Genomic DNA, 55008 nt, shown 5'->3' on the forward strand with positions numbered 1-55008 from the left:
CGCAGGCCAGGCCGCCGGCGCCAGCGGCCGGCGCAGGTGCGGGGGCCGGAGCCGGTGCGGGCGCAGGCGCCGGGGAGGGAGCCGGTGCAGGGGCGGGCGCCGGAGGACGCGGGAAGATCGAGGGCGCCGGGGCCGGCGCGGGCGTCGAGGTCAGGGTCTCGCCGGGGGTTTGTGCCGACGCGGTGCCTCCACCACCGCCGCCGCCACCACAACCCGAGATGGCCGCCATCATGAAAAGCACGGAAAGCCACTTGGCGTCGCGGATGGCGGGGGTCTTGGAAGGGTTCATGGCGATGCCGGTGAGAGGTGTGCTGGCGGGAACGAACGGTCGAAAATGGCGGTGGCTTGTGACCACGTTCACGAAAAAAGCGCGTCAGTTGACTTTACGGGCGGCATTTCAGCGGTTGGAGCGTTGACCGACAGGCTTGCTGTCCAGGACGACATGCGGGAGCATGGACACACCTCGTGAAATGCCGATGGCACAAAAAACCCGACCTGACCGAGCGCCCAAGCGCATGGGAGTCGTGGCCGGGAAACCAGGGAATGGCTGGCACGCCAAATGCCCCTCGGCACTGATTGTCGTAGGACTCGCCCTACAACCCTGTTGCCACGTGTTACGAGTTGCACTTCTTGCCGTCAGATTGACCGTCCAGGTGGCTTGGCGTCAATTCGCGGAGACCGGTGCGGGTTTCCCTGGGAAATCCTGCTCCAGCGCGCCCGGCAGCGTGGCGCCCCGCCTCGCGAGACCCCGGAAATCATTGGTTACAAAGGTCCGCGAAGGTATTGTTTCTGGCGGCTCGAACCATTGAAGAAGTAAGGCATCCGGGTTCACGAAAACCTGCGCCATCGGCGCCTGGGTGTTCCATTCGAGGCCCAAAGCCGCGCCATCCCGCTGCGAAATGTTTCCTTCGAACAGGTTGCTGAGCACGCGGGCCTGTGCCGGGGCCCGCCGGGCGGAGACACCCGCCGTGTTGATCAGGGTGTTGTGGGCCAGCACGATGTCGCTGGCGCGGTTGATGTCGAGCCCGGCATCGTTGCAGTGCGCGACGATGTTGTTGGCGGCCAGCCCGTGGCGGTGCTCGAAGGCCGCGCAGCCGTCCGAGCGGCACACCGCCGCCGGTTGGGTGCCACCCCCGCCGAATGAGATGCCCACCCGCTCGCCCGGGCGCGACACGTCCGTGGGCGAGCAGATCACGAGGTTGCGTTCGATGCGCCCACCTTCGCTGGCGCCCTTCATGAACAGCCCATACGCCACCCGGTTGCCCTGGCCTTTGGCGAAGTTCGTGACCAGGTTGTCCTGCACTTTCCAATGGCTGGCGCCCACGAGGTCGAGCATCACGACCGGCCTGTCGGTTTGCCGGGTGGCGCGGTTGGTCAGGGTGTTGAAGGCCACCAGACCGTGGTCGGGCCACTCGCCGTCCAGGCCATTGACCTTGATGTGCGCATTGAAGTCCTGGACGTGGTTGTTGCGCAGCGTGGCGAAGGCGCCGCGACCCACCACATGGAAGGCGTGCTCGCAGTCGTGTTCGCGCGCGCAGGCGCCGCGGATGTCGAGGTTTTCGAAGGCCCAGTAGGGCCGGTCGATCTGGATGCCCGCCACCTGGGTGAAGTCCAGCTGGACGCTGCCAGGCACCAGGGCGCTCACCAGGATGGGGGCCTGTGCGAGGCCGTCCTGCCCGAGCCGCAGGGTCTTGTTGACGCTGTATCGGCCGGGTGCGATGACGATGTGGGTGCCGGGGCCGGCCTCCCGGAGAGCCTGTGCCAGGCCGGCGGCCGTGTCCACGCGGATCACCGTGCCGCCTTCGGGCATCGGGGGCGCCATGGAAACCATCTGCTGGCCTTTGCCTAGCGTGGGCAAAGGTCCCGGTGGTGGTGTCCTTTCCCAGCGGCGCTGCAAGGCGTGCAGTCCTGGAAGAAGCAAGCCCTCCAGGACGCGGTGGCCTTCCAGCCGGTGCTGTGCATAGCGGATCAGCTCCTGCGGACTCCGGGAGCTGGCCTCGGCATACAGGCGCTGCCCCCGATCGCTCACCAGAAAGGCCGTGGCGGCCATGAGGACAACCAGCAGGCCTGACGCAGCGAACCACAACCATCTGCGCCTCGGTTCCATGGAGTTCCCCGTTTCCGTGTCTGGGTCATGATAGCCGCGAGCGTGTCGAATGCAACGTTATGACTGCATTTCGATGCTGAAAACGACTTGTTCGGTCGCTATGATGAGCGCTTTGTGAATCTATCGGCCTGAGAAAAATCATCATGAAAATCACTGTGGTAGGGACGGGTTATGTGGGTCTGGTCAGCGGGGCCTGCCTGGCGGAGGTGGGCAACGACGTGCTTTGTCTGGATCTCAATCCGGACAAGATCCGCATCCTCGAGGAAGGTGGCATTCCCATCTACGAACCCGGGCTGCAGGAGATGGTCAAACGCAACGTGGCGGCGGGGCGGCTGCACTTCACCACCGACGTCGACCGCGCCGTGCACCACGGCACCATCCAGTTCATCGCGGTGGGCACGCCACCCGATGAGGACGGTTCGGCCGACATGCGCTACGTGCTGGCCGCGGCGCGCAGCATCGGCCAGCGCATGACCGACTACAAGGTGGTGGTGGACAAGAGCACGGTGCCCGTGGGCACGGCCGACCGCGTGAAGGAAGCGATTGCCGAGGAGCTGCAGAAGCGCGGCGTCGACACGCCTTATGCCGTGGTGTCCAACCCCGAGTTCCTCAAGGAGGGCGCGGCGGTCGAGGACTTCATGCGGCCCGATCGCATCATCGTGGGCGCCGACGACGAGCAGGCCGTGCACCTCATGCGCGCGCTGTACGCGCCGTTCCAGCGCAACCGCGAGCGCCTGATCGTCACCGACGTGCGCAGCGCCGAACTCACCAAGTACGCGGCCAACGCCATGCTGGCCACGCGCATCAGCTTCATGAACGAGCTGGCCAACCTCGCGGAGAAGCTGGGCGCCGACATCGAGAGCGTTCGCCAGGGCATCGGCTCCGATCCGCGCATCGGTTACCACTTTCTGTACCCGGGTGCTGGTTACGGCGGTTCCTGCTTCCCGAAAGACGTCAAGGCCCTGATCAAGACGGCGGCGGACGAAGGCGGCCTGGACCTGAAGGTGCTGACCGCGGTGGAGGCGGCCAACGATGCGCAGAAGCACGTGCTGGGTGACAAGATCAAGCGCAAGCTGGGCGCGGACCTGAAAGGTCGCCACTTCGCCGTGTGGGGCTTGGCCTTCAAGCCCAACACCGACGACATGCGCGAAGCGCCCAGCCTGGAGCTGCTGGCCGATCTGCTGGCCGCCGGCGCCACGGCCACGGCCTACGACCCGGTTGCGATGCACGAAGCCCAGCGCGTGCTGGGCGACGAATCCCGCGTGCGCTACGCCCAGAACCCGAACGAGGCCCTGGAAGGGGCGGACGCGCTGATCATCGTGACCGAGTGGAAAGAGTTCCGCAGTCCCGACTTCGACCTGATCAAGGCCAAGCTCAAACAGCCCCTGATCGTGGACGGGCGCAACCTGTACGACCCGGCCTGGGTGCGCAGCCAGGGCTTCGACTACCTGCCCATCGGGCGCTGAGCCATGGCGCGCCCGCGATCAGGCGCGCTGATCCTGGGCGCCCTCGCGGCACTGACCTGCCTGGGTCTGGCCGTTCAACATCCCCTGGCCCCCGCGCTTCTGGTGGGCGCCTTGTGCCTGTGCATGGGCGGGGCCGCCTGGCGGCCCTGGACCATCGGGGGACTGCTGGCCATGCTCTTGCCCGTGGCCAGCCTGGCGCCCTCCACGGGCTGGTGGCTGATCGACGAGTTCGATCTGCTGGTGCTCGCGGTGCTGGCGGGCGCGCATGCGCGGTCCGGGTTCGAGGCCTTTTCTGGCCGTGCGGCGTCCTCTTCATCCGCTGAGACCCAGGTCCAGGACCGGGTGTGGGTCGGGCTGCTCGTCGCGCTGGGTGCATCCGCATTGTTGAGCCTGTTCATCGGGCTGCGGGACGCCGGTGTCAGCGCGCGGTCGGTGGCGGCCGGCTGGGCCTCGGGCGACGGCTGGCTGCGGGCGCTGCACGCGGACTACGCCAGTGCATTCAACCCGCTGCGCGTGTCCAAGAGCCTGCTCTGGGCGCTGCTGCTGTATCCCGTGCTGCGGCGGGTGCCCGTCGAGCGGCAGCGGGAGATGGCGCGCTTCACCCTCGCGGGCCTGCTCTGCGGGCTGGCCTGGGTCTGCGTGCTCGTGCTGTGGGAGCGCGGGCGGTACGTCGGCGTGTTGAACTTCTCCGATTCCTACCGCACGGTGGCGAGCTTCTGGGAAATGCACGTGGGCGGCGGCGCCATCGACGCCTACCTGGCGATGGCCGTGCCCCTGGCGTTCTGGGCGGTCTGGCTGGCGCCGGGCGGCTGGCGCTGGGCGTGCGCGGCGGTCCTGGCGGTCCTGGGCACCTACGCGGTGCTGACCACGTATTCCCGAGGGCTGTACCTCGCGGTCACGGTCTCGCTGATGGTGATGGCCATCGTGGCCAGGCGCTGCCAGATCCAGCCGGCGTCCGGCGGGCGGCGGCGCGGCTGGGCACTGCGCGTGTTGGTGTTCGCGCTGCTGGCGGAGGCGGTGTGGGTGCTCGGTGGGCACTCGTTCATGACGGGGCGGCTTGCGCAATCGGAAACCGATCTGGTGGACCGCGTGGCGCACTGGCAGAGCGGGCTGGGCCTGTTGCGCACGCCCGCGGACTGGGTGCTGGGCCTGGGCGCGGGGCGCCTGCCCGCGCACTACAGCACGCGCGTGCCGGATGGCGAGTTTCCCGGGCAGGCGCATTGGCGGCGCGACGCGGCAGGCGCCGGGCAGGTGGTGCTCTCGGGGCCGCCCACGCGCCAGGAGGCCGCCTACGACTTCGGTCTCACCCAGCGCATCCCGCTGGCCCCACAAGGGCACTACCGCGTGCGGATCCGCTACGAGACCGACGCCCCGGTGGTGCTGCTGCTCAGCGTGTGCGAACGGCACCTGCTGTACGACTTCCGATGCCAGTGGAAGCACGTGAGGCCCGAGGCCGCCGTGACGGACGCGGCCCAGTGGCACGACATCCCGCTGTCTGGCCAGGTCTTTTCGGACGCAAGCCGTGCCGTGTCCTGGCGCGACGGCATGTTCGCGCTGACGGTGCTGAGCACCGGGCACGCGGCCCGCATCCACGCGGCGGAGCTGCTGGACCCGCAAGGCGTGCAGATCCTGAAAAACACGGACTTCTCGGCCGGGTTGCGCCACTGGTTCCCCGCTGCCCAGAGCAGCTTCAAGCCGTGGCACATGGACAACCTGTACCTGGAAATCCTCGTCGAACGTGGCCTGCTGGGCTGGCTGGTGCTGGGACTGCTGGCCGCGTGGGCGTGGCACTGCGTGGCACAAGGCCTCAAGGCGGGGGATCCGCTGGCCCTGGCGCTGGCCGGCTCGCTCTCGGCCATGGGCGTGCTCGGCCTGGTCATCAGCGTCACCGAATTGCCGCGCATCGCTTTTATGCTGCTGCTGATCCTGTTGACAACGTCACACTTCCGCCGGATTCCGCAATATTCACGTGATGTAACAGAACGTCAGAAGGGGGTGTCGGCGGTATTCTCGGACGGGCGCCCGAGCCGTGCACAGCCCCCGGGCCCATTACAGGAAAAAGAAGTTTGATCAAGCTATTCAACCACTACTTCGATCGCCGCACGCTGCTGCAGATGTTCATGGACCTGCTCCTGATCAGCGCGGCGTTCATGGCCACCCTGGTGTTTCTTTCCGACGCGGAAGACCTGACCGCCGTGCAGATCGGGCAGGGCCTGTTCCGTGCGCTGCTCATGAGCGTGGGTTTCCTGGCGGTCAACTCGGCCCTGGGCCTGTACGAACGGGGCAACGTGTTCAACAACACGCAGTTGCGCGCCCGCGTGCTGGTCTCGTTCATGATGATGGGCCTGATCGTGGTGGGCGTGCTGCTGCTGCTGCCCATGAAGGCGTTCTACGGGCACACCTGGGCCGTGGTGATCGTGATGATGGCCACCGGCCTGCTGCTGGTCATCCAGGTGCTCACCGGCGAGTTCCTGCCCAAGTCGCTCACGCGCCGCAAGGTGCTGGTGTACGGCACCGGCGCGAAAGCGCAGGCGGTCGGGCAAAGCCTGCTCAAGGCCTCATCGAGCGCCGAGCTCTGCGGCTATTTCGCCAGCCCCAATGAGCGCGAGCACCTCGTGACGAACTGGGGCACCCTGCAGCCGGGCCAGTCGCTGACCGAGGTGGTGGCCGAGAAGGGCGTCCACGAGATCGTGATCGCGCTCTCCGAGCGCCGCGGCGGCAGCATGCCCATGCGCGAGCTGCTCGATTGCAAGCTCGCGGGCGTGCGCGTGACCGACATCGCCACCTATTTCGAGCAGAACCTGGGCCAGATCCGCCTCGATGCGGTGTCGGCCGGCTGGCTCATCTTTGGCGAGGGGTTCGACCAGGGCTTCCTGCGCACCACCATCAAACGCCTGTTCGACATCGCGGGCGCAGTCGTGCTGATCCTGCTGGCCCTGCCCATCATGCTGGTGGCGGCGCTCGTCATCAAGCTGGAGAGCTCCGGCCCCATCCTGTACAAGCAGGAGCGCGTGGGCCTGAACAACAAGCCCTTCAACGTCGTGAAGTTCCGCAGCATGCGCACCGACGCGGAGAAGGACGGCATCCCCCGCTGGGCGACCGCGGGCGACAGCCGCGTCACGCGCGTGGGCAAGGTGATCCGCAAGCTGCGCATCGACGAACTGCCGCAACTGTTCAGCGTGCTCAACGGCGACATGAGCCTGGTCGGCCCGCGCCCCGAGCGCGCCTTCTTCGTCGAGAAGCTCACACAGGAGATTCCGTTCTACGCGGTGCGCCACAGCGTCAAGCCCGGCGTGACCGGCTGGGCGCAGGTGCGTTACCAGTACGGCTCCACCGTGGAAGACACGGCGGAGAAGCTGCAGTACGACCTTTACTACGTGAAGAACCACTCGCTGTTTCTCGACCTCGTGGTCATCTTCGAAACCGTCGGCGTGGTGCTGACGGGCAAGGGCGCGCAGTAGGCGTCCGGATCTCCGCCCGCTGGCCGGGGTCAGGCCAGCGTGTGCAGCGGAATGTCCTTCTCCACGGCCAGCCGGTCCAGCTGCTTTCGCGTGCGGCCCAGAAGGAAGGCCGCGATCGCGGCGTGCGTCTCGGGCTTGAACAGCGAGCGCATGTCCGACGCCGGCAGGCCCGCAGCGGCGCACAGCGCGGCAGCGAAATGCGGCTCCAGGGCCGCCACGGCCACGCGGCCGTCCTTGCAGGGGTAGACGCGGTAGCCCGCATGGGCGCCGCCCACCGCACCGGCGGGCTGGGTGAGGCCCCAGGTGCGGGGCAGGGCGAGCCACTCGGCCGCGTCGGACAGCGCGACCTCCTGGAAGCTTGATTTGCCCTGGGTCTTCTGGACCAGCGCGGCCTTGAGCACGGCTTCGCTGGCCATGAGCGCGCCTCCCATGTCGGCGAACAGCGTGGCCGGCAGGTCCAGGCCGGTGACCAGGCCCGCGTCCGCGAGGTAGGTGAGGTCGTGGCCGGGCTCTTCCGCCCGGGCACCGGGTGCCCCCACGATCGCCACCACCGAGAGCCCGGGGTGGCGCTTGTGCAGGCCTTTCCAGCCGAGTTGCAGCTTCTCCAGCGCCGAAGGGCGGAAGGAGGTGAGCAGCACGTCGGTGCGCGCCAGTTCCTTGTGCAGCGCCGCCTGGCCCTTCTCGGACTTCAGGTCGATCGAGATCACGCGGATGCCGTCGTGCAGGGTCGCGTAGGCGCGGGCGTTGTACTGCCCCATGGGGTCGCCCGAACTGCCTGCCGGAGTGCCCTTGGGGGCCGGCGGCTCGGCCTTGACGCAGCGCGCACCCATGGCCCTGAGGCGCATGAAGGCGGCCGGGCCGGGCAGGTTCAGCGCGAGGCTGAGCACGCGAACGCCGCGCAGCGGCTGGAGGGCGGGGGCAGGGCGGGGGGAGGAACTCATGGCGGTCGGGCTGTGGAAGGTCGTCGCCGCAATGTACCCGCAAGCCCGGCCGCCGCTGCGCCAACGGGCGACACCGTCGCCCGCCTTCCTGGGACGCGCGGGGTTCAGCGTTCGCCGAAGTTCAGCGGCAGGCCCACGTAGTTCTCGGCCAGCGAGCGCGACATCGAGACCGAGTTCACGACGTAGTCGAGCTCGGCTTCCTGGATCTTCTGGCCGAAACCTGCGGTGTCGGGGAAGCGGTGCATCAGCGAGGTCAGCCACCACGAGAAACGTTCGGCCTTCCAGACGCGGCGCAGGCAGCGCTCGGAGTAGGTGTCGATGCCGGCGGAGGTCTTGTCGCGGTAGTACTCGATGAACGCGGCCGAGAGGTACTTGACGTCGCTGGCCGCCAGGTTCAGGCCCTTGGCGCCGGTGGGCGGCACGATGTGCGCCGCGTCGCCCGCGAGGAACATGCGGCCAAAGCGCATCGGTTCGGCGACGAAGCTGCGCAGCGGCGCGATGCTCTTCTCGATGGTCGGGCCGGTGATCACGCGCGATGCCATCTCGGGGTCGAGCCGCAGGCGCAGCTCGTCCCAGAAGCGCTGGTCGCTCCAGTCCTCGACCTTGTCGTCCAGCGGGCATTGCACGTAGTAGCGGCTGCGCGTGAGGCTGCGCATGGAGCACAGGGCGAAGCCGCGTTCGCTGTTGGCGTAGACGATGGCGTGGGGCGAGACCGGTGGCACATCGGCCAGCACGCCGAGCCAGCCGAAAGGGTAGACCTTCTCGAATTCGGTGATGGCGCCCTTGGGCACGCTGGCGCGGCACACGCCGTGGAAGCCATCGCAGCCGGCGATGAAGTCGCATTCGATCTCGTGCGTCCGGCCATCCTTCTGGTAGCGCACCTTCGGGCTGTTGCTGTCGTAGTCCAGCACCTCCACGTTCGCGGCTTCGTACACGGTGGGCAGCGCGGCGGCGCTGCGCGCTTCCATGAGGTCGCGCGTGAGTTCGGTCTGGCCGTAGGCGGTGACGACCTTGCCGTCGGTCAGGCCGTGCACGTCGATGGCATGGCGGGTGCCGGCAAACACCAGTTCGATGCTGTGGTGGACGGTGCCTTCGGCGTCCAGGCGCTCGCCCACGCCCACCTCGCGCAACAGGTCGGTGGTGATCTGCTCGAGGATGCCGGCGCGGATGCGGCCGAGCACGTATTCACCGCTCTGGCGTTCGACGATGATGTTGTCGATGCCGGCCTTGTGCAGCAACTGTCCGAGCAGCAGGCCGGAGGGGCCGGCGCCGATGATGGCGACCTGGGTACGCATGGGGTGTCTCCTGGAATGGCGTGAGGTGAAACGAACGCAGCTTAAAAACGGGACCCCGCCAGCGCAACGCCGCGCAGGCGCCTTTGCGCGATGATCGAAACTCTTGCGCGATCACCGCGCAAATTCCGGTGCCCCTGGGCATAATCGGCCCATGAGCACAGCCCCCCCTCCCATGGCGAAAGCCGATTTCATCGAAGGCATGGCCAAGGGCATGGCGGTGCTGGAGAGCTTCGACACCGAGCGCCAGCGCCTCAACGCCACCCAGGCCGCCGAGCGCGCGGGTCTCACGCGCGCCGCGGCACGCCGCCACCTGCTGACCCTGGCGCACCTCGGTTACCTGGAGTCCGATGGCAGCCACTACTGGCTCTCGCCCAAGGTGCTGCGCTTCTCGGGCAGCTACCTGGCTTCGGCGCGCCTGCCGCGCCTGCTGCAGCCCACCTTGAACCGGCTCGCGGCGCAGACGCGCGAGTCCTACTCGGCTGCCGTGCTCGACGGCGACCAGGTCGTGATCGTGGCGCGCAATGTCTCGCTGGGTGGTCAGCGGCTCATGGCCTATGGCTTGCACCTCGGGGCGCGCCTGCCCGCGCACGCCACGTCCACCGGCCGCGTGCTGCTCGCGGGCCTGCCGCGCGCCGAATTCGCCGCCTGGCTCAAGGGCCGCGAGCTGCCCCGGCTGACGCCGCACACCACCGTGGAACACAAGGCCTTTCGGGCCGTCATCGCGCAAGTGCGCAGCGATGACATGGCCGTTGCGCGAGAGGAGCATGAGCTGGGCGTGTTCGCGCTGGCAGTGCCCCTGCGCAACATGCAGGGCCGCACGGTCGCGGCGCTCAACGTGGTGGCCGCGCCCGATCGTTTCGAGGGACCGGTGTTCCAGAAAGACGTGCTGCCGTTGCTGCAGGACGCGGCGCGCGAGCTGCGCCCCTTGCTCTGAGCGCGCCCACCATGCCCCTGTCCGGGTGGGACGTCACGCGCGGCTCGATCCGCTGAGGTCCAGGTCCCACAGCATGTCCTCGCCCAGCGGCAGGGTGCGCGTGGGCGGGCGGGGGCAGTCGGCCATCACGTCGTGCGCGGGCGCGCGCAGGCCACGCCGGCCCTGGCCGATCAGCACGGGCGCGATGATGAGGTGCAGGCGGCTGAGCACACCGGCGGTGAAGAAGCGCGACACCGTCATGCCGCCGCCTTCGACGAACAGCACGCGCTGGCCGCGTGCGGCCAGCGCCCGCGCGACGAGCGCGGGGCGGTAACCCTCACCGCTGTCGTCGAGCAGGCCGTCCACCGCCAGCACCTCGGCGGGGGCGCTGCCCAGGCGCTCGCGGGCCAGCTCGGCGTGCCGCGCGTCGCAGACCCAGAGGGACGGTGCCTGCCCATCGCGGAACATGCGCGACTGGCCGTCCAGCCGCACGGCCGGGTCCACCACCACGCGCACTGGCTGCGGGCCGGGCACGCGCCGCGTGGTGAGCTGCGGGTTGTCGATGGCGACCGTGCCGGCACCGACCAGCACCGCGTCGCACAGCGCGCGCAGGCGGTGCAGGTGCAGCAGGCAGTGCGGGCCGTTCACGTAGTAGGAGTCGCCGGTGACGGTGGCCACGAACCCGTCCAGGCTCTGGCCGAGCTGGGCCACGGCCCAGGGCGCGCCGCCCCTGGCCTGGCGCGCATCGAGCAGGGGCTTGTAGAGCGTGAACAGCTCGGCGCTGCGCGCGTCGCCCATCGGCGCCAGTTGCCAGCCTTGCTGCGCGCACCAGCGCAGCAGCGGCGCGGCCTGGCCCGTGGTGCGGGCCTGCAGCATCTGTTGCCAGAGCGCAGGCCAGTCGGCGGGGATGTCCTGGGCGGTCGTGGCGTCCGTGGGTGATGGCATGGCGGCCATCATCGCATTGAGCGCGAGGTCCCGGGCCGTGGGGTCATTTCCACTGCGGGGTGTAGTAGAGGTCGTCGGTGGCCGTGTCGGCGGCCCCGGCGTTCCACGGCGCCATGGGCAGGGCCGCCGCGATCCACAGCGCGGCCAGCAACTGGGGCAGCAGCGCGGCCGGGGCCATCCACAGCCCCGACGAGGGCCGCCACCACGACCACAGACCGGGCACGGCGGTGGCTACCGCCACCATCAGCGCCAGCTGGGCCAGCAGCAGCGAACCCCCGAGCCCCGCCGCCGCGGCCAGCCCCAGGCAGGCCACGGTGAGCACGGCGGCCAGGGCGATGCCGCGCCACCAGGGGCGCGGGGTGGGCAGGCCCCGGGCCGCTCGCCACAGGAGCAGCGCCGCGATCACCGTGCCCGCAAGTGCGACCCAGGGCAGCTTCTGCGCGCGCGCGGTGGCCGGCCAATCGAAACCGGGAAACCAGGCCAGCGCCACCAGCAGGCCCAGGGCGGCGCCGAGCGCGGCCCGGTTCGGGCCGGTGGTGCGCAGCAGGGCCGCCACGCCGCCGATGCACAGCAGCAGGGGCAGCACAAGACTTTGGAAGGCGGGGTGGTTCAGGAGGTTCATGGCGGTATGGCAGTGGTCAGGGCTGCCCCAGGTAGAAGTAGGCCGCGTGGCGGCGGTGGTCGCCGCGCCCCAGGGCCAGGTAAACCGGGCCCAGGGGCGTGTCCATGGCGAGGTAGACGGCGAAGCCGTAGCGGCTCTTCTCGCGTTGCGGGCCGAAGGCCGTGTCGCCAATGCGCGCGGCTTCGAGCGAGACGCCGGCATAGGCGCCCTCGAGGAAGCCCACGTTGGTGAGCCGGTGGCTGTAGTTCACGCGGCCGAGCACGAATTCGTTGCCGAAGACCTCGTTGGTCTTGTAGCCCGAGAGGCGCTGGAAGCCGCCCAGGAAGGAGGTCTCGTAGGCAGGCAGGGTGCCGCCGCTGGCTTTCACGCCCTGCGCGGAGAACTCCAGCGCGTGCCGGCCGAAGCCCACCGCCGTGCGGAACGCGGCAGAGAGCTTGCGGTAGTCGTCGCTCGCGCCCCAGCGCGGTTGCGACTGGTGCAGCTTCACGTCCAGCGCGTAGCCCGTGCGCGGAAAGCGCACATTGTCCAGCGTGTCCAGTTGCAGGCGCAGCACCAGGGCGGCGGTGTCGGCGTCGGCCTCGAAGAGGCCGGGCGGCAGCAGGCTGGTGTCGTTCTGCAGGCGCACGCGGCCTTGCCGCACACCGAGGCGCAGTTGCCCCTGCGTGCCGAGCTGCAGGCCCAGGTCGGCGCCGTAGCCGTAGTGCTCCAGCCGGAAGCGCGCCACGCGCACGCCCTCGTCGCTGAACAGTTCGAAGGGGCTGCGCTCGCCGCCCAGGTGGGCCGCCGCGAAAACCCGTTGTGTGGGATGCAGGGGTTGGAACCACTCGGTGCGCAGGCGGTCGGTCTGGCCGATCTGGATGTCGTTGCGCCATTCGGCGCCGAGGCGGTTGAGCCAGGTGGCGCGGTGGGTGGCCAGCAGGTTGAAGAAGGAGCCGCCGGCGAAGTCGGACGACAGGCCCAGGCCGAAACGCAGGTAGTGCGGGCCCCAGGATTTTTCGGTGACGCGGGCGGTGAGCACGCGGCCCTGGCCGGGTTCTTCGCTGAAGGTGTAGCTCACCGCCTCGAAGTCGCCCCAGCCGTACAGGCGTTGCAGGTCCTGGTCCACGCGGCTCGCGTCGAAGGCCTCGCCGGGCTGGGTCTGCATGCCGTCGAGCACGGCCTGCGGGTTCACGCGCTGCGTGCCGCTGACCTGGATGGCGTCGATGCGCTGCCCGCCGGGATCCTGCGCCGCCTCGCGCGCTGCCAGCAGCGCGCTGAATTCGGCTGGGCTCAGGCCGTGGGCGGCCAGGGTCGCGCTGGCCGCGCGCGCGGCGGCCTCACCGGCCCGGGCGGCGTCGGAGAGGTGGTCGAAGTCGCTGCTGCTCACGCGGCTGAGGTCGGGCGTGATGAGCACGTCGCGCGGGCCCAACTCCTTGAGCGACTGCGCGACGTTGGTCGTGGTGAGGATGCGCAGCATCTGCTCGGAGGCCGAGAGCAGGGAGGTGATGTCCTCCCGGCGCAGCAGCGGCGTGCCGATGTTGACCGCGATCACGATGTCCGCGCCCATGCGGCGCGCCACGTCCACCGGCAGGTTGCGGGTGACGCCACCGTCCACCAGCAGGCGGCCCTCGAGCTCCACCGGACTGATGACGGCCGGGATGGCCATGCTCGCGCGCACGGCCTGGGTGAGGCTGCCGTGGTCGAGCTCCACCATCTCGGAGGTGGCGAGGTCGGTGGCGATGGCCCGGAAGGGCACCGGGAAGTGGTTGAAGTTCACGCTGCGCTGGCGCGCCGTGAGGCGGCGCAGCACGGCCTCCAGCGCCACGCCGGCCACCGCGCCCTTGGGCAGCGAGAGGCCATGCGGGCCCAGGCCCATCTCGGGGCCGACGTAGTTGGCCGCGTCGTCGGCCTTGCGCCGCATCGGCAGGTTGTCGCGCACCACGTCGTGGAACAGCGTGGCCGTGCTCAGGCCTTTCATTTCCTCTTCGATGGTGGCCAGCGGCAGCCCGGTGGCGTAGGCCGCGCCCACGATGGCGCCGGCGCTGGTGCCCACGACCAAGTCGACCGGCACCCGCAGCTCCTCCAGCACCTTGAGCACCCCGATGTGCGCGCCGCCCCGGGCGCCGCCGCCCGAGAGCACCAGGGCGATGCGGGGGCGCTGCGCGGCCGGGCCGCTGCCCGGGGCCACGGGGCCGCCGGTCTGGGCCGTGGCGTTCAGACAGGCGAGGGACCACACCAGTGCGAAGGCGATGCGCAGGGTCATGCACGGATGATAGAAGCGGGCGTGGCGAAAGCGAACCGGCGTTACAGTGATCCGTTCCCACAAGAGGCCGCCCCATGTACCTGCCACCTCAGTTCGCTGCCAAGGACCCCGCCATCGCCCTGGAGCTGTTGCGCGCGCACCCGTTCGCCAGCCTGATCTCCACCGACGACGAGGGCCTGCCCTTCGTCACCCACCTGCCGCTGCACCTGCTGGAGGAAGACGGTGGCCTCACGCTGCTGGGCCACTGCGCCAAGCCCAACCCGCACGGGCGCTACCTGGCGGCGCGCCCGCAGGCGGTGGTGACTTTTCTCGGGCCGCATGCCTACATGACGCCGCGCGTCTACCCCGATCTGACCCGCGTGCCGACCTGGAACTACCTGGCGGTGCACGCCACGGTGCAGGCGCGTGTGCTGGACGGCTTCGACACCAAGGACCGATTGCTCAAGCACCTGATCCACGACCACGACCCGGCCTATGCGGACCAGTGGCGCGGGCTGGAAGAGGACTTCCAGCACAAGCTGATGCAGGGCATCACCGCCTTCGAACTGCGGGTGACGAACCTTCAGTGCAAGGTCAAGCTCAACCAGCACCGGCCCGAGTCGCACGCCGCCATGCTGGCGGCCTACCAGGCCGGTAACGCCGACGAGCAGGCGCTGGCCGGCTGGATGCGCCGCCTGGGCATGGCGGCCTGAGCTGTCAGCGCGCGCTCTGGCGCAGGGCGGTGGACGCGGCCGCGAACTGCTGGGTGGCCTGGCGCAGCAGCGACTGGTCGGACGAGACCACGAAGCAGTCGATGCCGCGCCCGCGGAACGCGATGGCCTCGGCCTCGTTGGGCACGAACATGGCCGCGCTCACACCGGCCGCCTTCGCCGCCTCGATGATGCGATCGCAGGCCTCGGACACGGCCGGCGCGCGGTTGTCGTCCAGGCCCATCGACAGCGCGAGGTCGGCGCGGCCGATGAAAAGGCCGTCCACGCCCGGGGTGGAGGCGATGTCGAAGGCCTCGGTGACGCCGTCGGGGCTTTCGATCTGGCACAGGATCAGCGTCTGGTCGCCCGCGTCCAGCGCATCGGCCATGCGCAGGGTGCCGTAGCCGGCGCAGCGCGGCGAGATGGAAAAGCCCCGGCTGCCCTGGCGGTAGCGGGCGCGCGAGACCACTTCACGGGCCTGCGCCGCGCTGTCCACGCGCGGCACCAGCAGGCCGGCAGCGCCCAGGTCGAGCACGGACTGGATGGTGGCGGGCGCGGTGTCGGGGATGCGCACCAGCACCGGGATGCCGCTGGCGCGCCCGGCCATCATGTGGCGGTCCAGCGCGAGGCGGTCGAAGGGCGCGTGCTCGGCGTCCACCACGACGAAGTCCAGATCGGTCGTGCCCAGGATCTCGGTGATCTGGGGGGAGTCGGTTTTCACGAACGTGCCGAGTGTGAGTTCGCGTTGGCGGATGTGGCCCCGTGTTTTCATCGAGCGGTGTTTCCTGTGGATGGCGGGCGTTGTTGCCCAAGCCGCCATGGTCACGGTGCCGGTGCGGCGCGGCAAGCGCCGCGGCGCGACTTTCCGCAGGTCAGAAAGGCGCGCCGGTGTCCGGGCTGGGCGGCAGCCGCGTGGCGTAGGCCTCGCTCACGGCGGCGGCGGCCGCCTGGAGTTGTGGCGCGCATTGCGTCACGGTGGCCGGTGTCATGAGGTTGCCGAAGGTGGTCATGCCCATGAGACCCACGACCTCGGTGCGGTGCATCACCGGCGTGGCCAGCGTGGCGGTGCGCCGTTGCGGATTGGGCTGGCGCACGGCGTAACCCTGCTGCCGGATGGCCGCGAGTTCCTGCAGCAGCAACTCCTCGTGGCCGAGCTGGCTGCCGCCGGGCGCGGCGCGCAGCATGTCGAACAGGATCTCGCGCTCCACCTCGGGGCAGAACGCCAGGTAAACACGACCCATGGCGGTGTCGGCCAGGCCCAGGCGCCGGCCGATGGTGGTGGAGTGCGCGGCGATCGGGCTGTAGGGCATGCCGCTGTAGCGCACCACGATGGCATCGCCATCGAGCACGCCCAGCGCCACCGGCCACTTGATGGCCTTGGTCAGGCGCAGCGCCAGCGGCGATCCCACCTCGACCAACAGCGACTTCTCGGTGAAGCCGCCGCTCATCTCCAGGATCTTTTCCGTGAGGCGGTAGACGCCCACGCCGCCCTCCAGCCGCACATAGCCTTCGAGCTGCAGGGTGTGCAGGATGCGGAAGATGGTGGACTTGGGCAGCGCGGTCTGCAGGTGCAGGCTGTGCAGGCTCCAGGTCGGCTGCGTGTTCATGATCCGCAGGATCTGCAGCGCGCGCGAGATGGCCCGGATCGATCCACTGGGTTGCTCGTCGGGGGCGTCGGGGTCGTCGGCCATGGGCATCATCGCTCCGCTCCCGCAGGGGCGGGAGGGGGAGCGGATCATACCCTTGAGCGCCATGGCGCGGCCCCGGCTCAGTACCACAGCGCCTTGTCGACGCGGTTGACGAGGGCCTGGCCGGCGAGGAAACGCTGGCAGTTGTCGCGCAGGATCTTGTAGCGGCGCTCGTTGTAGTACGGCCCCCACATGGCCACGTGCGGCGTGATGAACACGCCGGGCTGTGTCCACAGCGGGTGGCCGACGGGCAGGGGTTCCTGCTCGAACACGTCGAGCCCGGCGCCGCCGACCTCGCCGGCCTGCAGAGCGGCGAGCAGGTCGTCCAGCCGCGTGGTCATGCCGCGCCCGATGTTGATGAAGAAGGCGCCGCGCTTCATGCGCCGAAAGCGCGCGCGGTCGAACAGGCCTTCGGTCTCGGGCGTGTGTGGCACGGTGACGATGACGAAGTCGGCGCGCGGCAGCAGCTCGTCCAGCGCCTGCGCCGGGTGCAGCTCGGCCATGCCTTCCGGGGGCGAGGTGCGCTGCGCGTCGGTGCCGATCACGTGCACACCGAAGGCCGCGAGCAGGCGCGCGGTTTCCGCGCCGATGCCACCCACGCCCACGATGAGCGCCGTGGCCTCCGGCAGGTAGACCGTGCCTTCGTAGCGCGGTGGCTGCAGCCACTCGCCGCGCTGCTGCTGCGGGATGAAACGGTGCAGCGCGCGCGAGAAGGCCAGCACGAAGGACAGGATGTGCGCGCTGATGTGGTCGTTGAAGATGCCGCGCACGTTGGTCACGGTCACGCTGTGGCTCACCAGCTCGGGAAAGAAGTAGCCGGTGGGTGGCGCGGCCAGCGGCGAGTGCAGCCAGCGCAGGCGCGGCGCGGCCGCCAGCAGCGCGGGCGTGAGCGTGCCCACGGCCGCGTCGGCCTGCCCGATGGCCGCCAGGGCCGCGTCATCGGTCTCGGCGACGACGATCTTCAGCTCGGGCAAGGCCGCGCCCAGCCGCTGCGCCCAGTCACGGGTGGCGGGGATCTGGGGCGGGAGCATCAACAGGGTGGTCGGCATGTCGGCTTACTCCAGCTTGATGCCGGCCTGCTTGATCACCTTGCCCCACTTGTCGTTCTCCTGGCGCAGGAAGGCGGCGTAGCCGTCGGGCGTGCCGCCCACGGGCGAGACGCCGCTGGCGGCCATGCGGTCCAGCAGCTCCTTGCTTTTGAGCGCGGTGTTCATCGCGGCGTTGAGCTTGTCGATGCGCGCCTGGGGCGTGCCCTTGGCGACGTGCAGGCCCACCTGCGTGGTGGCTTCGTAGCCGGGGTAGCCGGACTCGGCGATGGTGGGCACGTCGGGGTAGGCGGAGACGCGCTTGGGGCCGGTGAGCGCGAGGATGCGCAGCTTGCCCGACTTCACCTGCGGATCGGCGAAGGAGACCGAGGCCACCATGAAGTCGATCTGGCCGGTGAGCAGGTCCAGCACGGCGGCGGACTCGCCCTTGTAGTGCACGGTGCCGATGTCCAGCCCGGCCGCGATCTTGAACAGCTCGCCGGCCAGGTGGTTGGAGGTGCCGTTGCCCGGCGTGCCGTAGAACATGCCGCCTGGCTTGCCCTTGGCCTTGCCGACCAGCGCGCCCAGGTTGGGTGCGCCTTTCTCGGCGTTGACGAGGATGGTCTGCTCGATGCGCAGCACATGGCCCACGGGCGGCAAGTCGGTGGCGACCTTGTAGGGCAGCTTGGCGTCCATCAGCGGCAGGATCACCGTGCTGCCGGTGGCGCAGAAGCAGATCGAGTAACCGTCGGGCGCGGAGCGCGCCACGTTGCCGGTGGCGATGGAGCCACCCGCGCCGGGCATGTTCTCGACCACGACGGTCTGGCCCAAGGCCTTGGCCATCTCACCGCCCACGAGGCGGCCGAACAGGTCCATGGTGCCGCCCGCGGCGAACGGCACCACCAGGCGGATGGGCTTGTTGGGGAAATCGTCCGCCTGGGCGTGCGCTGCGGATGCGCCCAGCACGAGGGCGGCACCGGCCAGCGCGCCGAGCAGGGTGCGTTGAAGTGGTTTCATGAATGTCTCCGGGTCTCGATGGAAGAAAAGGAATCGATCGATGATTCCCGAGCGGCTCCAGGGGTGTCAACGAAACTCGGCCCGCTTTCCGGCAGGCAGAAAACGGCCGCGTTCGCATTGCCTCGATGGCGCAGGCCGGGTGATGATCACCGCATTCCCGATCCATTCCTCGCACCCTTCATGCCATCCACGCCCGCCCCCTCGTCCCCCGGTGTCCGTCCACGCAGCTTCGCGGCCTTTCTCGACCATCCCGCGCTCACTGTCGCGGGCAACCGCCACCGGCGCATGCGCGCGCAGAACCTCATCGTGGAATGGATCGAGGCGGGCACCGAGCCCTTCGAGGTCGAGAGCACCGCCGAGATGCTGCTGGTCTTTCCCGATGCGGGCGCGGTCATCTCGCCAGCCGGGCAGGGGCCCAGCGGGGTGGTGCCCCACGCGGGCTGCGTGTGCGTGCTGGCCGCCGGCCGCTCCAGCGTGCGGCTCGCCGTGCCCGGCACCTGCGCGGTGATCGCCTCGAACCGCCCGGACATCGAGCCCGCCACGGTGCTCAACGAAAGCGCCTACGCCGAGCCGGATGCGCGCATCAAGCCCACCGGCCGACCGTTCCGGCGCAAGCCCGGCGCGCCGCTGGTGCAGGTATTCGAAATGGCGAAGGTGCCGGCACCGGCCGACAACCCGCGCCTGAAGATGCTGCAGACCGACACCCTCAGCATCAACTGGGTGGAGTACCACGGCGTGCGCGACCGCACGGCGCTGAGCCCGCACAGCCACAGCGACCTCGAACAGGGTTCGCTCGCGCTGGCAGGCAACTTCATCCACCACCTGCGGGTGAACTGGGGCAAGGACGCCAACCTCTGGCGCGACGACGAGCACCTGGCTGCGCCATCGCCCTCGCTGGTGGTGGTGCCGGTGGACCTGGTGCACACCACCGAGGGCGTGGGCGATGGTCACCACCTGCTGATCGACCTGTTCAGTCCGCCGCGCGAGGACTTCATCGCACGCGGCTGGGTCCACAACGCGGGCGACTACAGCGCCAGCGCGGCGTCCGCGTGAACGCGCACCACGGTTGGCGGCGCGACACGCGCGAGCCGGCGGTGGCGCTGCCGCCGCTGTCGTGCGACTGCGCGGTCCACGTCTTCGACCCTGCGCGCGTGGACCTGCTGCTGCCCGGCCGCCGCTACGAGCCGCCGGTGGCCTGGCTCGACGAGCTGCGCACCCTGCATGAGCGGCTGGGCGTGCAGCGCGCGGTGCTGGTGCAGCCCTCGGTGTACGGCAACGACCACGCGGTGCTGCTCACCGCCTTGCGCGCGGACCCGGCGCGCTACCGGGGCGTGGCCCTGCTGGACGACAGCGTGTCCGACGCGGCCTGCGAAGAGCTGCATGCGGCGGGTGTGCGCAGCGCGCGCTTCAACATCCTCTCGCGCTTCGGTGCGGCGTTCGACGCCGTGGCCTTTCGCCGTCAGGTGCGCCGCGCCGAGGCCCTGGGCTGGATCATTTCGCTGCATGCCACCGCCGACGAGCTGGCGGCGCACGCGCGCCTGCTGCTGGACCTGCGCGCCGAAGTGGTGGTGGACCACCTGGCCTACCTGAACCCGGGCGACCTCGACGGCGAGGGCTTCCGCTTCCTGCGCGAGGCCGTCACGCGCGGCCACTGGTGGGTGAAGGTTTCGCGCGTGGACCACCGCTTCGCACCGCCATACGACGATGCGGTCGAGCTGATCCGCCGCGTGGTCGCCCTCAACCCCTGGCGCATGCTCTGGGCCACCGACTGGCCGCACCCGCTGTACGACGCGGCCACGACCACCATGCCCAACGACGCCGACCTGGTCGAGCTGTTCGCGCGCGCCGTGCCCGACGCCGCCCTGCGCGAGCAGATCCTGGCCCGCAACCCCGCCCGCGTGTTCGGTTTCCCCGACGCCTGATCCCCCTTCCGGAGAAGACCCCGCCTGATGAACGCCCAACGAAACGAACCCGTCCTGATCTGGGAGCGCGTGATGCCCGACGACCCCAGCATTCCCTGGCTGCGCGAACAGGGCTTCGACGTGCGCCTGGGCAAGCCCAACCACGACCCCGGCTACCGCCGCCACCTGGAGGCCGACTTCATCGCCGACGCCAAGGGTTGCCAGGGCGTGCTGATCTCCGGCGGCATCCGCGTCACGCGCGAGGTGATGACCGCCTTGCCCGGCCTCCAGGTGATCAGCAAGATCGGCGTCGGCGTGGACACGGTGGACGTGGCGGCCGCGAGCGACCTGGGCATTGCTGTCTGCAACACGCCCGGCGGCAACGATTCCGTGGCGGTGGCCGAGCACGCCATGACCCTGCTGCTGGCGCTGCGCAAGCAGCTGCACGTGTGGACCCGCAGCTACCTGCAGGGCGGCGGTTGGCGCAGCCCCCAGGTGTTTGCTGGCGGGCTGGACGGCAGCACGCTGGGCATCGTGGGCTTTGGCCGCATCGGGCGCGCGCTGGCGCAGCGCGTGGCGGGCTGGAACGTGCGCGTGCTGGTGCACGACCCGCTGGCCCGCGACCTCCCCGCCGGCGTGCAAGCCGTGGGCATGGACGAGCTGCTGGCGCAGAGCGACGCGGTGTCGCTGCATTGCCCGGCCTTGCCCGGCGACCGCCCGCTGCTCGATGCGGCGGCGCTCGCGCGCATGAAAGCCGGCGCCGTGCTGATCAACACGGCGCGCGCCACGCTGGTGGATGCGCCGGCGCTGGTCGCCGCGCTGGACGCCGGCACGCTGGCCGGTGCGGCCTTCGACGTGTTCGACCCCGAACCCCCGGCGCGCGACGACCCCTTGCTCGCCCACCCGCGCGTGCTGAGCACGCCGCACGTGGCTTCGTGGACCTGGGAGGGCTTCTTCGGCCGCCGCCAGCAGGCCGCCGAGAACCTCGCGAAAGTGGTGCGCGGGGAACCGGGTGCCGCCATCGTCAACCCTGTTCGCTGAATTTTTCCGGATCCTCCTGCCATGTACCTCGACCTCGACACCGCGACCGACTTCAAACGTTCCCTCTTCAACGCCATCGTCGCGCCCCGGCCCATCGGCTGGATCAGCACCGTGAGCGCGGACGGCCGCGTGAACCTCGCGCCGTTCTCGCACTTCAACCTGGTGTCCACCGCGCCACCGGTGGTCATGTTCTCGTGCAACGCGCCCGACGACCGCGAGGTGAAGGACACCATCGCCAACGTGCGCGCCACGGGCGAGTTCGTCACCAACCTCGTGACCTGGGACCTGCGCGAGCAGATGAACCTGTCCTCGTTCAACGCGCCTCACGGCACGGACGAGTTCAAGATCGCCGGCCTGGAGAAGGCCGCCAGCCGCAAGGTGCGGCCGCCGCGCGTGGCGGCGTCGCCGGCCTGCATGGAATGCCAGTTGCTGCAGATCATCAACATCGACCCCGTCGGCCCCGGGGACACGTTCAGCAACGTGGTCTTCGGCCGCGTGGTGGCGCTGCACCTGGACGACCAGTTCATCGAACCCAGCGGGCGCTTCGACGTGGTGCGCACGCGCCCGCTCACGCGCCTGGGCGGCAACCAGTACGCCTCCACCGGGCCCATCGTCGAGCTGGGACGGCCCAACCCGCCCCGGGCCTGAGGCCTCAGCGCACCGCCACGCGGTGCACCGCGACGCGGGTGGCTGGCAGGGGCCGCGTGGGCACGATGTCGGCCAGCGTGACGCCGTCGAGCCGCGCCAGGAAATCCTGCAGAGCACTGTGCAACACGCCGGTCAGGGCGCAGTCGCCCGTGCGCACGCAGGTGTTGCCGCTGGAGAAACATTCGACCAGGTGGAAATCGGGCTCCATGTCGCGCACCACCTCGCCCAGGCCGATCTCGTGAGGGTCGCGCGCCAGCCGCATGCCGCCGCCCTTGCCGCGCACGGTCTCGATCCAGCCCAGCAGGCCGAGGTGGTGCGTGACCTTCATGAGGTGGGCTTCGGAGACGCCGTGGGCCTGCGCGGCCTCGGCGATGGTGCACAGGCGATCCGGCTGCTGCGCGAGGTACATCAGCAGGCGCAGGGCGTAGTCGGTCATGGTGGTCAGGCGCACGGAGGGCCTCCGTCGAGCAACAGGTCGGCGGGCACCTCGTCCGGGCTGTTGCTCATCTGGTAGCCGTACCAGAGGCTTTGCGCGATGCGCTGCGCCATGGCGAAGGCCTGCTCGCCCATGGCGCGGTTGGGCAGGGCGTCGGTGGTCTCGCGGAACAGGGCCAGCCAGCGTTGGAACAGGGCCGGCGTGAGGCCGGGCAGGGCGGCGTGGCGCGGCATGGGTGCGCCGGTGAAGCGGCCGGTGCGGCGCAGGATGGAGGACCAGAAGTCCACCAGGTGCGTCAGATGGCGGTCCCAGTCGTGGATGCGGGCGTTGAAGATGGGACCGAGCACCTCGTCGCGCCGCACCCGCGCGTAGAACGCATGGACCATGCTCGAAACCTCTTCCTCGGTGCAGACCGCCATGACGCTCATGATGTTTCCCGTGCACGGACCCCCCGCGCCCTCGGCGCGCAAAAAGATCCATCTAGAATCAATCTTATGGGAGATCGATCTCCCCCGCGCGCGCCAGGGCCGCCAAGCGGCGCTTCCCTGATCCATCTCAAGACTTCCGGAGACCCGTTTGAACCCCGATGGCCAGCCTCCCGCCGCGCGCTTCGAAGGTGCCACCCGTTTCCTCGCGGCGTTCTGGCCGGCGCCGGTGCGCGTCGATGCCCACGAGCGCTGGCGCAGTGTGGCCGGCGCAGGCCTGGGCATCCTCTTCACGGCCCTGGTGAGCCGCTGGTGGGCGGGGGCGAATGCCATGGGCCCCTGGCTGGTGGCGCCGCTGGGCGCGAGTGCCGTGCTGGTGTTCGCGCTGCCCGCGAGCCCGATGGCGCAGCCCTGGTCGGTGGTGGGCGGCAACACGCTCTCGGCACTGGTGGGCGCGGCCTGCGCCATGCTGGTGCCCGACCCGGCCTGGGCGGCGGCGCTGGCCGTGGCGGCGGCGATCGCGCTCATGTTCGCGCTGCGCTGCCTGCACCCGCCGGGCGGCGCGACCGCGCTGCTGACTTCATTGGGCGCCATGGGTTTCCATTTCGCGGCCTTCCCGATGTTCGTGAACTCGCTGCTGCTGGTGGTGGCGGGCGTGGTCTACAACAGCCTGAGCGGGCGGCGCTACCCGCATGCCCAGGTGCGCGTGGTGCACGAGCCGGCCGCCGCCCCGGCCCGCTTCAGCGCGGCCGACCTGGACGCGGCGCTGGCGCACTACAACCAGGTGCTGGACGTGAGCCGCGACGACCTGGAGGAACTGCTGCACCACGCCGAGTCGGCGGCCTACCAGCGCAACTTCGGCAGCCTGCGCTGCGGCGACATCATGACGCCCGAGCCCATCGCGGTGTCCTTCGGCACCCCGTTGCGCGAGGCCTGGGGCCTGATGCGCCAGCATCGCATCAAGGCGCTGCCGGTGGTGGACCGGGCGCGGCGCATCGTGGGCATCGTCACGGTGTCGGACTTCATGCGGCACGCCGAGCTCGATCGGCACGAAGGCATCGGCGAGCGACTGCGCGCGCTGATGCGGCGCAGCGGCGCGGTGCATTCGGACAAACCGGAGGTGGTGGGCCAGTTGATGACGCGCGAGGTGCGCGTGGCCAGCATCAACCGGCACGTGAGCGAGCTGGTGCCGCTGTTCTCGGAAGGCGGGCACCACCACATTCCCATCATCGACACGGAACGCCGGCTGGCCGGCATCATCACCGAGTCGGACCTGGTCAGGGCGCTGCACCGGGTGGCGCGGCCGGCGGACTGAGCACGAGCTCGGCGGCGTGCCGCGCGGCCGAGCACGGCCACCAGCGCGCCGAGGACCGTTTGGTATCTTCCAAGGTCTGAACCCGACGGCCCGCTCCGCGTGCCGGTCACCTTGAAAGGAGCTTTCGCGTGAGCACACCCGCCACCCCGCGCCACATCCTGCTGGCCACCGACCTGAGCAGCCGCAGCGACCGCGCCCTGGACCGCGCTGTGCGCCTGGCGCGCGAGTGGGACGCGCGCCTGGTCGCGCTGATGGTGGTCGAGCCCGAGCCGGCCGAGGCACCCACCTCGGTGCTGTCGCGCGCATCGGGCCTGAGCGGCGGCACCGCGCGCCGGGCGATGGTGGAGCAGCGGCTGCGCGCCGACCTCGCGTGCGAAGACGGTGAGCTGCCGCTGGTGCCCCGGGTCGAGCAGGGCGCCGTCACCGACACTGTGCTCACCGTGGCCATGGCCGAGGGCAGTGGCCTGATCGTGACCGGTGTGGCGCGCAACGAGGCGCTCAGCCGCGTGGTGCTGGGCTCCACCGTCGATGCCCTGGCGCGCCGCTCGCCCGTGCCTTTGCTCGTGGTGCGCAACCGGCCGCGCGCGACCTACAGCCACGTGATCGTGGCCAGCGATTTTTCGCCCGCGTCGCGCCACACCCTGCGCACCGCCGCCGCGCTCTTTCCCCAGGCCGAACTCACGCTGTTCCACGCCTTCGACAACCCGTACCCGGCGATCGGCGGCGTGGACACCACCAAGGTGCGCGCCGACGGCCTGTCTCAGGCAGAACGCGAGGCCGAGGCCTTCATCCAGTCGTGCGAACTGCCCGGTGATGTGGGCCTGCGCCTGCGCACCTGGCTGGAGCATGGCGACACGGGCCTGCTGCTGCACGCCCATGGGCAGGCGCACCCGGCGGACCTCGTGGTGCTGGGCACGCAGCAGCGCCGTGGCGTGCTCGGCCTGCTGCTGGGCAGCGTGGCGCAGCGCGTGCTGGAAATGGCCGAAAACGACGTGCTGGTGGTGCCACCAGAGGCCGCCTGAGTCCAGCGGTTCCGACGAACGGGCCCGTCTGGGGCCTCAGGACAACAGTTCGAGGCGTCGGGGTGGACCGGCCCGATACCGATATTTACACTGGTGGCGTCTGAACTTTCCGCGAGCGGTGCTGTCCATTCTGCGCGCCCACCACTCCCTGACCGCCTTGCACCCATTGCCCCACCGTTCATTGCGCTTCTCGCTGCCGCTGCAACTGGCCCTGGCCGGCGCGCTCGGCATCGGCTCCCTGGCCATTGCGCAGGCCGAAACACCCCCACCTGCCCTGGCCCCGGCAACCCAGCAGCTGGCGGTGGCCGCGCCCGCGAGCCCCACTGTGGCGGTTCCTCCGGTCGCCCAGCAGCTGGCGGCGATCGACCCGCGCTGGAGTTCGAGTTTCGAGGCCTTCGCCGCCGCCGACCTGAAGCAGGCGCCGCAGCCGGGCGGCGTGGTCTTCGTGGGCAGTTCGTCGATCCGCCTGTGGAACGACCTGGAAACCAGCTTTGCCGACCAGCCCGTGGTCATCAAGCGCGGCTTCGGAGGCTCTCAGTTGCTGGATTGCGTGAAGCTGGTGAACCGGCTGGTGCTGCCCTACAAGCCCCGCATGGTGGTGGTGTACGCGGGCGAAAACGACCTGTCCGAGGGCGCCACGCCGCGCGACGTGCTGGAGCGCTTCACGGCCTTCGTGCGCGCGGTCAAGGCCGAGCTGCCCGACAGCCGCATCGCCTTCGTCTCGATCAAGCCCAGCCCGTCTCGCGCGGGCATGCTGGCGGCGGTGCGCGAGACCAACGAGCTCATCAAGGCCTACAGCGTGACCGAGCCGCAGCTCGACTTCATTGACGTGTTTTCCTCCATGCTCGGCGCCGACGGCCAGCCCCGCCCGGAGCTGTTCCTGGGCGACCGCCTGCACCTCAACGCCGAAGGTTATGCGCTGTGGCAGCGCATCATCGCCCTGCACCTGAAGGGCTGACGAGGCGGGCCGCTTTTTTCGCGGCGCGGCGATCCCGGCCGAGCGACACGCGGGCCACGACCCACAGGGTGTAGAAGCCCACGAACAGGATCAGCAGGTCCACCGACCAGGGCCTGGCGGGGTTCGTGGCGCCGAACACGGCCAGCGCCAGCAGGGCCACCACCAGGTGGGCGCAGAACACCGGCAGGGCCGCCTTGCCCAGGGTTTCCAGGGGCCGCCAGCGCGGCAGGTGCCGTTTGAGCCAGGGGCCGAAATGCATCACCAGCACCAGCAGGGCCAGCAGGTTGATCAGGCGCAATGGGCCCAGGTGCCATTTGTCGAACATGAGGTTGACCACCGAGCCATCGGGCATCGGCGTCTGTCCCACGGCGTGGCGCCAGAGGAAGGCGCAGGCCGCCAGGGCGAGGGCGGTGCGCACCATCCAGCCCGGAAAGCGCGTGGAGGTGCGGTCCGGGCGGCTGTGCTCGGTGCCCATCCACAGGCCCATGGTCCACAGGAACTGCCAGGCGAAGATTTCGAAGGCACCCATGTCGCGGTAGCGCACCGGCATGTCGAACCAGCCGAAGGCCATCTGGTAGAGCGCCGGGCCCAGGCCGAACTGGGCGCCGAACCACAGCGCGAGGCTCAGCGCGATCACCGCGCGCCAGCCGTGCTCCCGGCCGTGCAGCAGCACCAGCGGGCTGAGCAGCATGAAGACGATGTAGATCGGCAGGATGTCCAGCAGCGCCGGGCTGTAGAGCAGCAGGCCGGCGCTCAGGGTGGCGACCACCGGCCGTTCGAGGAAGAAGGCGAGCAGGTCGGTCACGGCGCCTTCGCGCAGCGCCAGGCCCAGGCCGGCGATGGCGGTGAAGGCGAACAGGACCAGGGCCAGCTGGCAGGCGTAGAGCTTGAGCGCGCGGTTGAAGAAGGCGTTTTTCATCGCCTCCGCGCCCTGCGTGTCGGCCCTGGTGGAATACACACGGCCGGCCATGTAGGCCGACAGCAGCACGAAGCCCTCCGCGGCCGACACATAGCCCAGCGGCTGACCCAGCGGGTCCGCGAGCTTCGTGGGCAAGTGGGTGAGGGTCATCAGCACGAGCATCAAGCCGCGCATGGCATCCAGTTCCCACTGGCGATCGTCCTGGCTCATGGCGGTGGTGCGGGGCAGGTGGCGTGCCTGCCAGGTGATTCGATCCCTGATCGGGGCCGCAAAGCCCTGCAAAGTTCCCCGGCATGGGGAGGCGCGTCACTGGGCCTGGGAACGCGCGCGCCAGAAGACGCCGGGGCGCCGGCCGGCGCGCTCGCGCGCCTCCACCAGCATGGCCACCGCGAACAGGCCCGCGAACGCGGCCAGCAGCAGCGCGACGTCCGTGGTCCAGGGGCGCACAACCTGGGTTGAGCCGAAGAAGGCGAGGGTGAACAGCGCGATCACGATGTGGGCGCAGAAGACCGACAGGGAGTGCCGCCCCAGCAGCTCCAGCGCGTGCGGGCGCGGCAGCACGCGCACCAGCCAGGGGCCGGCGGCCATGAGCAGCACGAAGACGCTGGCGAAGTTCAGCACCCGCATGGGCCCGAGCGACCATTTGTCGAGCAGCAGACCGACGGCGGGCAGCCAGGGCAGCGGGTCCTGCCCCGCGATGTGGCGCCACGCCAGCATGGCCCCGGCGTACACGGCCGCCGGCGCCAGCACCCAGCCCGGCAGGCGCGGCCAGGGCTGTTCGCGCGCGCCGAGCCACAGGCCCGCGACCCACAGGGCCTGCCAGGCCAGCCAGTGGAAGGCGCCCATGTCCTTGTACGGGATGGGCAGGCCGGTCAGCGCCACGACCAGGTCGTACACGCCCCGGCCCAAGCCCCACTGTTCGCCCAGCCAGAGCAGGCCGCTGACGGCCAGCACGCCGAGCCAGCCGCGTTGCAGGCCGTGGCGCAGCAGCCAGGGGCTGGCCAGCATCATGAAGATGTAGAGCGGCAGGATGTCCAGCAGCGGCGGGTTGTGCAGCAGCAGGGCGGCGCCCACCACGGCGGCCTGCGGGTCGATGAAGAAGAATTCGAGCAGGCCGGTGACGCCGCCCTGCCGGTTGAACACCCCGAGCCAGGCGATGACGGTGAAGGCCAGCAGCAGCAGGCCCAGCTGGCACAGGTAGAGCTTGCGCACCCGTTCATGGAAGGCGGCCTGCATGGCGGGCAGGCCGTCGCGCCGGGCGCGGCGGCCGTACACGCGGCCGGCCATGAAAGCCGAGAGGAACACGAAGCCTTCGGCCGCCGATACAAAGCCGAACGGCTGGCCCGATGGCAACGAATACATCGTCGGCATGTGGGTCAGCGTCATCAGGACGAGCATCAGGCCCCGCAGGGCGTCGAGCTCCCAGCGGCGTTGCGGGGCGTGTGGCATCAGGGAAAACCAGTAGAGCCCGCGATCATGCCAGAGGGGCGCTGCGGCGGGCCCGCCAAGCCTGCAGAAACCCCCAGGACAGGCCGAGCACGGCCGCCAGCAGCGAGGCCAGCAGCACGCCCAGCTTGGCGGCGCCAAGCAGCTGGGCATCGTCGAAGGCCAGCGTGGCGATGAAGATGGACATGGTGAAGCCGATGCCGGCCAGCAGGCCCACCAGGCCGACGCCGGACCAGGTCACACCGCCGGGCAGCTGGCACAGACCCAGGCGCACCGCCAGCCAGCTGGCGCCGACCACGCCGAGCGGCTTGCCCAGCACCAGGGCCAGCACCACGCCCAGGGTGACGGTTTGCGCGCTGCCCGTGCCGAGGTCCACGCCATCCAGCGTCACGCCCGCGTTGGCCAGCGCGAACAGGGGCATCACTCCATAGGCGACCCAGGGGTGCAGTGCCATCTGCACGCGAATCACCGGTGCCTGCCCGCGCATGCGCACCGGCAGCACGGGCGTCATGAGGCCCAGCACCACGCCGGCCAATGTGGGGTGGGCGCCGGTCTGCAGCAGGCCCAGCCAGAGCACCGCCCCAGGGACCACGTAGGCCCAGGCCGAGCCGATGCCGATCTGCTGCAGGCCCAACACCATGAGCACGCCCAGGCCGGCCACCAGCAAGCCACTGAGATCCAGACCGCCGGAATAGAACAGCGCGATGATGAGCACCGCGACGATGTCGTCGATGATCGCCAGCGCCAGCAGCAGCACCCGCACATTGCCCGGGATGGAGCGGCCGAGCAGGGCCAGCACACCCACGGCGAACGCGATGTCGGTGGCGGTGGGCACGGCCCAACCGCGCAGTGTGGTGGGATCGGTGTTGAGCGCGACGTAGATCAGCGCCGGCACCAGGACCCCGCCCAGTGCGGCGGCCAGGGGCAGGGCGGCGAGCTTCAGGCTGGCCAGCGCCCCTTCGTGGATTTCGCGCCGGATTTCCATGCCCACCACCAGGAAGAACACGGCCATCAGGGCGTCGTTGATCCAGAAGTGCAGCGGCTGGCTGGATACGTAGGGGCCCAGGCCGATGGTCAGCGGTGCGTGCCAGATGGCGTGGTAAGTGCCCGATGCGGGGGAGTTCGCCCAGATGAGGGCAATGGCGGCAGCCAGCATCAGCACGATGCCGCTGACCGCTTCGATGTGGAGAAAACGGGAGAGGGCGGCGAATGCGCGGTCGGCGGCAAGCTGGGCGCGCGGCGGGGTCTGCCGGGTAGGGGCTCGGTTCATGGACGTATCAACTCCGCGCGGCGGCCCGACCAGCGCTTGAACCTGTTTCGCTGCGACAGGCAGCGCGAACACCCAACCTCGCATTTTACCCGATGGGGTATGGGCCCTGGCCTACACTCGCCGCATGCCCGACACGCCCGTTTCCGACGACGAACGCTTCATGCGCCTGGCGCTGGCCGAAGCCCAGGCCGCGGCCCTGGCCGGTGAGGTGCCGGTGGGGGCGGTGGTGGTGAAGGACGGCCGCGCGATCGCCACCGGCCGCAACGCCCCCATCGACGGCCACGACCCGACCGCGCACGCCGAAATCGTCGCCTTGCGCGCCGCCGCGCAGGCGCTGGGCAACTACCGGCTCGATGGCTGTTCGCTCTACGTGACGCTGGAGCCTTGCGCCATGTGCAGCGGGGCCATGCTGCACGCGCGCCTGGCCCGCGTGGTGTTCGGCGCGGCCGATCCCAAGACCGGCGCGGCGGGTTCGGTGCTCGATCTGTTCGGGCATGCCCGGATCAACCACCAGACCGCCGTGCAAGGCGGTGTGCTGGCCGAGGAGGGCGCGCAACTGCTGCGCGGTTTTTTCAAGGAGCGCCGAGTGAATCTCCACCCCCTGCGCGACGATGCCCTGCGCACGCCCGACGAGCGTTTCCAGAACCTGCCGGGCTATCCCTGGGCGCCGCGGTATGTGAGCGATCTGCCCGCGCTCGGTGGCCTGCGCCTGCACTATCTCGACGAAGGGCCGAAGGACGCGCCAATGACCTGGCTCTGCCTGCACGGCAACCCGGCCTGGAGCTACCTCTACCGCCACATGATCCCGGCGTTCCTGGCCAGCGGTGCGCGCGTGGTCGCGCCCGATCTGATCGGTTTCGGCCGCAGCGACAAGCCCAAGAAGGACGGCGCGCACTCGTTCACCTGGCACCGCCAGGTGCTGCTGGAATTCGTCGAGCGCCTCGACTTGCACAACGTGGTGCTGGTGGTGCAGGACTGGGGCGGGCTGCTGGGCCTGACCCTGCCCATGGCCGCGCCGCGGCGCTACCGGGGGCTGCTGGTGATGAACACCACACTGGCCACCGGGGAGGTGCCGCTGTCGCCCGGCTTCGTGGCCTGGCGCAACATGTGCGCGCAGAACCCCGAGTTCGACGTGGCGCGCCTGTTCGCGCGCGGCAACCCGCAGATGAGCGCGCCAGAGTGCGCGGCCTACAACGCGCCGTTCCCCGACCGGGGCCACCGCGCCGCGCTGCGCGCCTTCCCTCCCATGGTGCCCGAGCACGCCGACGACGAGGGCGCGGCCCTCAGCCGGCAGGCAAGGGACTTCTGGTCCACCGAATGGCAGGGGCAGAGCCTGATGGCCATCGGCCTGCAGGACCCGGTGCTGGGCGAGCCAGTCATGCAGGCCCTGCACGCGCAGATCCGCCATTGCCCCGAACCCCTCCGGCTGCCGCAGGCCGGTCACTTCGTGCAGGAACATGGCCTGTCCATCGCCCAGGCCGCGGTGCGCCATTTCGCGGCGGCCGCACCCGGATAATCGAGCCCTTTTTCGCCCAACACCATGAGCCACGGTCATACGCACACGCCCGCCTGCAGCCCCGATTGCAACCACAGCCACCACCACGGCACCAAGCACATCTACATCTATTCGCCCTCCAGCGCGGTGCGCGACAAGGCCGCGTTCCGCCGTGGCGTTGCGCGGCTCAAGGCGCTGGGCCACGAGGTCGAGATCGACGAGGCGGCGCTGAGCAGCCACATGCGCTTCGCGGGCGACGACGCCACGCGATTGGCCGCCATCGAGCGCGCCTCCGCCAGCGGCGCGAACGTGGCGCTGATTTCGCGCGGGGGTTATGGACTCACGCGCATCGTGGGAGACCTGCCTTTCAAGAAGATTGCCAAGGCGATCGAGCGCGGCACCCAGTTCGTGGGCCTGAGCGATTTCACGGCGCTGCAGATGGCGGTGCTGGCCAAGACCGGTGCCGTCACCTGGGGCGGCCCGGCATTGGGGGAGGACTTCGGCGCCGAAGTGCCGGACGACATCATGGAAGCCTGCTTCGACGACCTGCTCGTGGGCCATGGCGAAGGCTCGGGCTGGCGGCTGCCGGTGTCGGACGCGAAGGCGGCACCGCGCAAGGACGGCGAGGAAGCGCCCGTGTTCCGGCTGCGCGGTGCCACGCTGTGGGGCGGCAACCTCAACGTGATCTGCGCGCTCGTGGGCACACCTTATCTGCCTCAGGTCAAAGGCGGCATCCTGTTCCTGGAGGACGCGAACGAACACCCGTACCGCATCGAGCGCCAACTCACGCAGTTGCTCAACGCGGGAATCATCGGCCAGCAGAAGGCGGTGCTGATGGGCTCGTTCAACCGCTTCAAGCTGGTGCCGGGTTACGACCGGGGTTTCAAGCTGCAGACGGTGATCGACTGGATGCGCACGCGCACGAAGACGCCGGTGTTCACGGGCCTGCCCTTCGGGCACGTGCCGACCAAGGTGTTGCTGCCCGTGGGGCGCAAGGTGGATCTGATGGTGGAAGGGCGCGATGCCCTGATTTACTGGGGCTGAAGGCCTTGTGGCGAGATCAGGACCTGCGCGCGCGGCCAGCGTCGATCAGGCTCTTGGGCACCAGGCCCTGGAACACCGGCGAGAGGCTTTGCACGCGGTGCACCGCAAGTGCCTCGCCGTGCAACTGGCTCAGCACGGCCACCATCTCGGCGCGTGCGAACCACAGGGCGTGCGCGTCGTGCAGGTACTTCAGCTTGCGCGTGAGCTGCGGGTTGGCCTTGGCGCCTTCTTCGCCCAGCACCGCGAGCATGGCTTCGCGCACCGGCTCCAGGGACTCGGGCGAGTCCTTGCGCGTCTCGGGGCTGAGAAGGGCGGAAATGCTGTTGCGGATACCGGGTTTGAACCAGCGCATGGAAGTGGCCTCAACGACTTTGTACTAATTGGATACAGGATACGTCGCGACACCACGGATGTGCAATCGGGAAAGTTTGACAACACTCAAAAAACAACAAATAAATCATATGTTTATCGCCGATTTTTGATTGACTTCATGAGGTGTGTAATACCTTTTTACGCATTCGTTAACAATTGGCATCGACGTGGTGCCATCGAGCAGGCCGGGTCGGGTGCACTTTTTTTCAACCACCAGGACCCGCTTTCGAGGGCCCGAAACGGCGGTTTTCCGACACGCCTTCATACATTGGGTGGTGTGTTGTAATCCAGCCGATATGTCTTCTTTCCTATGGCCGAACTGACAATTGCTTTCGTGGATCTGACGGGTAGCGTCTCGGTGTTTGAAACACTGGGCAACGACCGCGCCACCAAGGCCGTCACCAAGCTGACCCAGTGGATTGGCTCCATGGGCGTGGAGAACGGGGGCACGGTGGTGAAGATGCTGGGCGACGGCGTGCTGATGTCGTTCGCCAACAACCGCAATGCGGTCGACGCGATGGTGCTGATCCAGCAGGAGCACGCCAAGCGCGTCATGCAGTGGCCCGACCGCCTCAAGCTCATGATGCAGATCGGCATGGCGCGCGGCCAGGTCGTGGTGGTCGATGGCGATTGTTTCGGCGACGCGGTCAATGTGGCCTCGCGCCTGAGCGACCTGGCCGGCCCCGAACAGATCATGGCCACCGACACCGTGATCCGCAAACTTGGCGCCCGCCATGGCGTGCGCAGCCGCAGCCTGGGGCCGATGCGCATCAAGGGCCGGGTGGAGCCCTGCGAGGTGTTCCGCGTCGAGTGGCAGCCCGAGATGCTGTCCGAGTTCCTCACGCTGCCGGCCGACCTGCACGCCCTGAGCCCGATGAAGGAGTCCGTGTTCGGAGGGTTCGAGGTGTCCTGGCTCGACACCACGCAGGTCTTCAGCCTGACCGACCTGCCGATGAAAATCGGCCGCGTGCCGGAGGCCGATTTCGTGGTGAGCGACCCGCGCGTCTCGCGCATGCACGCCAGCATCGACATCCGCTCGGGCAACTACGTGCTCGAAGACATCAGCAGCTACGGCACCTGGGTGCGGTTCGGCGCGGGCGACAACGTGATCGCCCTGCGGCGCCAGGAGTGCCTGCTGCACAGCGACGGCGAGATCGCCATGGGCGCGCCCTTCAGCGACTTCAGCGCGCCCACGGTGCGGTTCCGGCTGGTCGACGGCCAGATGTCGATCGGGCCGATCGGCATCGAAAAGTAAGCAGGCGCGGCAGAGAAGGCCGCGAGGCGGCGCACGGGACACCCGCGCGCCGTCGGGATCACAACAATGAGTGGGGACATTTCGTGCGCTGGATCAAACGACTCTTTGCCTTGCTGTCGCTGCTGGTGGTGCTCGCCGCCGCGCTGGCCGCCTTCTATGCCTGGCGCAGCCTGCCGAAAACCGAGGGCAGCCTCAACCTGGGTGGGCTGTCCGCGCCGGTGAAGGTGCACCGCGACGCAAGCGACGTCACGCACATCCTGGCCGGCAAGCCGCGCGACGCCTGGATGGCCATGGGCTACGTGCACGCGCAGGAGCGGGGCTGGCAGCTGGAATTCAACCGCCGCATCATGCGCGGCACCTTGTCCGAGGTGCTGGGTCCGACCACGCTGGAGACCGACAAGCTCATGCGCACGCTGGGCATCCGGCAGGCCGCGCGCCAGCAGCTGGAAACCCTGCCAACCGAGGCCCGCGAAGCCCTGCAGGCCTACAGCGACGGCGTGAATGCCTTCTTCGCCCACAGCGAACAACTGCCTTCGCCCGAGTTCCTGTTGCTGGGCGTCAGCCCGCGCGAAGAAGCGGCCGCGGGGCGCTACTGGGACCCGGTCGATTGCGTGGCCTGGTCGCTCATGATGGCGCTGGACCTGGGCGGCAACTGGGGCAACGAGTTCGCCCGGTTCACCGCGCTGGAGGCGATCGACACCAAGGCCCTGTGGGAGCTGTTCCCGCCCTACCCGGGCGAACAGCCCGCGGCCACCGCCGATCTCGCCAGGCTCTACCGCGAACTGGGCGTCTACCGGGGCAAGCCAGTCACGACCTCGAAGGCCGAGGTGCCGGCCGCATCCGGCATCGTCGCCTCGGCGCGCGGGCAGATCGGCGCGGAGCTGCAGCGCTGGGCCGACGAGCTGGGCAACATCGAGGGCAAGGGCTCGAACAACTGGGTGGTCAACGGCTCGCGCACGGCCTCGGGCATGCCCTTGCTGGCCAACGACCCGCACCTGGGCCTGAGCGCGCCCGCCATCTGGTACTTCGCGCGCCTGCAGGCGCCCGATGCCGACGGCATCAAGGGCATGGACGTGATGGGCGCCACGCTGCCCGGCACGCCCTTCGTGGTGCTCGGCCGCACGCAGCAGGTGGCCTGGGGTTTCACCAACACCGGCCCGGATGTGCAGGACCTCTACCTGGAGCAGATCAACCCCGCCAATCCCGCTCAGTACCGTGTGCCGTCCCCCTCCGGTGAACCGGCCTGGGCCAACTTCGGCCTGCGCATGGAGACCATCCGGGTCAAGGGACAGCCCGACGTGAGCCACATGGTGCGCAGCACCCGCCACGGCCCGGTGCTGAGCGATGCGCAGGCACGCCATGGCGAGGTGATGGACACCAGCCGCTTCGTGCTCGCGCTGCGCTGGACCGCGCTGGACGCCGACAACCGCAACGTGGTCGCCACCCTGGAGTCCAACCGCGCGCAATCGGTCGATGAGCTCCAGAAGGCGTTCCGCGATTTCCATTCGCCGATGCAGAGCGTGGTGATGGCCGACCGCACGGGGCGCATCGCCTACAAGGCCGCGGGCCGCGTGCCCCTGCGCGCGCCGGAGAACGACATCCGCGGCGTTGCACCGGCGCCGGGCTGGGACGTGCGTTACGACTGGGCCGGCTGGTTGCCCTACGAAGAGACGCCGCAGGACGACGGTGCGCGCGGCTGGATCGCCACCGCCAACCAGCGCATCCACGCCGCGGACTACCCGCACTTTCTGACCCAGGACTGGGCCGCGCCCTACCGCCAGGAGCGCATCGAAGCGATGCTGGCGCAGACCCCGAAGCACACGCTGGACTCGTTCCGCGCCATGCACGCCGACCAGCAGTCGGCCGCCACGGTGCGCCTGCTGCCGTTTCTGCAGAAAGCCAAGTCGGACCACCCGCTGGCGGCCGCCGCACAGGCTGCGCTGCGTGAATTCAACGGCGAGATGCGCGCCGATGCCGCCGCGCCGCTGATCTACAGCGCCTGGGTGGATGCCTTCACGCGCCGCGTGGTGGGTGGGCGCGTGGGCCAGGCGCGCTTCGAAGGCATGTACGGCAAGCGCCTGTTCCGCAACGCGGTGGAAGGCATTCTGGAGCGCGACGACGCGAGCTGGTGCGGTGCGGCGGGTTGCGCGGCGGCCAGCGGCCTGGCCCTGACGGACGCCTTGAACAAGCTGCAGACCGCGCATGGCGCCGACGTGGCTGCTTGGCGCTGGGGCGATGCCCACCCGGCGATCTCGGCGCACCGCCCGTTCGGCAACGTGAAGCCGCTGGCGGCGCTGTTCGACGTGCGCACGCCCACAGGGGGCGATCCCTTCACCGTCAACGTGGGGCAGTACCACCTGGACAAGGCCGATGCACCGTATGCCAACCGCCATGCGGCCAGCCTGCGCGCGGTCTACGACCTCGCGGACCTGGACAACTCGCGCTTCATCTACCAGACCGGGCAGAGCGGCAACGTGTTCTCGGGCCGCTACCGCGACATGAGCGACACCTGGGTGGCGGTGCAGTACCGCGTGCTGACGATGAAGCCGGCGCAGTGGCGCACCACGCTGGAACTGCGGCCGCCGGCCGCGCCCTGAACCCGGGTTACTTCAGATTGCCCGAGAGGAACTGCGCCAGCCGTTCGCTCTTGGGCCGTGCCAGCACTTCCTTGGGCGCACCCTGTTCCTCGATGCAGCCCTTGTGCAGGAAGATGAGGTGCGAGGACACCTCGCGCGCGAAGCCCATCTCGTGCGTCACCACCACCATGGTGCGGCCTTCCTCGGCCAGCAGCTTCATCACGCGCAGCACCTCGCCCACAAGCTCGGGGTCGAGCGCGCTGGTGGGTTCGTCGAACAGCATCACGTCGGGTTCCACCGCCAGCGCGCGGGCGATCGCCACGCGCTGCTGCTGGCCACCGCTCATGTGCGAGGGATAGCGGTCTTCCACGCCCTTGAGGCCCACGCGCTCCAGGTAGCGGCGCGCGGTCTCCACCGCTTTTTCTTTCGGGATGCCCAGTACGTTCACCGGCGCCTCGATGATGTTCTGCAGCACCGTCATGTGGGCCCAGAGGTTGAAGTGCTGGAACACCATGGCCAGCTTGGTGCGCAGGCGCTGCAGCTGCGCGGCGTTGACCGCGCGCAGTTCACCGTGGCGGTCGGCCTTGAGCTGCAGCTCTTCACCACCGAGCACGATGCGCCCGCTGTTGGGGTGCTCCAGCAGGTTGATGCAGCGCAGCAGCGTGCTCTTGCCCGAGCCTGAGCTGCCGATCAGGCTGATCACGTCGCCCGCATTGGCTTGCAGGGAGACGCCTTTGAGCACTTCGTTGGCGCCGAAGCGCTTGTGGATGTCCTGCACCTCCAGAAGAGGGCGGCCGGGCGTTCGGTTGGCGGTGGGTTCTGCAGTCATGTTCGATGCCCGATGAATAGAAAAGCTCAGGCGCCCAGCAGGTCGCCCGAGCGGAAAGGCGTCTCGCCAGCGATCTTGCCCACCTCGCCGCCCGAAACCACATAGCGTTCGCGCACGGCGGCGTACAGCACACCGGCCACCTCGGCGCGCACTTCGTGCACGCGGGCGGCCGCCGGGGCGGTGGGGTCGATGACCTCGGCCACCACGTCGCCCACCGCCAGGGTGGCGCCGGGCTGCACGAGAAAGACCAGCACACCGGGCACGGGTGAGCGCAGCGTCTGCGAGCCCGCCAGCGGCGTAGGCTGGCAGGCCAGGGGCGGCAGCGTGGCCGGCGCGCTGGCATGCAGGACCCCGGCGTGCGCCAGGAAGGCGAGGATGGCTTGCGCATCCTGGCGGGCGTGGTCGTGCGAGACATCGGCTTCGCCGCGCAGCTCCACCGTCGTGCTCGCGCAGGCCTGGGGCAGGGGGGCCTTGACGCCCGCGGCTTGCAAGCCGGCGACCAGTTGCCACCAGAGACCGGAGAGGCGTTCGTCGAACGGCCCGCCGCCCGATTCCTTCGCCAGCAGCACGGCCTGGCAGCCCAGCAGGCGCGCCAGCGGTTCGAAGGGCGGCCAGCAGGCCTCTTCGCTGTACAGGTGCATGACGGCCTCGGTGTCGCAATGCAGGTCCAGCACCAGGTCGGCGTCGTGCGAAAGCAGCAGCAGTTGCCGGCGCTGGCTGTCGATTTCGCTGGTCGCTTGCCACTGGTTCAGCCACTGGCCGACCAGCTGGCGCACGGTGGTCACATTGGCTTTTGCGTCCGCGCCCATGCGGGGGATGGCATCGGTCAGCACGGCGGCGGCCATGTCGGGGTAGTGCCGGTTGAAGTTCTGCGCGGTGTCGAACTCGAAGCGGCCCAGGGGCCGATGGTTCAGCCGCTGGCTCAGGCCGATCGGGTTGGCCGCCGGCACCAGAATCACCTCGCCCCGCAGCGGCCCGGCCTGCTCGGCGGCTTCCAGCTGCTGGCGCAGGTGGTGGGCGACCAGCATGCCGGGCAGTTCCTCGGCGTGCAGGCTGGCCTGGATGTAGACCTTGGGCCGGGCGCCTGGCGTGCCGAAGTGGAATCCCACAAGGGTCTTCTGGCTGCCCAGGCTGGGACTCAGCAGAGGGTACTCGATGCGTTGCATGGGGCGACCTGGTTCTCGGCGCTCAATGCCCGCGCGGGGCCAGATGGGCCAGGAAACGCCTTTCGGCCAGCTTGAACATGCCCACCAGGCTGAACGTGATGGTGAGGTAGATCGCGGCCGCGAAGATGTAGGCCTCGAACGGCAGGTAGTAGTCGGAATAGATGCGGCTGGCGGCGGCGGTCACGTCCAGCATGGCCGGCACCGTGCTGGCCAGGCTGGTGGCGTGCAGCATCATCACCACCTCGTTGCTGTAGGCGGGCAGCGTGCGGCGCATGGCGCTGGGCAGGACGATGCGGCGCATGGCCATGGCCGGGCTCATGCCCATGGCCTGGGCGGCCTCGATCTCGCCCGCGGCGGTTTCGCGGATGGCGCCAGCCAGCATCTCGGCCGTGTAACCCGCCGTGTTCAGGCTGAACGCCAGCAGGGCGCAGAAGAACGGTTCCTTGAAATGCGTCCAGGGCCAGACGTCGTTCCAGCGCGCCTGGATCCAGTCCAGCTGGGCCAGACCGTAGTAGATGAGGTAGAGCTGGATCAGCAGCGGCGTGCCGCGGATCACATAGGTGTAGGCGCCGACGACCCAGCGCAGCGGCGCGATGGAACTGGTGAGGGCCAGCGCGAACAGCAGGGCGAGCACCGCACCCACGCCCAGCGAGGACAGCAGGAGCCACAGGGTGGTGATCAGGCCCTCGCCGTACATGGCGAGGTTGGCGGGCTGGAAGATGACTTCCCACTTCATGTGCGGGTGTCCATCAGGTGTGGGCGCGCTTCACGCCGAGGCTGAAGCGCCGTTCCAGCCGGCGCAGCGCCCAGAGCGACACCGAGGTGTAGATCAGGAACAGCGCGGCGGCGAACAGGAAGAAGGTGAAGGGCTCGCGGGTGGCCGCGCTGGCCTGCTTGGCCAGGTAGGTCATTTCCTTCAGGCCGATCAGGCTGATCAGCGCGGTGGCCTTGATCAGCACCAGCCAGTTGTTGGTGAAGCCGGGCAGGGCGTAGCGCACCATCTGAGGCGCGGTGATGCGCAGGAAGGTGCGCACCGGCCCCATGCCGAAGGCCCAGGCGGCTTCCATCTGGCCCTTCGGGATCGAAAGGATGGCGCCCCGGAAGGTCTCGGTCATGTAGGCCCCGTAGATGAACCCGATGGTGAGCACGCCCGCGAGGAAGGGATTGATGTCCACCGACCCCTTGCTGCCCGACGCAGCCAGCAGGTGGTTAAGACCGATGGTGCCGCCGTAGAAGATCAGCAGCATCAGCACCAGCTCGGGAATGCCCCGAACCAGCGTGGTGTAGACGGTGGCCAGCCCCACCAGGAGGGGGCGGCCGGAGAGCTTGGCCACCGCGCCCAGCAGGCCCAGCAGGATGGCCACCAGCAAGGCGGCCAGGGAAACGCCCACCGTGAGGAGGGCGCCCTGCAGGATCGAGGCGAAATAGCCGGACAACACGGGGACGGCTTAGTTGCCGTACACGTCGAAGTCGAAGTACTTCTTGGCGACCGTGTCGTAGACGCCGTTGGAGCGGATGGCCTTGATGGCCGCGTTGAGTTCGTCCTTGAGCGCGGTTTCGCCCTTGCGCAGCGCCACGCCCACGCCGGTGCCGTAGTACTTGGGCTCGTTCAGCACCGGGCCGACGAAGCCGTAACCCGCGCCTTCGGGCTTGCGCAGGAAACCGCCATTGACTTCCACCTGGTCGGCCACGGTGCCATCCAGGCGGCCGGACTTGATGTCCAGGTAGACCTGGTCCTGGGCTTCGTAGGGAACGATGCTCACGCCAGCGGGCTTGAGTTCACCCATGGCGTACTTCTCTTGCGTGCTGCCTTTGAGCACGCCGATCTTCTTGCCCTTGAGCGACGCCGGGTCGGTGTAGGCCGTGCCGGTCTTGACCACGATGCGGCTGGGGGTGAAGTAATACTTGTCCGTGAAGTCCACGACCTGCAGGCGCTCCTCGGTGATGGACATGGAGCTGATGATCGCGTCGTACTTCTTGGCTTGCAGTCCGGGGATCATGCTGTCCCACACCTGCTCGACGTACACGCACTTGCGCTTGATCTGGTTGCACAGGGCTTCGGCAATGTCCACGTCGAAGCCGGTGGGCTTGCCGTCGGCGGTCTTGAAGGTGAAGGGTTCGTAGGTCGGGTCGATCGCCACCTTGAGTTCCGGCATCTCAGCCGGGGCGGGAGCGGCGGCGGGTGCCGCAGCGGGAGCAGCCGGGGCGGCTTCGGGCGCCGGCGTTTCGGATTTTCCGCAACCAACCAAGGCGGCGGCGCCAATCAGGCTCAGGGAAAGGAAGAGGTTCTTCATGAAATGTCTTTCGTTTGAACGCCGCTGAATGCGGCAGTGACGGGCTTTCACATTGTAAATCTGGGCCCTTCAGCAGACGGACGGGGGATCCCGGTGTTTCCCCGTATAGCCATAGCAACAACCGCGCCGGCCCGTGTTGGTGCATCCAGGTACCGCGTCAGCGCGCATTTTGTTTTTACAAATAAGAATCAATCGCATTTATGCGGTACACTGCATGCACTGACTTATCAGGAGCCGATGCCATGCAGACCTTGTCGATCACCCGTCCGCTGTTGCGCGTGCCACGACGTGCTGCCGCCGTGTCCGCTGTCGATGCGGATGAGGCCCAGGCCATGGTGGCGCCAGACGGGGTGGAGGGGATGTCGAGCATCGACAGCCTGCAGTTGCTGCAGGGTGGCAGGTGCGTGCAGATCGCGCACAACGGATCGATGTACAAGCTGCAATCCACCAAGCTGGGCAAGCTGATCCTGACCAAATAGCTTTTTTCGTGGGGCGACCCTGGGGCCTGGTTCTCAGGTGTCGTTTTTGCTAGCCATCGGTGATGCCGGCCAGCCATGCATTTTTTCCCCCGCTGAGTTCAAGCAGAATCCGGATGTCCCGCCCCAAGACATCCGAGGAACCATGACAGATTCCACTGCTTCCTTTCTGGCTGCGCGCGATTTCCTGCTCACCCATCGACTGGACTACGAGCGCGCCTACCGCAACTTCCAGTGGCCCGTGCTGGGCGAGTTCAACTGGGCGCTGGACCACTTCGACACCCTGGCGCGCGGCAACGGCGCGACCGCGCTGCACATCGTGAGCGACGACGGCACCGAGGTGAAACGGTCCTTCTCCCAGATGGCCGAGCGCTCCTCGCAGGTGGCCAACCACCTGCGCGCCATCGGCGTGAAGCGGGGCGACCGCGTCCTGCTCATGCTTGGCAACGAGCTGGCCCTGTGGGAGGTGATGCTCGCGGCAATGAAGCTGGGCGCCGTGCTGATCCCGGCCACTGCCTTGCTGACCGCCGACGACCTGCGCGACCGGCTGGAGCGCGGCCAGGTGCGGCACGTGGTCGCGGCCAGCGCCCAGACGGGCAAGTTCGACGGCCTGGCGGGCGACTACACGCGCATCAGCGTGGGCGAGGGCGTGCCGGGCTGGCTGCGCTTCGAGGACGCGGCGGCCGCGACCACGGCCTTTGCGCCCGATGGTCCCACGCGCGCGACCGACCCGCTGCTGCTGTACTTCACCTCAGGCACCACGTCCAAGCCCAAGCTGGTGCTGCACACGCACCAGAGTTACCCCGTCGGGCACCTGTCCACCATGTACTGGATCGGGCTGCTGCCGGGCGACGTGCACCTGAACATCTCGTCGCCGGGCTGGGCCAAGCACGCCTGGAGCTGCTTCTTCGCGCCCTGGAACGCCGGGGCCTGCATCTTCATCTACAACTGCGCGCGCTTTGACGCGTCCGGCCTGCTGTCCGTGCTGGAACGCCACCACGTGACCAGCCTGTGCGCGCCGCCCACGGTGTGGCGCATGCTGATCCAGGAAGACCTGGCGGCGCGGCGCGAGCGCCTGAGCCTGCGCGAACTCATCGGCGCCGGTGAGCCGCTCAACCCCGAGATCATCGAACAGGTGCGCGCCGCCTGGGGCCTGGACCTGCGCGACGGCTACGGCCAGACGGAAACCACGGCGCAGGTGGGCAACCCGCCCGGCCAGTTGCTCAAGCCGGGTTCCATGGGGCGGCCTCTGCCTGGCTACCGCATCGAGCTGCTCGACGTGGATGGACAAGCCGCGAGCGAAGGCGAGGTGTCGCTGCCGCTGGTGCAGCGACCGCTGGGCCTGATGGCGGGCTACCAGGGCAGCGAGTCGCAGAACAGCAGCGCGATGCGCGACGGCCACTACCACACGGGCGACATCGCCCAGCGCGATGCCGACGGCTACATCACCTTCGTGGGCCGCGCCGACGACGTGTTCAAGGCCTCGGACTACCGCATCAGCCCCTTCGAGCTGGAAAGCGCCTTGATGGAGCACGAGGCGGTGATGGAGGTGGCCGTGGTGCCCAGCCCCGATCCGGTGCGCCTCGCGGTGCCCAAGGCCTACCTGATCCTGCGGCCCGGGGTGGTGGCCAGCCCGGAACTGGCGCAAGCCATTTTCGCGTTCTCGCGCAAGCACCTTGCGCCGTACAAGCGCATCCGGCGGCTCGAGTTCGTTCAGGAACTGCCCAAGACCGTGTCGGGCAAGATCCGGCGCGTGCAGTTGCGGACCGAAGAGGCGCAGCGGGTGACCGCCGGCCTGCGGGGTGAACGGGTGTTCCAGGAAGACGACTTTCCGGCACGAGAGGCGCGCTGATACTCAAGGCCGGCCCGCGTGGGTCGGTCGCAGGTGGAGGTCGGTCGTGGCGTTCTGCTCCAGCACCACCGTGTAGCTGTGGCGGTTCTCGCCGGTCAGCGCGGTGACGTGGTAAGTCCCGGTCGGCAGCACCATGTCGATGAGCGGCGCGCCCGCATGGCTGAGGGTGAGCAAGCGCCGCCCCGGCAGATCGCGGATCTCCAGCTGGGGCAGGCCGGGGTCGGTTCGCGGCGTGCCCCGCACCCGCGCCAGCACGTGCCGCCACAGCACTGGCATGGACCAGCGCGCCTCGTCGGCAAAGGCGTGAATCCGCAGCCTCGACCGGGTGTCCTGGCTGGTTGCAAGGGTGTCGGCATCCATCGTGGCCGCATCTTGGTCTTCTGGCCGCCGCGCCGTGTGTCGTGCCCAGGGCGCCTGTGTTCCATCTGACACAAAGGCCGGCGCACCGTCGACGCGCCACTCCCGCGGGCCGCTCAGGGGATCAGCTCGGCCAGGGTGCGCGCAAGTTCGTCGCGCCGCAGGGGTTTCATCAGCACGCGGCTCACGCCGGCATCGCTGGCGCGGCGGGCCAGCAGCGCACCACCGTAGCCGCTCACCAGCACCACCGGCAGTGGCAGCGCACGCTCGCGCAAGGCCTGGGCGAGCTGGGTGCCGCTGAGGCCGGGCATCAGTTCGTCGGTGATCACGGCGGCAAACCGCTGCGGTGCCTCGGTCACCGCCTGCAGCGCGGCGCTGGCGTCGGCCAGGCACACAGGCTCATAACCCAGGCCCGTCAGCATCTCCCGGGCCAGGGCCAGCAACGCCGGCTCATCGTCCACCACCAGCAGGCGTTGGCCGGTGCCCCCGGGCACCGCCGCGGGCACCGCCGACGGGTCAGGAAGTGGGTCGGTGCACTCGGGAAAGTACAGGTCGAAGCGGGCGCCCTGGCCCGGATGGCTGTCGACGTCGATGCCGCCGCCGAACTCCGCCACCACGCCAAACACCACCGCCAGGCCAAGGCCCGTTCCGGTGTGTGTGCCGCTCGCAGAGAAGAACGGCTCGAACAGGTGCTCCATGACCTCCGGGGTGATGCCGACACCCTGGTCGGCCACGCTCAACATCAGGTAGTCGCCTGCCGGCAACGGCGAGTGGGACAGCACCTGGGGCGTGGTGACCTGCCGGCGCTCGAGTTGGACACTGAGCATGCCGCCATCGGGCATGGCCTGCATGGCGTTGGTGCACAGGTTCATGACCGCCTCGAAGACCTGCGTCGCGTCGCCGCGCAGCCGCGCGCCGGGCGCGGCGAGCATCCGTTCCAGCACCACCCCCGGGCGCAGCGAGGCGGTCAGCAGCGTCAGCACCTCCTCGACCACCGGTTCGAGCTCGAAGACGGCCGAGGTGCGCGCGCCGCCCCGGCTGAACGAGAGGATGCGTTCGATCAGCAACCGGCCGCGCTGGGCGGCCTGCAGCACCTTGCCCAGGTGCCGGGCCTGGTCGCTGCCGGGCGCGGCGGCGTCCTGCGCCATTTCCCCGTACCCGACGATGCCGGCCAGCACGTTGTTGAAGTCGTGCGAGACGCCGCCGGCCAGGGCGCCCAGGGCCTCGAGCCGGCTGGTGCGGGCCAGTTGCACCTGAAGGGCCTGTTGTGCCGCCAGCCGCTGCCGTTCGGACCGCGTCACGAAGTGCACCGCCGCCGCCATGGTGACCAGCAGGAAGGCCAGCGCGGCGATGGCCAGCTGCAGCGCGCCACGCCAGCCTTGAAGCACGGCGGCGAGTTCCCGGGACACCACGACATCCAGGCCGTAGCGCGGCACCCGGTGCGAACCGACCAGGTGCTCGCTGCCGTCGCTGAAGCGCTGCATGACCAGGCGAGGGCGCTGCGCCATTCCGGCCTCATCGGCCCGCAGCAGCCCGACGTTGACCCCCGCGAGCAGTGCGCCATCGCGGCGGAAGATGGCCATGCGCGCATCGGCCGCGGGCAGGGCCACGCCAAAGGCGCCCAGCAATTGGTTGGCCGGCATGGCGGCGACGATCCAGCCACCCGGGTGGCCGTGCACGGCGCCCACGCGAAACGCCAGTGCGACCTGCGCCTGCGCCTCCCCGACCGGCACGAAGGGCTGGCTCAGGGCAGCGGTCCCCTCGGCGAGCGAGTCCAGCCGTGGCAGGAAGGTCTGCAGGTCCGGCGGGGCCGTGGCCTCGGACGAGGCGATCGGTGCCTGGTCCTTGTCCAGCAGCCAGAGCGTGGTCACCAGCGGCATCAGGGCGGCGCGCGTCTGCAGCGCCTGGACCGTCTGGCTGTCCGCTGTGGGCAGCCGCCGCCGGCCGAGTTCCAGGGCCAGTGCCTGCAAACCCTCTTCGGCGCCCTGCAAGCCGCGATCGAGTTCGTCGGTCAGCGCCAGGGAGAGCAGGGCCATTTCCCGCCCCTGGCTCTCCAGTGCGCTGCGGTGCAACTGCCAGAGCGCCAGCGAGGTGACCGCCACAAGCAGCAACCACAGCGCCAGTGCGAACAGCCACGGGAGGCCCGAGGCTCGCGGTCGGAAGGTGGTGGCCCCTGTGCGCATGGGTGTCCAGTATGCGCCGCCGCGTGTCCTGAGCGGTGGCTTGCGCTACATTGGGCGCCACACGATGAGCACCACCACCGTTCCCCACATTCTCGTGATCGACGACGACGCGGACGTGCGCGACCTGGTGGTCGAGTACCTCGGCAAGAACGACATGCGCGTGAGCGCCGGGTGCTCCGGCGCGGAGATGTTCGCGCTGTTCGACCGCGAGGCCATCGACCTCGTGCTGCTGGACCTCAAGCTGCCGGGAGAGGACGGCATGCTGCTGGCCCGCGCCTTGCGCGAGCGGGCCACCGTGCCCATCGTGCTGCTGACCGGGCGCAGCGAGGAGGCCGATCGCGTGATGGGCCTGGAGCTGGGTGCGGACGACTACGTCACCAAGCCGTTCAGCCCACGCGAGCTGCTCGCCCGCGTGCGCGCGGTGCTGCGCCGCTACCAGGTACAGGCCACGCTGCCCGAGCGCGACAACACGCGGCGGGCCTACCGCTTTTCCGGCTGGGAGCTGAACCTGCGCACCCGCCGCCTGGTATCGCCGGTGGGCCAGTCGGTGGAACTGTCCAACGGCGAATTCAGCCTGCTCAACGCGCTGTGCCGGGCGCCCCGGCGCGTGCTGAGCCGCGACCAGTTGTTGTCGATGTCGCGCCTGCATGAGGCCGAGGTCTATGACCGCACGATCGACGTGCAGATCCGCCGCCTGCGCCTCAAGATCGAGCGCGACGCCACCAACCCCACGCTGATCCTCACCGAGCGCGGCGCGGGCTACCTGCTGGCCAGCGAGGTCGAGACGCTGTTCTGATTCACGCGGGTGCGTCGTCGTCGCAGGGACAGAGGAACCCTCCGGGCCAGTGCGCCGGCAGGCCCGGGTTGCCGGTGCCCGCAGGCACCGAGGTGGGCGAGCAGCCCAGTTGGGTGCAGATGCCCACCGCCACGAAGAACTCGGGTGGGCATGGTGGGGTTCCTCGGGGTTCCAGGAGGGCGCCTGGACATGAGGGGGATACTGCGCTTGCCCGGCCTGGGCGGTATTGCTTGGAGCGCAAAGGCAGATGACAAGTGACATGTTGCCCAGCCATTGGCTGACACTGCACGGCCTCGCCGTCTCGTTGGCGGTCCTGGTCTACGTCTTCAGCTCGCACGCGATGCGCCAGCGCAGGCCGCCCGCGTCGGCGATCGCCTGGGTCCTGTTCATCGTGTTGCTGCCCTATGTGGCCCTGCCGGCGTTCCTCCTGCTCGGCTCGCGCAAGCTCGCCCGCCCGGCCTCCCTCGCGGCCACCGCGCCACGCCCCCAGGCCGCGGGCGATGCCTGGGCGGCAGGCACCATCGTCTCGCTGGGGCAGCCCGCACCCGCCGCCTACCGCGACCTGCAGCTGCACAGCGATGGCCGCCAGGCCCAGGAGGCCCTGATGCGCACGATCGACGGCGCGCAGGCCACCCTCGATCTGTGCACTTTCATCCTGGGGCGCGAGGGACCGGGGCAGTCGGTGGTCGATCGCTTGACGGTCAAGGCCGGGCAGGGCGTTCGCGTGCGCCTGCTGCTCGACGGCATGGGCAGCCTGATGCAGCGCCCTCCGAACCTCGAGCGCCTGACCCGCGCGGGGGCCGAGTTCGTGCGCTTCGTGCCGCCGCTGCGCTCGCCGATCCGGGGGCGCACCAATCTGCGCGACCACCGCAAGATGCTGATCGCCGACGCGGGCCTGCCGTCGGCCCGCCTGTGGTGCGGTGGCCGCAACCTGGCCGCCGAGTACTTCATGGGTTCACCCGGGCAGGCGCCCTGGCGCGATCTGAGCTTCGACCTGGGCGGTGCGCTGGTGCAGCAGGCGAGCGAGCTGTTCGAGCACGACTGGCGCTTCGCCCGGGGCCTGCCAGCCCTTCCGCGCGGAGTCCTCCAGGCCAGCGCGCAGGCCGGGGAAGGTGCCCAGCTCGTCGCGTCGGGGCCGGACCAGGCGGACGACACCGTGCTGGCGCTGCTGCTGACGGGGGCCTACCGGGCGAAGGCCCGCATCGCCCTGGCCACGCCGTACTTCGTGCCCGACGCGGCGCTGCTGATGGCGCTGTGCCTGGCCGCGCGGCGCGGTGTGGTGGTCGACCTGCTGGTGCCCGCCCGGTCCAACCACCGGCTCTCGGATATGGCGCGGGGCCGGGCCTTGCGATCGCTGGCCCAGGCCGGCGGCCGGATCTGGCTCGCGCCCGGGATGATGCACGCCAAGCTCGCGGTGTTCGATCAGTCGCTGGCCCTGTGCGGATCGGCCAATCTGGACAGCCGCAGCCTGCTGCTGAACTACGAGCTGATGTGCGCCTTCCACCCGTCGGCCGACGTGCAGCAGTTCGCCGACTGGTTCGACCAGGAGCGCGGCACGGCGCAACCCTACGTGGCGACCGCACCCGGGCTCGCGCGCGACATCGCCGAAGGCATGCTGCTGTGGCTGGGGTTCCAGCTCTGATCCCCGCGATTGCAAGTGAAATGTGCCGACGGGTGGTTTGACACCGGCGAAGCACACCGGGCCACCAGCATCGGAGCCGTGGTTGACGAAACGCAGCATCGACCGCAATCCAAGACCGCTGCGAACCTGGAGCTTCGAATGAAATTACGTACCGTCCTCATCACCGCTGCGATTGCCGCCATGGGGGCCAGCGCTTTTGCGCAAAGCACCATGGACAGTTCGCCCAAACCCGCGGCACCCGCCGCCATGCCAGGCCCGGCGGCCGCCCCCGCGACCACCGCGATGCCCAAGACCATGCCGGCCGACAAGCACAAGGCCGCCAAGGCCCCGCACAAGAAGCACGTGGCCAAGAAGGCGACACACAAGCAGAAGGCCATGCCGACCGAGCAGAAAGCCGCGGGCTGACGCACGCAACGGGGTGGGGCGCCGGCAGCGCCCCGCCGCGCCCCACCATGCCACGGCGCCGCAAATGACATTTGTCATCTGCGGCGTTGTCGTTTGCAACCTCCCGTTCCCACGCCCGCCGCAGAGTGAAACGCATTCCAACCACCGACCCGAAAGGCCGAACATGTCCAACAACCTCCCCGCGCTCCTGCTCGTTGATGCGATGGTCGGCGCCACGGCCTACACCCCCCCGCTGCACGAATCGGGTGCTGTGCCGCTGTCGATGCAAGCCATGGACCATGTCCGGCGGGCGCAGGTCGACGTCTATTGCAGCCACGACAGCCTGGCCATCTCGGCCATCCGGGAGGCCCGCCGCGCGCTGCATGCCACGTCCACCGTGGGTGTGGCCGATGCCCTGGTGGCGCTGGACGAAGCGTCCTGGTTCATCCGCCACCACGAGTTCCTGCGCGCGGAGGAGGCCCTTGAAACGGCGCTGGACCTCCTGCGAGCCCTGTCAGGCCGGGTCTCATGAACCCGACGACCGAGCCGTCTGCGGGCGGCGGCCATGCACGCCAGGCCCCGAATGGCATGGTGGCCATCCCCGAGCTGGTCGCCGAGGTGTACGAGGCCGCGCTGCCGGCCGACCGCGGCCACATGCTGGAACAGTTGCTGCGCCCTCTGGGTGTCCTGTCGCTGGTGGCGGTGGCCGACGGCATCTTCGCGAAAATCCGTTTTCGCGGTGGCTGGCAGGAGTTCCAAGTGCGGCTGGAGGACATCCCCAACGTGCAACCCGCCGACATCGTGGCGCTGGTCGATCACGCACAGCAGGTCAGCGTCGAAGCGGTCGATGGCCTGGCGCGGCTGGTGCTCATGTCGCCCGGCCTTTCGGGTTCGGCCGCGGCCATGTTGCTCGTGGGCCTGCTGCTGCAGCGCTCGCGCCAACGCCGCGCGGAAGGTGCCCGCGAACCAGCGGGGCCAGCACGAGACGCCTAGATGTTGAGTCTCAGGAGGTTGTTCATGGCCGGAATGCGGCTCATGGGCGGCTGAAGGTTGAGAGCGGATCCTGGCAGGCCGCCCCGAAGGTGTTCTTGTAGCCCGCGCCGTTGTCGGTCATGACGAGCTCGATGCGCACGCCCAGGTTGGCGCAGTGGTCCACGGCCTGGGCGGCCGCTGCCACGCACCAGCCTTCGTCCAATACCCAGCTGACCAGCAGGGCTCGACCCGCAGCCGTCAAGCGGGCATGCTTATGGATGTTCATCCATCGCTCGACCTTTTCGAAACCACGGCGCAAGACGAGCGCCAACGCCTGGGGCCTGGCGCGATGGTGTTGCGCGGCTTCGCCTTGCCGTGCGTGCGCGAGCTGCTGCCCGCCATCGACGCCATCGAAGCCCGCTCGCCGTTGCGGCACATGGTGACGCCCGGCGGCTTCACCATGTCGGTGGCGTTGACGAACTGCGGCGCGCTGGGATGGACCAGCGACCGGCGCGGCTACCGATACAGCGCCGTCGACCCGGACACCGGCGCTCCCTGGCCGGCCATGCCGGCGGTGTTGGCCCGGCTGGCCACCCAGGCGGCCGCGGCGGCGGGATTCGACGGCTTCGAGCCCGATGCCTGCCTGGTCAATCGCTACCGGCCCAGCAGCCGGCTTTCGCTGCACCAGGACAGGAACGAGCGTGACTTCACCGCGCCCATCGTCTCCGTGTCGCTGGGCATGTCGGCCACGGTCCTGTTCGGCGGCCAGGCGCGCACCGACCCCGTGCTCAAGGTGCCGCTGCACCATGGCGATGTGGTGGTGTGGGGCGGTGCCGATCGCCTGCGCTACCACGGCGTGATGCCGCTCAAGGAGGCGCCGCATGCGCTGCTGGGCGGCCAACGCCTCAATCTCACGTTCCGCAAAGCGGGCTGACACCCTCATCGACGTTTGGACTGGGCCGACATCGGCGCACAGCTCGATGCCGAAGGCTGTTGCCTGTTGCCAGGCTTGCTGGATCTGAGGGTCTGCGGACCTGTCGGTTGTCGCGGCGGACCCCTCTTGAAACTTTCGGGCGCCATCCCCAATTTCCAGGCCGGAAGCGCTGGAGACGCCTCCAGCGCTCTGTTCAACCCTTGAATGGAGGTTTCGCCATGTACCGATCCCTGTTCCCGCGCGACATGTTCGCCGAGATGGATCGCCTGCAACGCGAGATGCAGCAGGCCTTCGATCTGTCTCCCACCATCCGCGGTTTCGCCCGCAATGGCTTTCCTGCCCTGAATGTGGGCGGCACGCCCAAGGCCATCGAGATCTATGCCTTCGCCCCGGGCGTCGATCCGGCCACGCTCGAGGTCCAGCTGGAGCGTGGCCTTCTGAGTGTGGCGGGTGAGCGCAAGAGCTCGCTGCCCGCACCGGATGCCAAGACGGCCGTGCACATCAACGAGCGATTTGAAGGCCGCTTTCATCGGGTGATCACGCTGCCGGAGGACGCCGATCCCGAACACGTCGATGCGAAGCTGCGCGATGGCGTTCTGCGCATCACCGTGCAGCGCAGGGCGTCGGCTCAGCCTCGGCGCATCGCCATCCAGTGAAGCACCTCAGAGAACCAAAGGAGAATCGCCATGAACAACGAAGTCCAGACGACCCGCGCGGCGCTGCGCAACGATGCCGGCCAGAGCAGGCGCACGCGCTACAGTGACGCGGCGCTGACGCCCCCTGTGGACGTGATCGAGGATGTGAACGGCATCACGCTCTACGCCGACCTGCCTGGCGTGAGCCGGGAGAAGCTGAACCTGAACGTCGAATCTGACACCTTGACGATTGAGGCGGAAGCGGATCTTGCAGTGCCGGAGGACCTTGCCTCCCACCACACGGAGGTCGGCCTTGCCAGGTTCAAGCGCGTCTTCACGCTGAGCAAGGAACTCGATACCGAGAAGGTCACTGCCGAGCTGGCGCAGGGCGTGCTGAAGCTGCGCATTCCCAAGGCGGAGCATGCACAGGCGCGGCGCATTGAAGTGCAGGTGGCCTGAGGACGCCGGCTGACAGACAGCTCGATCAATCGGCGCCCGTTTGACAGCGCCGGTTGACGAGCATGACTTCACGGCTTGCCGGGGTTGGCCCGCGTCAGGTGCCCAGCAGATGGGCGTCGCTTTCGACGCCCGCCGACTTGGCAGCGCGGCCACCAGCGCCTTGTCTGCGGTTGAGCATGGCCCGTGGCCATTGAATACAGGGCGCGCAACTCGGCTTCGCGCTGCTGCCCATGACCAACCGATGAAACCCCTTTCGACCATGCGGACCGGGCACGACAAGATCTGCGTCCCAGCGCTTGGCGGCATTGGCGACGGCCTCGCTCAGCCAAACCAGAGCTTGGCTCGCCCTAGACGGCGTACGTCTCGAGGTAATCGGGGACGCAGACGCTCCACCCCAGTCCTCGCTCGATGCGCTGGCGCAATGCATCTGCCGCAGCGGGTTCGCCATGGGTGATGAACGTGGTGGCCGGGGCCGCTTTCATCCCGGCGAGCCAGGCTTCAACCTCTGCCGCATCGGCGTGCGCGGAGGTGCAGGCCAGCTGGGCGATCTGGCAGCGGATGGGCACATCCTCTCCGTGGATCCGCACGCTCTTTGCCCCTGCGGCCAGAGACGCACCGCGCGTACCTCCGGCCTGAAATCCCGTCAACAGGATGGTGTTGCGTTTGTCTGGTGCGAACGCCTTGATGTGATGCAGCACCCGTCCCCCCGTGGCCATGCCACTGCCTGCAATGATCACCATCGGCCCTCGCCGTGCATTGAGTTCCCTCGACTCATCCACCGACCGAACCTGGACCGCTCCAAGCGGCAATGCCCGGCATTCTTCGGTCGATATGCGAAGTTCCCCGCCGTGGCGCACGAACACCGCGGTGGCATCTTCAGCCATGGGGCTGTTCAGGAACACAGGCAGATGGTGAATCGCGCCGCGTTGCATCAGCACCCGGATCATGTGCAGCAAAGTTTGGGCACGCCCTACAGCGAACGCGGGCACGATGATGGCACCTCCTCGGGCGGCGGTGCGATGGATGACATCCGCCAACTGAGCCCAAGGGTCGATGACGGGATGCAGACGATCGCCATACGTGGACTCGACCACCACGCGGTCCGCCTGGACCACGGGATCGGGCGCCCGCATGAGAATGTCCGCAGGTCGACCCAGGTCGCCAGAGAAGAGCAGGGAAGACACGCCGTTGTCCAATCGCACCGAGGCAGCACCCAGAATGTGGCCCGCGCGATACAAGGCCGCTTTCACGCCGGGTATCGGTTCCCAATGCGATCCCCAGGGAACCGGCTGGATGCGTTCGAGACATCGGACGGCGTCCTTGCGCGTGTAAAGAGGCAGTGCCGGCGAATGCTTGCTCAGGCGATGGCGATTGAGGAACTCGGCTTCTTCTTCCTGAAGGCCGCCGCTGTCGGGCAGCATGATGCGGCAGAGGTCCCGCGTGGCGGCTGTGCAGTACACGATGCCGCGAAAACCTTGTTTGACCAGCAAGGGAAGGTATCCGCTGTGGTCGATATGCGCGTGGGTCAGAACGACCGCGTCGATCTGCGAGGGTCGAACGGGCAATGGGGCCCAGTTGCGCAGGCGCAGTTGCTTGTAGCCTTGAAACAGCCCGCAGTCGATCAGCAGACGGGCCTTGCCGTGTTGCACAAGGTACTTGGAGCCCGTCACAGTGCCAGTGGCGCCCAGGTGTTGAATTCCATTGATCTCTGACCCGAGATTTCCATCGAATACTGACCCACCCGCTTTGTGAGCAAAGCAGCTCACGGTGTGGATAAGTGCTTCGTTTTCTCCTTTTCAGACTTAGTGTGTGGAGCTGCAGCAAAGTGCGCCGCTGTTTGCGCGACTTTGTTGCCTCGATCGACAGCCACGTGGAGAGTTTTTCAGCGTAAGGGTCGAGCTTGCTGGAGCTCGCACGCTTGGCGTAGCGGGGCTCTTCATCGCCCGCCCGCAGGTACTTCTTAACGGTGTTGCGAGCCAGGCCTGTACGCCTGGAGATCTCGCGGATGGACATCTGCTCGCGCAGTGCCCAGCGTCTTATGACACTCAAAGTCGCCACGTCTATCACTCCTGAAATCTCCTGCTGCCAAAAGCAGCAGGATAGGGTTCTTACGTGGGTCAGCTTTCAATGGAAATTGCTGCTCTAACTGGGTCAGTTTTCAGTGGAAGACAACATCCCTGCGCTTGATGGTAATGCCTGCTGCTGAAAGGTGGGCCGTGGCAAAGGCATGAAGCAGGTTCACTGACCAGGTCAGCCGATCGAGGAGGCGGAAGAGGTCGATCATGAAGGCCTCGACGTTCATGTCCGCTGCGTGGGTTCTAAGCCATCGGCCGATGTACCGGATCGAGGCGCAGCGCAGCGTCTCAGGGCTTTTTGGGTCGAGCGCGTAGCAGACGTATCGTTCCAGTTCGAATAGGTGCGTATCAGACCCGCTGGGGAAAGGCATGGCCAGAAGCAGGGGGTGCCGAAGCTTGAAGGGAAGGTCGGTGAACAGGGCTGGTGCCCTGGCGGGAATGCGGGATTCCGGATGTGCTGTTTCCATGCTGCTCTCCACAAGAACGTTGCGGTTCAAGCTGCGCAGCAGCCTTCGGAGAGCAACCAATAGGGCGGGGGAATTAATGCGATTTCCGCCCGCTTGCGAGCAACTTTAGGCCAGTCAAAGGAGCGCCGCAAGACCTCACTTCTCAGCCTTTCGCCGTGCGCTGTGTGTATGAGATATCTCTATGCGAGCAAACGGGCCGACTTTCATAGACAACAACCCAGCGGCTGCCGTTTGTCGGCTAGCTCGGCGGAGTTGCTGTCGCGCTGTCGCACTCCGCTGACCGGACGCATTTGACGATCGAAGGAGGCCGGTTCATACGATCGTGAAAACCGATCTTCATCTACAGCCATGACCCAACCCGCCCTTAGGATCGAATTACCGGCGCCCGGCTCATCGTGACGATGAACCGTCCCCAGACATGCAATGCTTTTTCCGACCGAGCGCTGCAGCATGACGTCGACAATCGGCGCTGATGGTGTCCGTGGCTTGCTAACATGGCCCGATCTGGTGGCAGAACGCCGCCGGCAACCCCCTTGGAAACAGCAGCCGCCATGACCCGTCCCGCCCGGTCCGCCCGACCGCTCGGCTCCCACCACCTGATGAAGCGCGAGCCCCTGATGGCCCGCCTCATGGAGGCGCGGCGACAGCGCTGCATGGTGGTGATCGGTCAGGCGGGCAGCGGCAAGACCAGCACCTTGCTGGCCTGGCGCAGGGAGCTGGTGGCGCTGGATTTCGACGTGGCCTTCCTGGCGCTCGCGGCCGAGCACAACCAGCTCCAGCGCTTTCTGGGCGATTTGCTGGCGAGCATGGCCGGCTTAGACCCGGCGATCGTGGCCGAGGCCGGGCTGTTGACCGAGGGTGTGAGCACCGAGGCCGAGATCGAGCACTGGACCATCGCCCTGGTGCAGGGCATTGCGCTGCGACAGCGCGAGCTGGTGGTGATGCTCGACGAC

Annotated in this window: 53 protein-coding genes and 5 pseudogenes (1 of these 58 only partly in view); 27 read left to right on the forward strand and 31 right to left on the reverse strand. The window is 68.8% G+C overall.

The features are described from left to right. Nucleotides 1-289 (reverse strand): annotated as a pseudogene (locus ACODTB_RS19220) (hypothetical protein); the annotation flags it as partial. Between the two features lie 375 nt (nucleotides 290-664). Next, a complete protein-coding gene (locus ACODTB_RS19225; RefSeq protein ID WP_291118605.1) occupies nucleotides 665-2050 on the reverse strand; it encodes a right-handed parallel beta-helix repeat-containing protein in 1386 nt (461 codons plus the stop codon). A 200-nt stretch (nucleotides 2051-2250) separates the two neighbouring features. Here ACODTB_RS19225 and ACODTB_RS19230 point away from each other — a divergent pair, with 200 nt between their 5' ends. From ACODTB_RS19230 to ACODTB_RS19240, 3 genes are read left to right on the forward strand one after another with little or no spacing between them, the layout of a single operon-like run. Beyond that, nucleotides 2251-3573: a UDP-glucose dehydrogenase family protein gene (locus ACODTB_RS19230; protein ID WP_291118608.1), complete on the forward strand. Its 1323-nt coding sequence runs from the start codon at nucleotides 2251-2253 to the stop codon at nucleotides 3571-3573. A gap of 3 nt (nucleotides 3574-3576) precedes the next feature. Next, nucleotides 3577-5643, forward strand: coding sequence for an O-antigen ligase family protein (locus ACODTB_RS19235; protein ID WP_291118611.1), 2067 nt, complete (start codon nucleotides 3577-3579; stop codon nucleotides 5641-5643). Beyond that, the gene (locus ACODTB_RS19240; RefSeq protein WP_291118614.1) at nucleotides 5640-7034 is read left to right on the forward strand and encodes a TIGR03013 family XrtA/PEP-CTERM system glycosyltransferase; all 1395 of its coding nucleotides are present in this window, start codon (nucleotides 5640-5642) and stop codon (nucleotides 7032-7034) included. The genes ACODTB_RS19235 and ACODTB_RS19240 overlap by 4 nt, the downstream gene beginning before the upstream one ends. Before the next feature lie 29 nt (nucleotides 7035-7063). Here the strand turns inward: ACODTB_RS19240 and ACODTB_RS19245 are convergent, their stop codons facing one another. Together ACODTB_RS19245 and pobA are read right to left on the reverse strand one after the other, a co-directional pair. Continuing rightward, nucleotides 7064-7975, reverse strand: coding sequence for a CoA transferase (locus tag ACODTB_RS19245; protein ID WP_488929641.1), 912 nt, complete (start codon nucleotides 7973-7975; stop codon nucleotides 7064-7066). Nucleotides 7976-8079: 104 nt separating this feature from the next. After that, on the reverse strand, nucleotides 8080-9270 hold the full coding sequence (gene pobA, locus ACODTB_RS19250; RefSeq protein WP_291118620.1) for a 4-hydroxybenzoate 3-monooxygenase: 1191 nt from the start codon (nucleotides 9268-9270) through the stop codon (nucleotides 8080-8082). 151 nt (nucleotides 9271-9421) lie between these two features. On the opposite strand from pobA, the gene ACODTB_RS19255 reads away from it, so the two are divergent. Next, nucleotides 9422-10204: an IclR family transcriptional regulator domain-containing protein gene (locus tag ACODTB_RS19255; RefSeq protein WP_291118623.1), complete on the forward strand. Its 783-nt coding sequence runs from the start codon at nucleotides 9422-9424 to the stop codon at nucleotides 10202-10204. 33 nt (nucleotides 10205-10237) lie between these two features. Here ACODTB_RS19255 and ACODTB_RS19260 read toward each other — a convergent pair whose 3' ends face one another. From ACODTB_RS19260 to ACODTB_RS19270, 3 genes are read right to left on the reverse strand one after another with little or no spacing between them, the layout of a single operon-like run. Further along, nucleotides 10238-11128, reverse strand: a complete 891-nt coding sequence (locus ACODTB_RS19260) for a RibD family protein (protein WP_291118625.1) — start codon at nucleotides 11126-11128, stop codon at nucleotides 10238-10240. Between the two features lie 43 nt (nucleotides 11129-11171). Next, nucleotides 11172-11750, reverse strand: a complete 579-nt coding sequence (locus ACODTB_RS19265) for a hypothetical protein (protein WP_291118628.1) — start codon at nucleotides 11748-11750, stop codon at nucleotides 11172-11174. Nucleotides 11751-11766: 16 nt separating this feature from the next. Then, nucleotides 11767-13992, reverse strand: a complete 2226-nt coding sequence (locus ACODTB_RS19270) for a patatin-like phospholipase family protein (protein WP_291118630.1) — start codon at nucleotides 13990-13992, stop codon at nucleotides 11767-11769. A gap of 74 nt (nucleotides 13993-14066) precedes the next feature. Here ACODTB_RS19270 and ACODTB_RS19275 point away from each other — a divergent pair, with 74 nt between their 5' ends. Then, entirely contained in the window at nucleotides 14067-14684 is a 618-nt protein-coding gene (locus ACODTB_RS19275) for an FMN-binding negative transcriptional regulator (protein WP_291118631.1), read from the forward strand. 4 nt (nucleotides 14685-14688) lie between these two features. Here ACODTB_RS19275 and ACODTB_RS19280 read toward each other — a convergent pair whose 3' ends face one another. The 4 genes from ACODTB_RS19280 to ACODTB_RS19295 form a co-directional block, all read right to left on the reverse strand. After that, on the reverse strand, nucleotides 14689-15453 hold the full coding sequence (locus ACODTB_RS19280) for an HpcH/HpaI aldolase family protein (protein WP_291118634.1): 765 nt from the start codon (nucleotides 15451-15453) through the stop codon (nucleotides 14689-14691). A 100-nt stretch (nucleotides 15454-15553) separates the two neighbouring features. Further along, a complete protein-coding gene (locus tag ACODTB_RS19285; protein ID WP_291118637.1) occupies nucleotides 15554-16372 on the reverse strand; it encodes an IclR family transcriptional regulator domain-containing protein in 819 nt (272 codons plus the stop codon). Nucleotides 16373-16449: 77 nt separating this feature from the next. Beyond that, nucleotides 16450-17418, reverse strand: coding sequence for a D-2-hydroxyacid dehydrogenase (locus tag ACODTB_RS19290; protein WP_291118640.1), 969 nt, complete (start codon nucleotides 17416-17418; stop codon nucleotides 16450-16452). Nucleotides 17419-17424: 6 nt separating this feature from the next. Further along, on the reverse strand, nucleotides 17425-18411 hold the full coding sequence (locus tag ACODTB_RS19295; protein WP_291118643.1) for a Bug family tripartite tricarboxylate transporter substrate binding protein: 987 nt from the start codon (nucleotides 18409-18411) through the stop codon (nucleotides 17425-17427). Nucleotides 18412-18591: 180 nt separating this feature from the next. Between ACODTB_RS19295 and ACODTB_RS19300 the strand changes: the two genes are divergently transcribed. From ACODTB_RS19300 to ACODTB_RS19315, 4 genes are read left to right on the forward strand one after another with little or no spacing between them, the layout of a single operon-like run. Continuing rightward, the gene (locus tag ACODTB_RS19300; protein ID WP_291118646.1) at nucleotides 18592-19464 is read left to right on the forward strand and encodes a cupin domain-containing protein; all 873 of its coding nucleotides are present in this window, start codon (nucleotides 18592-18594) and stop codon (nucleotides 19462-19464) included. Then, nucleotides 19461-20333, forward strand: a complete 873-nt coding sequence (locus ACODTB_RS19305; RefSeq protein WP_488929642.1) for an amidohydrolase family protein — start codon at nucleotides 19461-19463, stop codon at nucleotides 20331-20333. Before ACODTB_RS19300 ends, ACODTB_RS19305 begins: the two co-directional genes overlap by 4 nt. Nucleotides 20334-20360: 27 nt before the next feature. Then, complete coding sequence (locus tag ACODTB_RS19310) at nucleotides 20361-21353, forward strand: 2-hydroxyacid dehydrogenase (protein WP_291118650.1); 993 nt, start codon at nucleotides 20361-20363, stop codon at nucleotides 21351-21353. Between the two features lie 21 nt (nucleotides 21354-21374). Continuing rightward, nucleotides 21375-22001: a flavin reductase family protein gene (locus tag ACODTB_RS19315; protein ID WP_291118652.1), complete on the forward strand. Its 627-nt coding sequence runs from the start codon at nucleotides 21375-21377 to the stop codon at nucleotides 21999-22001. 4 nt (nucleotides 22002-22005) lie between these two features. Here the strand turns inward: ACODTB_RS19315 and ACODTB_RS19320 are convergent, their stop codons facing one another. After that, nucleotides 22006-22452, reverse strand: a complete 447-nt coding sequence (locus ACODTB_RS19320) for an RrF2 family transcriptional regulator (RefSeq protein ID WP_291118654.1) — start codon at nucleotides 22450-22452, stop codon at nucleotides 22006-22008. Next, nucleotides 22443-22865, reverse strand: a complete 423-nt coding sequence (locus ACODTB_RS19325; RefSeq protein ID WP_291118656.1) for a group III truncated hemoglobin — start codon at nucleotides 22863-22865, stop codon at nucleotides 22443-22445. Before ACODTB_RS19325 ends, ACODTB_RS19320 begins: the two co-directional genes overlap by 10 nt. A gap of 148 nt (nucleotides 22866-23013) precedes the next feature. Here ACODTB_RS19325 and ACODTB_RS19330 point away from each other — a divergent pair, with 148 nt between their 5' ends. From ACODTB_RS19330 to ACODTB_RS19340, 3 genes are all read left to right on the forward strand, one after another. Next, nucleotides 23014-24177, forward strand: a complete 1164-nt coding sequence (locus tag ACODTB_RS19330; protein ID WP_488929643.1) for an HPP family protein — start codon at nucleotides 23014-23016, stop codon at nucleotides 24175-24177. A 128-nt stretch (nucleotides 24178-24305) separates the two neighbouring features. Further along, nucleotides 24306-25199, forward strand: coding sequence for a universal stress protein (locus ACODTB_RS19335; protein ID WP_291118658.1), 894 nt, complete (start codon nucleotides 24306-24308; stop codon nucleotides 25197-25199). A gap of 157 nt (nucleotides 25200-25356) precedes the next feature. Next, nucleotides 25357-26157: an SGNH/GDSL hydrolase family protein gene (locus ACODTB_RS19340; RefSeq protein WP_291118660.1), complete on the forward strand. Its 801-nt coding sequence runs from the start codon at nucleotides 25357-25359 to the stop codon at nucleotides 26155-26157. On the opposite strand, the gene opgC (ACODTB_RS19345) is transcribed toward ACODTB_RS19340, so the two are convergent. From opgC (ACODTB_RS19345) to nhaA, 3 genes are all read right to left on the reverse strand, one after another. After that, on the reverse strand, nucleotides 26132-27286 hold the full coding sequence (opgC, locus tag ACODTB_RS19345) for an OpgC domain-containing protein (RefSeq protein WP_291118662.1): 1155 nt from the start codon (nucleotides 27284-27286) through the stop codon (nucleotides 26132-26134). The two genes, ACODTB_RS19340 and opgC (ACODTB_RS19345), sit on opposite strands and share 26 nt — an antisense overlap. A 96-nt stretch (nucleotides 27287-27382) precedes the next feature. After that, nucleotides 27383-28525 carry an OpgC domain-containing protein gene (opgC, locus tag ACODTB_RS19350; protein WP_291118664.1) on the reverse strand — a complete coding sequence of 381 codons (1143 nt, stop codon included), beginning with the start codon at nucleotides 28523-28525 and terminating at the stop codon, nucleotides 27383-27385. A gap of 25 nt (nucleotides 28526-28550) precedes the next feature. Further along, nucleotides 28551-29792: a Na+/H+ antiporter NhaA gene (gene nhaA / locus ACODTB_RS19355; RefSeq protein ID WP_291118666.1), complete on the reverse strand. Its 1242-nt coding sequence runs from the start codon at nucleotides 29790-29792 to the stop codon at nucleotides 28551-28553. Between the two features lie 124 nt (nucleotides 29793-29916). On the opposite strand from nhaA, the gene tadA reads away from it, so the two are divergent. Together tadA and ACODTB_RS19365 are read left to right on the forward strand one after the other, a co-directional pair. After that, entirely contained in the window at nucleotides 29917-31308 is a 1392-nt protein-coding gene (gene tadA, locus ACODTB_RS19360) for a tRNA adenosine(34) deaminase TadA (RefSeq protein WP_291118668.1), read from the forward strand. Nucleotides 31309-31332: 24 nt separating this feature from the next. Then, nucleotides 31333-32331 carry an LD-carboxypeptidase gene (locus tag ACODTB_RS19365; RefSeq protein WP_291118670.1) on the forward strand — a complete coding sequence of 333 codons (999 nt, stop codon included), beginning with the start codon at nucleotides 31333-31335 and terminating at the stop codon, nucleotides 32329-32331. Between the two features lie 16 nt (nucleotides 32332-32347). Here the strand turns inward: ACODTB_RS19365 and ACODTB_RS19370 are convergent, their stop codons facing one another. Further along, a complete protein-coding gene (locus ACODTB_RS19370) occupies nucleotides 32348-32683 on the reverse strand; it encodes a hypothetical protein (RefSeq protein ID WP_291118672.1) in 336 nt (111 codons plus the stop codon). A gap of 330 nt (nucleotides 32684-33013) precedes the next feature. Between ACODTB_RS19370 and ACODTB_RS19375 the strand changes: the two genes are divergently transcribed. Together ACODTB_RS19375 and ACODTB_RS19380 are read left to right on the forward strand one after the other, a co-directional pair. Next, nucleotides 33014-33958, forward strand: coding sequence for an FHA domain-containing protein (locus ACODTB_RS19375; protein WP_291118674.1), 945 nt, complete (start codon nucleotides 33014-33016; stop codon nucleotides 33956-33958). Nucleotides 33959-34041: 83 nt separating this feature from the next. After that, a complete protein-coding gene (locus tag ACODTB_RS19380; RefSeq protein ID WP_291118676.1) occupies nucleotides 34042-36555 on the forward strand; it encodes a penicillin acylase family protein in 2514 nt (837 codons plus the stop codon). A gap of 7 nt (nucleotides 36556-36562) precedes the next feature. On the opposite strand, the gene ACODTB_RS19385 is transcribed toward ACODTB_RS19380, so the two are convergent. From ACODTB_RS19385 to ACODTB_RS19405, 5 genes are read right to left on the reverse strand one after another with little or no spacing between them, the layout of a single operon-like run. After that, complete coding sequence (locus tag ACODTB_RS19385) at nucleotides 36563-37363, reverse strand: ABC transporter ATP-binding protein (protein WP_291118678.1); 801 nt, start codon at nucleotides 37361-37363, stop codon at nucleotides 36563-36565. 26 nt (nucleotides 37364-37389) lie between these two features. Beyond that, on the reverse strand, nucleotides 37390-38529 hold the full coding sequence (locus tag ACODTB_RS19390; protein WP_291118679.1) for a succinylglutamate desuccinylase/aspartoacylase family protein: 1140 nt from the start codon (nucleotides 38527-38529) through the stop codon (nucleotides 37390-37392). 22 nt (nucleotides 38530-38551) lie between these two features. Then, nucleotides 38552-39265, reverse strand: coding sequence for an ABC transporter permease (locus ACODTB_RS19395; RefSeq protein ID WP_291118681.1), 714 nt, complete (start codon nucleotides 39263-39265; stop codon nucleotides 38552-38554). Between the two features lie 13 nt (nucleotides 39266-39278). Next, nucleotides 39279-39965, reverse strand: coding sequence for an ABC transporter permease (locus ACODTB_RS19400; protein ID WP_291118723.1), 687 nt, complete (start codon nucleotides 39963-39965; stop codon nucleotides 39279-39281). Between the two features lie 12 nt (nucleotides 39966-39977). Continuing rightward, nucleotides 39978-40823 (reverse strand): ABC transporter substrate-binding protein, encoded by an 846-nt coding sequence (locus tag ACODTB_RS19405; RefSeq protein ID WP_291118684.1) that lies wholly within the window; start codon nucleotides 40821-40823, stop codon nucleotides 39978-39980. Between the two features lie 242 nt (nucleotides 40824-41065). Here ACODTB_RS19405 and hemP point away from each other — a divergent pair, with 242 nt between their 5' ends. Both hemP and ACODTB_RS19415 read left to right on the forward strand, forming a co-directional pair. After that, a complete protein-coding gene (gene hemP, locus ACODTB_RS19410; protein ID WP_291118686.1) occupies nucleotides 41066-41302 on the forward strand; it encodes a hemin uptake protein HemP in 237 nt (78 codons plus the stop codon). 142 nt (nucleotides 41303-41444) lie between these two features. Next, the gene (locus ACODTB_RS19415; protein ID WP_291118689.1) at nucleotides 41445-43151 is read left to right on the forward strand and encodes an AMP-binding protein; all 1707 of its coding nucleotides are present in this window, start codon (nucleotides 41445-41447) and stop codon (nucleotides 43149-43151) included. A gap of 3 nt (nucleotides 43152-43154) precedes the next feature. Here the strand turns inward: ACODTB_RS19415 and ACODTB_RS19420 are convergent, their stop codons facing one another. Both ACODTB_RS19420 and ACODTB_RS19425 read right to left on the reverse strand, forming a co-directional pair. Further along, nucleotides 43155-43427 (reverse strand): hypothetical protein, encoded by a 273-nt coding sequence (locus ACODTB_RS19420; protein WP_291118692.1) that lies wholly within the window; start codon nucleotides 43425-43427, stop codon nucleotides 43155-43157. 197 nt (nucleotides 43428-43624) lie between these two features. Further along, nucleotides 43625-45691 (reverse strand): ATP-binding protein, encoded by a 2067-nt coding sequence (locus tag ACODTB_RS19425; protein WP_291118695.1) that lies wholly within the window; start codon nucleotides 45689-45691, stop codon nucleotides 43625-43627. A gap of 64 nt (nucleotides 45692-45755) precedes the next feature. Between ACODTB_RS19425 and ACODTB_RS19430 the strand changes: the two genes are divergently transcribed. Continuing rightward, complete coding sequence (locus ACODTB_RS19430; protein ID WP_291118698.1) at nucleotides 45756-46487, forward strand: response regulator; 732 nt, start codon at nucleotides 45756-45758, stop codon at nucleotides 46485-46487. Between the two features lie 22 nt (nucleotides 46488-46509). Here the strand turns inward: ACODTB_RS19430 and ACODTB_RS19435 are convergent. Then, a pseudogene (locus ACODTB_RS19435) lies at nucleotides 46510-46632 on the reverse strand (ubiquinol-cytochrome c reductase iron-sulfur subunit); the annotation flags it as partial. A 114-nt stretch (nucleotides 46633-46746) separates the two neighbouring features. Between ACODTB_RS19435 and ACODTB_RS19440 the strand changes: the two are divergent. The 4 genes from ACODTB_RS19440 (at nucleotide 46747) to ACODTB_RS19455 (ending at nucleotide 49506) form a co-directional block, all read left to right on the forward strand. Next, nucleotides 46747-48129 (forward strand): phospholipase D-like domain-containing protein, encoded by a 1383-nt coding sequence (locus tag ACODTB_RS19440; RefSeq protein ID WP_291118699.1) that lies wholly within the window; start codon nucleotides 46747-46749, stop codon nucleotides 48127-48129. Between the two features lie 138 nt (nucleotides 48130-48267). After that, complete coding sequence (locus ACODTB_RS19445; protein ID WP_291118702.1) at nucleotides 48268-48534, forward strand: hypothetical protein; 267 nt, start codon at nucleotides 48268-48270, stop codon at nucleotides 48532-48534. A gap of 163 nt (nucleotides 48535-48697) precedes the next feature. Beyond that, the gene (locus tag ACODTB_RS19450) at nucleotides 48698-49045 is read left to right on the forward strand and encodes a hypothetical protein (protein WP_291118705.1); all 348 of its coding nucleotides are present in this window, start codon (nucleotides 48698-48700) and stop codon (nucleotides 49043-49045) included. Then, nucleotides 49042-49506 carry a hypothetical protein gene (locus tag ACODTB_RS19455; protein WP_291118707.1) on the forward strand — a complete coding sequence of 155 codons (465 nt, stop codon included), beginning with the start codon at nucleotides 49042-49044 and terminating at the stop codon, nucleotides 49504-49506. The genes ACODTB_RS19450 and ACODTB_RS19455 overlap by 4 nt, the downstream gene beginning before the upstream one ends. A 67-nt stretch (nucleotides 49507-49573) precedes the next feature. On the opposite strand, the pseudogene ACODTB_RS19460 reads toward ACODTB_RS19455, so the two are convergent. Further along, nucleotides 49574-49672: pseudogene (locus tag ACODTB_RS19460) on the reverse strand (IS481 family transposase); the annotation flags it as partial. A 42-nt stretch (nucleotides 49673-49714) separates the two neighbouring features. Next, a pseudogene (locus ACODTB_RS19465) lies at nucleotides 49715-49771 on the reverse strand (leucine zipper domain-containing protein); the annotation flags it as partial. Here ACODTB_RS19465 and alkB point away from each other — a divergent pair. From alkB to ACODTB_RS19480, 3 genes are all read left to right on the forward strand, one after another. Then, a complete protein-coding gene (gene alkB, locus ACODTB_RS19470; RefSeq protein WP_291118709.1) occupies nucleotides 49760-50419 on the forward strand; it encodes a DNA oxidative demethylase AlkB in 660 nt (219 codons plus the stop codon). The pseudogene ACODTB_RS19465 and the gene alkB overlap by 12 nt on opposite strands. A gap of 218 nt (nucleotides 50420-50637) precedes the next feature. Continuing rightward, nucleotides 50638-51075: an Hsp20/alpha crystallin family protein gene (locus tag ACODTB_RS19475; protein ID WP_291118712.1), complete on the forward strand. Its 438-nt coding sequence runs from the start codon at nucleotides 50638-50640 to the stop codon at nucleotides 51073-51075. Between the two features lie 30 nt (nucleotides 51076-51105). Continuing rightward, a complete protein-coding gene (locus ACODTB_RS19480; RefSeq protein WP_291118715.1) occupies nucleotides 51106-51513 on the forward strand; it encodes an Hsp20/alpha crystallin family protein in 408 nt (135 codons plus the stop codon). 94 nt (nucleotides 51514-51607) lie between these two features. On the opposite strand, the gene ACODTB_RS19485 is transcribed toward ACODTB_RS19480, so the two are convergent. The 4 genes and pseudogenes from ACODTB_RS19485 to ACODTB_RS19500 all read right to left on the reverse strand — a co-directional run bounded on the left by ACODTB_RS19485 (nucleotide 51608) and on the right by ACODTB_RS19500 (nucleotide 54055). Next, nucleotides 51608-51961, reverse strand: a complete 354-nt coding sequence (locus ACODTB_RS19485; protein WP_366833656.1) for a universal stress protein — start codon at nucleotides 51959-51961, stop codon at nucleotides 51608-51610. Next, nucleotides 51861-53162, reverse strand: coding sequence for an MBL fold metallo-hydrolase RNA specificity domain-containing protein (locus tag ACODTB_RS19490; protein WP_488929676.1), 1302 nt, complete (start codon nucleotides 53160-53162; stop codon nucleotides 51861-51863). The genes ACODTB_RS19485 and ACODTB_RS19490 overlap by 101 nt, the downstream gene beginning before the upstream one ends. Before the next feature lie 160 nt (nucleotides 53163-53322). Then, nucleotides 53323-53580, reverse strand: a pseudogene (locus ACODTB_RS19495) (IS21 family transposase); the annotation flags it as partial. Nucleotides 53581-53671: 91 nt separating this feature from the next. Further along, nucleotides 53672-54055, reverse strand: a complete 384-nt coding sequence (locus tag ACODTB_RS19500) for a hypothetical protein (protein WP_488929644.1) — start codon at nucleotides 54053-54055, stop codon at nucleotides 53672-53674. A 551-nt stretch (nucleotides 54056-54606) separates the two neighbouring features. On the opposite strand from ACODTB_RS19500, the gene ACODTB_RS19505 reads away from it, so the two are divergent. Then, on the forward strand, nucleotides 54607-55008 hold the 5' end (the start) of the coding sequence (locus ACODTB_RS19505) for a winged helix-turn-helix domain-containing protein (RefSeq protein ID WP_488929645.1). It continues 2298 nt past the right edge of the window; only the first 402 of its 2700 coding nucleotides appear in the window; the start codon lies at nucleotides 54607-54609; its stop codon lies off the right edge, out of view.

Source organism: Hydrogenophaga sp. FG152 (genome assembly GCF_057809615.1).

Coding starts and splice junctions, on each gene's coding strand:
- ACODTB_RS19265 (WP_291118628.1), bottom strand. CDS start 11,750: ATGAACCTCCTGAACCACCCCGCCTTCCAAAGTCTTGTGCTGCCCCTG.
- ACODTB_RS19255 (WP_291118623.1), top strand. CDS start 9,422: ATGAGCACAGCCCCCCCTCCCATGGCGAAAGCCGATTTCATCGAAGGC.
- ACODTB_RS19500 (WP_488929644.1), bottom strand. CDS start 54,055: ATGGAAACAGCACATCCGGAATCCCGCATTCCCGCCAGGGCACCAGCC.
- ACODTB_RS19225 (WP_291118605.1), bottom strand. CDS start 2,050: ATGGCCGCCACGGCCTTTCTGGTGAGCGATCGGGGGCAGCGCCTGTAT.
- ACODTB_RS19440 (WP_291118699.1), top strand. CDS start 46,747: ATGTTGCCCAGCCATTGGCTGACACTGCACGGCCTCGCCGTCTCGTTG.
- ACODTB_RS19485 (WP_366833656.1), bottom strand. CDS start 51,961: ATGGCGAACCCGCTGCGGCAGATGCATTGCGCCAGCGCATCGAGCGAG.
- ACODTB_RS19375 (WP_291118674.1), top strand. CDS start 33,014: ATGGCCGAACTGACAATTGCTTTCGTGGATCTGACGGGTAGCGTCTCG.
- ACODTB_RS19365 (WP_291118670.1), top strand. CDS start 31,333: ATGAGCCACGGTCATACGCACACGCCCGCCTGCAGCCCCGATTGCAAC.
- ACODTB_RS19295 (WP_291118643.1), bottom strand. CDS start 18,411: ATGAAACCACTTCAACGCACCCTGCTCGGCGCGCTGGCCGGTGCCGCC.
- ACODTB_RS19405 (WP_291118684.1), bottom strand. CDS start 40,823: ATGAAGAACCTCTTCCTTTCCCTGAGCCTGATTGGCGCCGCCGCCTTG.
- ACODTB_RS19445 (WP_291118702.1), top strand. CDS start 48,268: ATGAAATTACGTACCGTCCTCATCACCGCTGCGATTGCCGCCATGGGG.
- pobA (WP_291118620.1), bottom strand. CDS start 9,270: ATGCGTACCCAGGTCGCCATCATCGGCGCCGGCCCCTCCGGCCTGCTG.
- ACODTB_RS19310 (WP_291118650.1), top strand. CDS start 20,361: ATGAACGCCCAACGAAACGAACCCGTCCTGATCTGGGAGCGCGTGATG.
- ACODTB_RS19325 (WP_291118656.1), bottom strand. CDS start 22,865: ATGAGCGTCATGGCGGTCTGCACCGAGGAAGAGGTTTCGAGCATGGTC.
- ACODTB_RS19230 (WP_291118608.1), top strand. CDS start 2,251: ATGAAAATCACTGTGGTAGGGACGGGTTATGTGGGTCTGGTCAGCGGG.
- ACODTB_RS19455 (WP_291118707.1), top strand. CDS start 49,042: ATGAACCCGACGACCGAGCCGTCTGCGGGCGGCGGCCATGCACGCCAG.
- ACODTB_RS19315 (WP_291118652.1), top strand. CDS start 21,375: ATGTACCTCGACCTCGACACCGCGACCGACTTCAAACGTTCCCTCTTC.
- ACODTB_RS19260 (WP_291118625.1), bottom strand. CDS start 11,128: ATGCCATCACCCACGGACGCCACGACCGCCCAGGACATCCCCGCCGAC.
- tadA (WP_291118668.1), top strand. CDS start 29,917: ATGCCCGACACGCCCGTTTCCGACGACGAACGCTTCATGCGCCTGGCG.
- nhaA (WP_291118666.1), bottom strand. CDS start 29,792: ATGAACCGAGCCCCTACCCGGCAGACCCCGCCGCGCGCCCAGCTTGCC.
- opgC (WP_291118664.1), bottom strand. CDS start 28,525: ATGCCACACGCCCCGCAACGCCGCTGGGAGCTCGACGCCCTGCGGGGC.
- ACODTB_RS19390 (WP_291118679.1), bottom strand. CDS start 38,529: ATGCAACGCATCGAGTACCCTCTGCTGAGTCCCAGCCTGGGCAGCCAG.
- ACODTB_RS19425 (WP_291118695.1), bottom strand. CDS start 45,691: ATGCGCACAGGGGCCACCACCTTCCGACCGCGAGCCTCGGGCCTCCCG.
- ACODTB_RS19290 (WP_291118640.1), bottom strand. CDS start 17,418: ATGCCGACCACCCTGTTGATGCTCCCGCCCCAGATCCCCGCCACCCGT.
- alkB (WP_291118709.1), top strand. CDS start 49,760: ATGGATGTTCATCCATCGCTCGACCTTTTCGAAACCACGGCGCAAGAC.
- opgC (WP_291118662.1), bottom strand. CDS start 27,286: ATGAGCCAGGACGATCGCCAGTGGGAACTGGATGCCATGCGCGGCTTG.
- ACODTB_RS19270 (WP_291118630.1), bottom strand. CDS start 13,992: ATGACCCTGCGCATCGCCTTCGCACTGGTGTGGTCCCTCGCCTGTCTG.
- ACODTB_RS19415 (WP_291118689.1), top strand. CDS start 41,445: ATGACAGATTCCACTGCTTCCTTTCTGGCTGCGCGCGATTTCCTGCTC.
- ACODTB_RS19285 (WP_291118637.1), bottom strand. CDS start 16,372: ATGGCCGACGACCCCGACGCCCCCGACGAGCAACCCAGTGGATCGATC.
- ACODTB_RS19475 (WP_291118712.1), top strand. CDS start 50,638: ATGTACCGATCCCTGTTCCCGCGCGACATGTTCGCCGAGATGGATCGC.
- ACODTB_RS19370 (WP_291118672.1), bottom strand. CDS start 32,683: ATGCGCTGGTTCAAACCCGGTATCCGCAACAGCATTTCCGCCCTTCTC.
- ACODTB_RS19450 (WP_291118705.1), top strand. CDS start 48,698: ATGTCCAACAACCTCCCCGCGCTCCTGCTCGTTGATGCGATGGTCGGC.
- ACODTB_RS19395 (WP_291118681.1), bottom strand. CDS start 39,265: ATGAAGTGGGAAGTCATCTTCCAGCCCGCCAACCTCGCCATGTACGGC.
- ACODTB_RS19245 (WP_488929641.1), bottom strand. CDS start 7,975: ATGAGTTCCTCCCCCCGCCCTGCCCCCGCCCTCCAGCCGCTGCGCGGC.
- ACODTB_RS19420 (WP_291118692.1), bottom strand. CDS start 43,427: ATGCCAGTGCTGTGGCGGCACGTGCTGGCGCGGGTGCGGGGCACGCCG.
- ACODTB_RS19385 (WP_291118678.1), bottom strand. CDS start 37,363: ATGACTGCAGAACCCACCGCCAACCGAACGCCCGGCCGCCCTCTTCTG.
- ACODTB_RS19480 (WP_291118715.1), top strand. CDS start 51,106: ATGAACAACGAAGTCCAGACGACCCGCGCGGCGCTGCGCAACGATGCC.
- ACODTB_RS19280 (WP_291118634.1), bottom strand. CDS start 15,453: ATGAAAACACGGGGCCACATCCGCCAACGCGAACTCACACTCGGCACG.
- ACODTB_RS19235 (WP_291118611.1), top strand. CDS start 3,577: ATGGCGCGCCCGCGATCAGGCGCGCTGATCCTGGGCGCCCTCGCGGCA.
- hemP (WP_291118686.1), top strand. CDS start 41,066: ATGCAGACCTTGTCGATCACCCGTCCGCTGTTGCGCGTGCCACGACGT.
- ACODTB_RS19275 (WP_291118631.1), top strand. CDS start 14,067: ATGTACCTGCCACCTCAGTTCGCTGCCAAGGACCCCGCCATCGCCCTG.
- ACODTB_RS19430 (WP_291118698.1), top strand. CDS start 45,756: ATGAGCACCACCACCGTTCCCCACATTCTCGTGATCGACGACGACGCG.
- ACODTB_RS19300 (WP_291118646.1), top strand. CDS start 18,592: ATGCCATCCACGCCCGCCCCCTCGTCCCCCGGTGTCCGTCCACGCAGC.